The following is a 57,506-nucleotide window of genomic DNA, read 5'->3' on the forward strand; positions in this document are numbered from 1 at the left end:
ACTCGCTGAAGTTCAAGGACAGCCGCAAGTACCCCGATCGTCTGAAGGAAGCGATGGACGAAACCGGCGAAACCGACGCGATGGTCGTGATGGGCGGCGCGATCCACACGCTGCCCGTCGTCGCGGCCTGTTTCGAGTTCTCGTTCATGGGCGGCTCGATGGGTTCGGTCGTCGGCGAGCGCTTCGCGCGCGGTGCGCAGAACGCGCTGGAGCAGCACGTGCCGTTCATCTGCTTCACGGCGTCGGGCGGCGCACGGATGCAGGAAAGCCTGCTGTCGCTGATGCAGATGGCCAAGACCACTGCGATGCTGACGAAGCTGGCCGAAGCCAAGCTGCCGTTCATCTCGGTGCTGACCGACCCGACGATGGGCGGCGTGTCGGCGAGCTTCGCGTTCCTCGGCGACGTCGTGATCGCGGAGCCGAAGGCGCTGATCGGCTTCGCCGGCCCGCGCGTGATCGAGCAGACGGTTCGCGAGAAGCTGCCCGAAGGCTTCCAGCGCGCCGAATTCCTGCTGAAGACGGGCGCGATCGACATGATCGTCGACCGTCGCAAGATGCGCGACGAGATCGCGCAGTTGCTCGCGCTGCTGCAGCGACAGCCGGCCGACGCGCTGGCCTGACCGGCGCAAGGTTGTGACTCTGCGCGTCGCCTGGCTTCAACGTCAGGCGGCGCGCTTCGTTTTTTGGCGTAGTGGCGGTACCGATCCAGATTTGATCCGATGAGCACTTTTCCCACTCTCGATGCGTGGCTTTCGCATCTCGAACGCGCGCACCCGGTCGGCATCGACATGGGCCTCACCCGCATCGGGCAGGTCAAGGCGGCGCTGCAGCTCGAATTCGCGTGCCCGGTGATCACCGTTGGCGGCACGAACGGCAAGGGTTCGACCTGCGCGTTCCTCGAGACGATCCTCGTGCGCGCGGGCTACAAGGTCGGCTGCCATACGTCGCCGCACCTGCTCGAATTCAACGAGCGCGCGCGCGTGAACGGGCAGAACGTGACCGACGACGAGCTGCTGCCGCATTTCGAAGCCGTCGAAGCCGCGCGCACGTCGCTGGCCGAGCCGGTCTCGCTCACGTATTTCGAGTTCACGACGCTCGCGATCCTGCATCTGTTCGCCTCGCGCGGGCTGGACGCGGTGATCCTCGAAGTCGGCCTCGGCGGCCGGCTCGACGCGGTCAACATCATCGATACCGATTGCGCGATCGTCACGAGCATCGATATCGACCACACCGAATACCTCGGCGACACGCGCGAGAAGATCGCGTTCGAGAAGGCCGGGATCTTCCGCGCGGGCAAGCCGGCGATCTGCGGCGATCCGGCCGCGCCGCAGACGCTGATCGACCACGCCGAAGCGATCGGCGCCGATCTGTGGCTGGTCGGCCGCGATTTCCGCTACGAGGCGCAGGCGGGCGCCGAGCGCCAGCAATGGAGCTATCTTGGCCGCGAGAAGCGCTATCCGGCGCTCGCGTATCCGGCGCTGCGCGGCGCGAACCAGCTGATCAATGCGTCGGCCGCGCTCGCCGCGCTCGAGGCGCTGCGCCCGGTGCTGCCGGTGTCCGCGCAGGACATCCGGCTCGGGCTGGCCAACGTCGAGCTGCCGGGGCGCTTCCAGGTGCTGCCCGGCAAGCCGGCGATCGTGCTCGACGTCGCGCACAATCCGCATGCGTCGGCCGTGCTCGAGCAGAACCTCGGCAACATGGGCTTCTTCCCGTACACGTACGCTGTGTTCGGCGCGATGCACGACAAGGACATCGACGGCGTGCTGCAGCACCTGAAGGGCGAGATCGACCACTGGTGCGTGACCGACCTGCCGCTGCCGCGCGCGGCCTCCGCGGAGCAGCTCGAAGCCGCGCTGCGCAAGGCCGGCGTGGAGGAGGGGCCCGATTCGAGCGTGACGCGTTACGCGTCGCCCGCGGAAGCGTTTCGCGATGCACTAAAAAGAGCATCCGAGAATGATAGAATCGTGGTTTTCGGCAGTTTCCATACGGTTGCCGGCGTGCTGGCCTACCGTAAATCGCAGCAACACTGACTGACGGGCAGTTTCGGACTCAGCCATTCATGGGAATTTTCTCGTTCGGCAAGAAAGACGACGACGCGCCCCCGCGGCGCGGCGGTCGCACCGGGGCCTCCCGGAACGTGCGCACGGAGCGCACTGAACGCGTCGAGCGCCGCTCGCGCCGCACCGAGCGTCCGGAATCGGATGCACTGCTCCTCGATCCGACCCTTCCAGAAAAGCAACGCGCGCGCCGTCGCCTCGTCGGCGCGATCGCGCTCGTCGTGGCCGCGGTGATCGTGCTGCCGATGGTGCTCGATTCGCACCCGAAGCCGGTCACGGACGACATCGCGATCGACATCCCGAATCGCCCCGCGCACCAGGCGGTCGCGCCGCGCGACGACGATGTGTCCGACGTGCAGGCGGGTGTCGCGCACGACGAACCGCCGGCCTCCGACACGGCCGTTGCGGCTGCACCGGCGCCCGCGCCTAAGGATGCCGCCAAGCCGGCCGCGAAACCCGATACGACCACCACGGCGAGCGTGACGCCGCCGAAGCCCGCGCCGAAGCCGGCTGCGCCCGCCGCGAAACCGGCCGCGCCGAAGCCTGCGCCCGCCGCCGTCGCGAACGACGGCGCCGCGAGCCCGGACAGCAGCGACGCATCGTCGCCGGCATCGCCGGCCGGTGCGCGCTTCGCGGTGCAGCTCGGCTCGTTCAAGGACGACGCGACGGCCCGTTCGTGGGCGACCAAGTTGAAATCGGCGGGCGTGCCCGCATATGTCGAGCATCGCAAGCAGGCAGACGGCAGCACGGCTACACTGTTGCGGGCCGGCCCGTTCGCGGATCGTTCGGCGGCTTCCGCCGCGATCGCGAAGGTGCGCGAAGCCGGTCTGACGCAGTAATGCCACGATGCTGACGGCTTTCGACTACGCTGTATTGGCGGTGATCGTGTTGTCGGCGCTGCGCGGCGCGTGGCGCGGCTTCGTGTCCGAGATTTTCGGGCTGATCGGCTGGATCGCGGCGATCGTGATCGCGGGCCGCTACGTCGGGCTGGTCGTACCGTACATCCCGGCGAACTGGCCGGGCGGCGCGCTGACGCAGTGGGTGATCGCCTTCGCGTTGCTCGTGATCGGCGTCGTGCTGGTCGCCGGCGTGGCGAACGCGCTGCTGTCGCGGATCGCGCAGGCGAGTGGCCTGGGCGGCGTCGACCGCTCGCTGGGCATGATGTTCGGGCTCGTCCGCGGCTGCGTGCTGGTGGTGCTGCTGGTCGCGGCGGCCGGGCTGACCGAACTGCCCAAACAGGATTTCTGGCGCAATGCGCTCTTGCGTCCTTTTGCCGAACAGGGTGTGCACGAGCTGAAGCAGCTCCTGCCCGACGGCATGGCCCAGTACGTACGCGTGTGACGACGCGGCCGGGCAGGACGGAACCGATTTTGTCATTCTGAAGGACATGCCATGTGCGGCATCGTAGGCGTTATCTCCCAATCCCCGGTCAATCAGCTGATCTATGACAGCCTGCTGCTGCTGCAGCATCGCGGTCAGGACGCGGCGGGCATAGCGACGGCGGACGGCAGCAATTTCCACATGTACAAGGCGAACGGCATGGTGCGCGACGTGTTTCGCACGCGCAACATGCGCAGCCTGCCCGGCACCTACGGCATCGGCCAGGTGCGCTACCCGACGGCCGGCTCGGCGTCGAGCGAGGCCGAGGCACAGCCGTTCTACGTGAACGCGCCGTTCGGGATCATCCTCGCGCACAACGGTAACCTGACGAACTGGCAGCAACTGAAGGACGAGATGTTCCGGATCGACCGCCGGCACATCAACACCAATTCCGACAGCGAAGTGCTGCTCAACGTGTTCGCGCACGAGCTGCAACTGTCGACCACGGGCCTCGAGCTCGATCCTGCGTCGGTGTTCAAGGCGGTCTCGGGTGTGCATCGCCGCCTGCAGGGTTCGTACGCGATCGTGTCGCTGATCGCCGGCTACGGCCTGCTCGCGTTCCGCGATCCGTTCGGCATCCGGCCGCTGTGCATCGGCAAGCTCGAGACCGAGCACGGCACCGAGTGGATGGTCGCGTCGGAGTCGGTGGCGGTCGAAGGCATCGGGTTCGAATTCGTGCGCGACCTGGAGCCGGGCGAAGCGATCTTCATCGACAAGGCCGGCAACTTCCACAGCCAGCAGTGCGCGGAGAACCCGACGCTGAATCCGTGCATGTTCGAATACGTGTATCTGGCCCGTCCGGATTCGTGCCTCGACGGCGTGCCGGTCTATAACGTGCGCCTGCGCATGGGCGACTATCTCGCCGAGAAGATCAAGCGCGAACTGCCGAACGTGCCGATCGACGTCGTGATGCCGATTCCCGATTCGTCGCGCCCGGCGGCGATGCAGGTCGCCGCGAAGCTCGGCGTCGAGTATCGCGAAGGCTTCTTCAAGAACCGCTACGTCGGCCGGACCTTCATCATGCCGGGGCAGGCCGTGCGCAAGAAGTCGGTGCGCCAGAAGCTCAATGCGATGAGCATCGAGTTCAAGGACAAGCACGTGCTGATCGTCGACGATTCGATCGTGCGCGGTACGACCTCGCACGAAATCGTGCAGATGGCGCGCGATGCGGGCGCGAAGTCGGTGATCTTCGCGTCGGCGGCGCCGCCCGTGAAATTCCCCAACGTGTACGGCATCGACATGCCGACGCGTGGGGAGCTCGTCGCGCACGGCCGCACCGACGAAGAAGTCGCGAAGATCATCGGCGCCGATCACCTGATCTACCAGGACGTCGACGATCTGCGTCGCGCGGTGCGCGACATCAACCCGAAGCTCGAGCATTTCGAGGCGTCGTGTTTCGACGGCAACTACATCACCGGCGCCGTGACGCCCGAGTACCTCGATGCAATCGAGCGTGCGCGTCTCGCACCGGCGTCGCAGGCCGATCGCGACACGGCCGGCGATACCGAGCGTTCGCAGATGAACCTGCAACTGTCGGTCGAGTAACGCCGGCGCACGCTTTTATCGAGGCGTGATAGGATGTGGCCTTGCGTCGATTTGATATCAGCTTGCGGACGCGGGGCAACTTCCCAAAACAGCTAAAGCGAAGGCCGGCGGCAGCCGGCCCGAGTCGATCGCTGTCGTACCGCACCGAAGCCCGCTGATGCCGACGCATAGCGGGCTTTTTGTTTTTTGGCCTCGGTTTTGACCGGGTCCGCGCCTCATGAACGACCGTCGGCGCGGCCCTCGAATACGGAAAACGGAACATGGACGACTCCCTCAACTTTGATACGCTTGCCGTGCGCGCGGGCACGCTGCGCAGCGACTTCAACGAGCATTCGGAAGCGCTGTTCCTCACGTCGAGCTTCTGCTTCTCGAGCGCGGCCGACGCGGCCGAGCGCTTCGCGAATTCGGAGGACTATTTCACCTATTCGCGCTTCACGAATCCGACCGTCACCATGTTCCAGGAGCGTCTCGCGGCGCTCGAGGGCGGCGAGGCGTGCATCGCGACGGCGTCGGGCATGGCCGCGATCATGTCGGTCGTGATGTCCGCGCTGCAGGCGGGCGACCACCTCGTCAGCTCGCGCAGCCTGTTCGGCTCGACGCTCGGGATGTTCTCGCAGATCTTCAGCAAGTTCGGGATCACGACGACCTTCGTCGACCCGACCGACCTGCACGCGTGGCAGGAAGCGGTGCGGCCGGAAACGAAGATGTTCTTCCTCGAGACGCCGTCGAACCCGCTGACCGAACTCGCCGACATCGAGGCGATCGGCAAGATCGCGAAGGCGGCGAATGCGCTGTTCGTCGTCGACAACTGTTTCTGCAGCCCGGTGCTGCAGCAGCCGCTGAAGCTCGGCGCGGACGTCGTGATGCACTCGGCGACGAAATTCCTCGACGGGCAGGGCCGCGTACTCGGCGGCGCGCTGGTCGGCTCGAAGGAATTCATCATGGGCAAGGTGTTCCCGTTCGTGCGCAGCGCGGGTCCGACGCTGTCGGCGTTCAATGCGTGGGTGCTGCTGAAGGGGATGGAGACGCTGTCGCTGCGCGTCGAGAAGCAGTCGGCGAACGCGCTGGAGATCGCGCGCTGGCTCGACTCGCATCCGGCGGTGGCGCGCGTGTTTTATCCGGGGCTCGAATCGCATCCGCAGCATGAACTCGCGAAGCGTCAGCAAAAGGCGGGCGGTGCGATCGTGTCGTTCGAGCTGAAGGGCGACACGCCCGAGCAGCAGCGCGCGAACGCGTGGCGCGTGATCGACGGCACGAAGCTGGTGTCGATCACCGGCAACCTCGGCGACACGCGTACGACGATCACGCATCCGGCGACCACGACGCACGGCCGCATTACGCCGGAAGCGCGCGCGGCGGCGGGGATCACCGAAGGGCTGATTCGCCTGGCGGTCGGGCTCGAGCATGCGGGCGACGTTCGCAACGATCTGGCGCGTGGTCTGGACGGCTGACCGACGCGGCCGGTTTTCGGACCGGCATCAATGAAACGGGCCGCTCGAGAGAGCGGCCCGTTGTCGTTTCGGCGCATGCCGTCGCGCGCGTGTTGTGCCGACGTTCAGCCGGCGGCGTGCCCGGACGGTGCGGCTCGCATCGCGTCCACCATCCAGCGCAGCGTTTCGTCGAGCGGCGTGACCGGCAGTTCGCCCACCGCGCGCCGCAGCTTGTCGCGCGACCCGCTCAGGCTTTTCACTTCGTTGTGCCGCACGAAGCGCGGATCGATCGTCACGTCGATCACGTAGCCGGCGATCCGCGACAGCATCGCCAGCACTTCCTTTAGCGAATACGCGCGCTCCGAGCAGACGTTGAATGTCTCGCCGGCCGGCGCGGCTTCGATGAGCTTCAGATAGGCGGCCGTCACGTCGCGTACGTCGGAGAAATCGCGGCTCACGTCGAGGTTGCCGAGGGAGATCCGCGGCGCGTTGCTCGCATAGTGCGCGACGAGCTTCGGCAGCAAATAGGCATCGCTCTGGCCGACACCGGTGTAGTTGAACGGTCGCGCGATCACGATCGGCAGCCGGTCGGCCCAGAGCTTCGCCGCATATTCCATCGCGAGCTTGCTGACCGCGTAGTCGTTCGCCGGGGCAGGCGCGACGGTTTCGTCGAGCACGCCGGCCGTCGAATTGCCGTAGATGTTCGCGCTGCTTGCCAGCAGCACCGCCGACGGACGGCGGTCGAGGCCGGCGAGCGCCGCCAGCAGGTTGCGTGTGCCGACGATGTTGACCGCGTAGGTTTGCGACGGCTCGTCCTGCGCGACGTGCGCGCGTGCGGCGAGATGCACGACCGCGTCGGGTCGCGCATCGGCCGCGGCCGCGCGCATGGCCTCCGCGTCGAGCAGGTCGACGGGCAGCAGGGTGCAGTGAGCGAACGCCGGATCGGCGGGGCGGGGCGTGCCGGGCGCGACCGTGCCCCAGACGTCATAGCCGGCCGCCTGCAGCCGCTCGGCCATGTAGCGACCGGTGAAGCCCGTCAGGCCCGTGACGAATGCACGGCGCGACGGACCTCCGGTTTCAGAACGTGTCATGGTGTTGGTTCCGCGTCAAATCCGCTTCGACCATCATCTGGCAAAGTTGTTCGAGCGTCGTCTTCGGTGCCCAGCCCAGTTTGCTTTTCGCCTTGTCCGCGCAGCCGATCAGCAGGTCCACTTCGGCCGGGCGGTAGAACTTCGGGTTCACTTCGACGAGCACGTTGCCCGTCGCCGCGTCGAGGCCGCGCTCCTGCTCGCCCTTGCCGGTCCATTCGATCTGGTAGCCGGCCGCGGCGAACGCCATCCGCACGAAGTCGCGCACGGTTTCGGTGCGGTTGGTGGCCAGCACGTAGGTGTCGGGTTCGTCGGCCTGCAGCATGCGCCACATGCCTTCGACGTATTCGAGCGCGAAGCCCCAGTCGCGCTTCGCGTCGAGATTGCCCAGTTCCAGCTTGGTCGCCTTGCCCAGCTTGATCTTCGCGATCGTGTCGGTGATCTTGCGCGTGACGAATTCGCGGCCGCGCAGCGGCGATTCGTGATTGAACAGGATTCCGCTGCTGCCGAACAGGCCATACGATTCGCGATAGTTCACGGTCATCCAGTGCGCGTACAGCTTCGCGACGCCGTACGGGCTGCGCGGATAGAACGCGGTGGTTTCCGTTTGCGGAATGGCCTGCACCTTGCCGAACATCTCGGACGTCGACGCCTGGTAGAAGCGCGTCTTCGGGCTCACGACGCGAATCGCCTCGAGCAGGTTCAGCGGACCGATGCCGGTCACTTCGGCGGTCGTCGCCGGCTGGTCGAACGACACGCCGACGAAGCTTTGCGCGGCCAGGTTGTACAGCTCGTCCGGCTGCGTGCGTTCGAGCAGGCGCAGGCTCGAACCTGCATCGGTGAGATCGTGTTCGACGAGCGTCAGGTTCGGGTGCGTGTCGACGCCCAGCTCGGCGATGCGCCAGAAATTGACCGAGCTGGTGCGGCGGTAGGTGCCGGTGACCTCGTAGCCTTTGTCGAGCAGCAGTTTGGTCAGGTACGCACCGTCTTGCCCCGAAATTCCGGTGATGATGGCCTTTTTACGAGTTTGGCTCATGGCGTTGTCCTGGTAGAAACGTTGGATGATGAAATTCAGGCGGTCGTGCCGGCCGCGGCCGGCACCGCGCGGCGCGCCGGCCCGCGCGTCAGGCGCCGTTCGAAGCCGTACCAGCTCAGGGTCGCGTACGCGAGCGTGATCGCCAGCGCGAGCGCGGCCGTGACGAAGCGGTTCAGGTGCAGCGGCCACAGCGCGTACAGCACGCTCAGGTGGATCAGGTATACGGTGTAGCTGACGGTGCCGACGTAGACGAGCATCGGGTTCGTCAGCACGCGCTGCACGAGACCGCGGCCGCGCAGCGCGATCACGACGATCGACGTGCACAGCAGCAGCGAGATGCTGTAGAGCGCGGCGTTCGACAGCGGCGTGTTCGCGGCGCGAAAGCGCGGGAACGACAGGTGCAGCCAGCCGAGGATCGCGAGCGACACGAGCGCGCCGACGATCGCGAGCGGATAGAACGGCTCCAGCGCGCGCCGGTCGCGGCGCAGCACGATCGCGAGCAACGCGCCGGCCGCGAGCAGGTCCATCCGGAACGGCGTCAGATAGTAGATCGGCCAGAACGAATCGAACCACGGTGTCGCGATCGCGCGCAGCACCGGCGCCGCGACGATCAGCGCGGCGGCGACCCACAGCAGCGCGCGTTCCGAACACCACAGCACGACGAACGGCCAGAAGATGTAGAACTGCTCTTCCACCGCGAGCGACCACAGCACGTTCAGGCTGTCGTGGCCGATGCTGCCGAGCGACAGCCCGATATTGGTCGAGAAGAACGCGAACCACGGCCAGTGCGGCAGCCAGCTCGTGCCGAACAGCAGCGTCGACACCACCAGCAGCAGCACGTACGGCAGCAGGATGCGCCGTACGCGGCGCGCGTAGAAGTGGCTGAAGTACGACTGCCCGCGCGCCTTGCGATCGAGCAGGATGCCGGTGATCAGCAGGCCGCTCAACACGAAGAACAGATCGACGCCCATCCACAGCGGCGCCTTCAGTGCGTGCTGCAGGAATACAGCGCCCACCGCGATCGCGCGCAGCCCGTCGAGCTGCACGATGCGGCCGTGTTGCGGCGCGGCGAGGTCGGCGGGGCGCGACAGGGCCGTCATCGCGCGGCTCCTTCACGACCCGCATCCGATGCGTGTACGTATTGCATGCCTTTAAATGAAATATGGAATCGAAATCGATTCTAGGGAAAAGAAATCGGTAAAAAAACGCGCGTCATTAAGCCGACGACAAATATGCAAATGCCGATTATTACGATCGCGAGATGAAAGGTTGGCGCCCGGGCGGGCGCGACAGACGGGGCGGAGCGGAATTTTCTACGTGGTGGCGCGGGAAGGGCGGTCGTTATTGCCGTTTTCGGCGGTCATTTACGTGCTGTTCCGGTTCGATATTTCAGGCGGAAACATCCCCAAATATTTCCAAATTTCTTGTGATTATTTTTGCTTGTAACCTGCATCGCGACGTTTGAAACCCATTTAGCGACAGCGCGCGGCCGCGGGCGATCCGTGGCCGCGCCGGTCGCTGTTGCATCGAGTCTGGAGAAGCGCATTGCGACGTCTGATTCTGGTTGGCATGACGGTGTGCGCGGCGCTGCTGACGAGCGCCGCGCCGGCCGAAACGGTGTTGCCCGCGACGACCTCGTGGATCGGCAACACGTTCGGCTATGGCGATGGCACATGGACGCAGATCGACATCCGCGCGATCGCGGTGACGCCCGAGGGCAAGGTGTATACGAATGCGCCGTGGGACGAGAGCGGCGCCGAGGCGAGCGTCTACCAGGACGGGAAGATGCTCGGCTTCGCCGGCGGCACGCACGGCTGGGGCAATCTCGGCGGCAGCGCGATCGCCGTGAACGGCAAGTACGCGTATGTCGCGATCGGCGTCGGCAACGAGCGCGGCCACCTGCAGTCGCCCGGCATCTGGCCGGACAAGGGCAAGCAATGGTTCGGCATCTCGCGGCGCACGATCGGCGACATGAAGCAGCCCGCGCCGTTTCGCGCGGCGCCGCAGGTCGCGCCGGGCGGGCGCGCCGATACCGGCCGCGCGCGGATGGCCGCGAGCTTCATGATGATGAACGAGGTGCCGGCGCCCGCGCGCTCGGAAGTGGGTGAGGCGAAAGCGGAAGTGGGTGGCCTCGCGGCCGACGACAAGACGCTGTTCGCGACCAATCCGTCGCGCGACGTGGTGGATGTGTACGACGCGGAGACGATGCAGCAGAAGGGCACGTGGAGCGCGCACGAGCCGGGCCGCATCGCACTCGCCGGCGACGGCACGCTGTGGCTGCTGACCGATACGCTCACCGGCCCCGCGCATCTCGTGCACGTGCGAGCCGACGGCCGCAAGCTCGACGACGCGCCGGCGCTGCCGGAAGGCACCGACGCGGTGGACGTGGCGGTCGACGCGAAAGGGCGCGTGCTCGTCGCCGACAACGGGCCGCGCCAGCAGATCCTGATCTTCTCGAAAGGCGGCAACGGCTATGCGCCGTCGGGCACGCTCGGCGAACGCGGCGGCATCTTCGCGGGCCCGGTGCCGGGCCGGCCGGGGCCGCAGCGTTTCAACGGGCTGACCGGCGTCGGCGTCGACCGCGCGGGCAATATCTACGTATCGATGAACGGGATCGGGCCGCGCCACGACACGATCGGCGCCGGGCTCGGCGCGGTGCTGGAGAGCTACACGCCGGACGGCAAGCTGCGCTGGCAGGTGCAGGGGCTGCTGTTCGTCGACGGCGCGTGGCTCGACCCCGCGCGGCCGAACAGCGTGTACACGGGCAACAAGCGCTTCGAACTCGACCTGTCGAAGCCGCCGGGCCAGGACTGGAAATACGTCGGTTTTCTGTCGAACCGCTTCAAGTATCCGGACGACCCCGTGTTCCACACGGACCAGTATCCGGGCATGCCGATCGCGCGACGCGTCGACGGCCGCACGTTCCTGTACCTGACCGACATGTACGCCGATCACCTGAAGATCTACCGCTTCGACGCGAAGCGTGACGGCGAGGTCGCGATTCCGTCGGGCCTGATCGCTGGCCGTGCGCGGCCGGTCGACAAGGTGCCGAACAAGCCGCCGGGCGGCGACTGGCTGTGGCGCGACGCGAACGGCAACGGCCGGATCGATGCCGACGAGTCCGAGATCAACACAACGGGCAAGGCGAAGGCGGGCGGCTGGGGCTGGTGGGTCGACACGAAGGGCGACATCTGGCGCACGAGCGACGTGCGCGGCATCCACCGCTTCCAGTACGGCGGCGTCGACAAGGCCGGCAACCCGATCTATTCGTACGACAAGGTCACGACCTACCCGATGCCGCAGCCGTTCACGCAGCTGCGCCGCGCGATCTACGAGCCGCAGACCGACACGCTGTACGTGACCGGCTACACGGCCGATGCGCCGCCGCAGCCGGGCATCAACAAGGAAGTGGGGCGCGTGCTGATCCGCTTCGACAAGTGGTCGACGGGCTCGCCGGTCGCGCGCTACCAGGTGACGCTGCCGTGGAAGCTCGATGCGAAGCCGATCTTCGACCTGATCGGGATCACGGTCGAGGGCCGCTACATCTTCACGGTGGAGCCGGTCGGCAAGATCCACGTGTACGACAAGGAAACCGGCAAGGAAGTCGGCGTGATGAGCCCGGGCGCCGAGGTCGGCAAGGCGTCGGGCTGGGTCGACGTGCCGTTCGGCATCAGCGCGTTCCGGCGCGAGAACGGCGAGTACCTGGTGTTCGTCGAGGAAGACGCGCGCGGCAAGGTGCTCATGTACCGCTGGAAACCGTGACGGGCGGCGCGCCGTCGTCGGCGTCAACGTCACACAAGGCTAAAGCATGGACAAAGGCATACTCAAGAACGTTTCGATCAACTTCATCGGGCTGATCCTGCCGACCTTCGTGTCGCTGGTGACCGTGCCCGCGTATATCCACGCGCTCGGCGTCGAACGCTACGGCGTCGTGAGCCTCGTGTGGACGCTGATCGGCTATTTCGGGATCCTCGATCTCGGGATGAGCATGGCCGCGCAGAACCACATCTCGAAGGCGCTCGCGAGCGGCAACGCCGACGAAAGCGCACGCGTGTTCTGGAGCGCGTTCTGGCTGAATCTCGGTACCGGCATCGCGGGCGGGCTGCTGATCTATTTCGGCGCGTTCGTCTACACCGCGTATTTCACCAAGGTGTCGGCCGCGATGCAGCACGAGGTGTATCTCGCGCTGCCGTGGCTCGCGCTCGCGATTCCGCTCGCGAACGTGTCGTGGGTGTTCGCCGGCGCGATCAACGGCGCCGAACGGTTCGGCGTGTTCAACACGAACCAGACGATCGGCACGTTCCTGTTCCAGCTGCTGCCGCTCGCCGCCGCGTGGTGGATCGCGCCGAACCTGCAGACGGTGCTCGCCGCGGCCGTCGTCGCGCGGCTGATCGCGGCGGTGATGCTCGGGCAGGCCAGCATCAAGGTGCTCGGCATCCGCCGCATCGATCCGCCGCAGTGGGGCACCGCGAAAGGGCTGTTCAATTTCGGCGGCTGGATGCTGATCGCGAGCACGACCAGCATGATCGCCGACACGCTCGACCGTGTGATGCTCGGCGCCGGCATGGGCGCGAAATTCGTCACCTACTACACGGTGCCGCAGAACCTCGTCACGCGCCTGAACATGCTGCCGAACGCGCTGGTGCGCACGCTGTTCCCGCGGCTGTCGGCGGTCGGCCGCGATCATGCGGATACGCTCGCGCGCCAGTCGCTCGAATTCCTGAACGGCGTGTTCACGCCGGTCGGCATCGTCGCGATCTTCGCGCTCGCGCCGTTCCTCACGCTGTGGGTCGGTGCCGACCTCGCCGCGCATTCGGCGCCGGTCGGCCGCGTGCTGGTGATCAGCGTGTGGCTCGTCGGCCAGGCGAGCGTCACGCGCATCCTGATCCAGTCGCAGGTCAACCCGGCCCGCGCGGCCTTCGCCGGGCTCGTCGAGATGCCGTTCTTCGTCGGCGGCCTGTGGTTCGGCATTCATCACTTCGGGCTGATCGGCGCGGCGGTGGTCGTCGCGGCGCGCGCGCTCGTCGACTACGGCGTGCTGCTGTACCTGTCGGCGATCCGGATGCGCGCGATCGTGCTCGACATGCTCGCGCACCTCGCCTTCCTGCTCGCGAGCCTGTTTCTGGCCCAAGCCTGGTCGGGGCTCGGCGAGTCGATCGGCATGTGCGCGGTCGTGCTGGTGCTGAACGTCGCGTGGTCGCTCACGATGACGCCGGGATTGCGCGCACTCGTGCGCGACCTGTTTGTCCGTCTCAATGCGAGGAAAACCGTATGAATCGCGATCTGGCGGAACACGCCGTCCTGAATCTCGCCACGGCCGATGCCGCCGTGGCCCACCCGGGCGACGCCGCGCTGCACCGCGCGGTGCCGGCCGAGCGCGCGGGCGCGCGGCAGCCGGCGCGTGCGTTGCGCGTGGCGATCGTCCACGACTGGCTCGTCACCTATGCGGGCGCCGAGCGCGTGCTCGAACAGATCGTCGCGTGCTTTCCCGACGCGGACCTGTTCAGCCTCGTCGATTTCCTCGACGATCGCGCGTTCGTGCGCGGCAAGCCGGTCACGACGTCGTTCATCCAGAAGCTGCCGTTCGCCCGCACCAAGTACCGCAGCTATCTGCCGCTGATGCCGCTCGCGATCGAGCAGCTCGACGTGTCCGAGTACGACCTCGTGATCTCGAGCAGCCACGCGGTCGCGAAGGGCGTGCTGACCGGGCCGGACCAGGTGCACATCAGCTACGTGCATTCGCCGATCCGCTATGCGTGGGACCTGCAGCACCAGTATCTGGAACAGTCGAACCTCACGCACGGGCCGAAATCGCTGCTCGCGCGGATGATCCTGCACTACATCCGCAACTGGGACACGCGCACCGCGAACGCGGTGGACGGCTTCGTCGCGAATTCCGCGTTCATCGCGCGGCGCATCAAGAAGGTCTATCACCGCGACGCGGCGGTGATCTTTCCGCCGGTCGACGTCGATGCGTTCTCGCTGAACGCGGTGAAAGAGGATTTCTACCTGACCGCGTCGCGGATGGTGCCGTACAAGAAGATCGACCTGATCGTCGAGGCGTTTTCGCGCACGCCCGAGCGCAAGCTCGTCGTGATCGGCGACGGCCCCGAGATGCAGAAGATCCGCGCGAAGGCCGGCCCGAACGTCGAGATCATGGGCTACCAGCCGTTCGCGGTGCTGCACGATCGGATGCGGCGCGCGAAGGCGTTCGTGTTCGCGGCCGAGGAGGATTTCGGGATCTCGGTCGTCGAGGCGCAGGCGTGCGGCACGCCGGTCATCGCGTACGGCAAGGGCGGTGCGCTCGAAACCGTGCTCGACCCGCAATCGAACCTGAACCCGACCGGCCTCTTCTTCGACGAGCAGACGCCGCACGCGATCGTCGCGGCCGTCGACGATTTCGAGCGTGCGCCGCAGCGCTTCACCCCTGACGCGTGCCGCGCGAACGCGGAACGCTTTTCCGCCGACACGTTCCGGCGGCGCTTTCTCGACTACGTCGAGCAGGCGCTGCCCGGTTCGACCGCGCAGCGCGGCACGGCCGCCCCGCTGCCGGCCGCGCGCGGCCCGGCGACGCTCGTGCTCGACCAGAGCGGCGTGCTCGGCGGCGCCGAGCTGTCGCTGCTCGAGATCATGAAACACATGCGCGCGAACGCCGACGTGCTGCTGTTCGCCGACGGTCCGTTCCGCGCGGCGCTCGACGAGATCGGCGCGCGCGTCGACGTGGTCGAGCAGGGTGCGCTCGCCGGCGTGCGCAAGCAGGGCGGCGTGTCGTTCGGCGCGGTGAAGCAGCTCGTGCGGCTGGTGCGCGACGTCGCCCGGCGCGCGCGCCGCGCCGAGGTGATCTACGCGAACACCCAACGCGCGATGGTGGTCGCCGCGCTTGCCGGGCGGCTCGCGCGCAAGCCGGTGGTCTGGCACCTGCGCGACATCGTCAGCACCGACCATTTCGGCGGCAAGCAGTTGAAGGCGATCAAGTATTGCGCGCGGCTCGGCGTCACGCGCGTGATCGCGAACTCCGACGCTTCCGCGCAGGCGTTCCGCGCGCTGACGGGCTTCACGCCGCAGCACGTCGACGTCGTGTTCAACGGCATTTCGGCCGAACCGTTCGACGCGCTGGAAGGCGTGAGCCAGGCCGCGCTGCGCGCGCGCCTCGGGCTGCCCGCGGACGCCTGGCTGGTCGGCTCGTTCAGCCGTCTCGCACGCTGGAAGGGGCAGCATGTGCTGCTGGAGGCCGCCGCGCGGCACCCGGACATGCACGTGGTGCTGGTCGGCGCGCCGCTGTTCGGCGAGGACGACTATGCGGCGCAACTGCACGAATTCGTCGCGCAGCACGGGATGGACGAACGCGTGCATTTCCTCGGGTTCCAGCGCGACGTGGCCGCGTGCATGACGGCGGTCGACGTCGTCGCGCACACGTCGATCACGCCGGAGCCGTTCGGGCGCGTGATCGTCGAGGGGATGCTCGCGCGCCGGCCGGTCGTCGCGGCGCGGGCGGGCGGCGTCGTCGAGATCATCGAGGACGGCGACAACGGGCTCCTTTGCGAGCCGGGCAACGCGGCCGCGCTGGCCGATGCGCTGGCGACGCTCAAGCGTGACCGCGCGCTGCGCGAGCGGCTCGTCGCGAGCGGGCGTGCGACCGCGGTGCGCCGGTTCGGGACCGAAACCTACGTGGAGCGGGTCGAGAAGATCCTCGCGGATACGGCGAAAGCCGCCAAGGCCGCGAACGCGAAGAAGTAGCAGCCGGCGCGAGCCGGCGGCAAACGAGCCCCCATGCGGCGTTGCGCTGCGCGGGGGCTTTGTTTTTCGGCGGGCGAGGTGTCTGGGGGTGGCGGACGGGCGGGCATGCACGCCGAATCCGCATGGGGCGCGAGCGTGGCCAGATCGTTATCTGAAACGGGATCGGGCCGTCGGCGACGTGAAGCGGGCAGGCGACACCGTTGCAGTCGTGCCGCGGCAACCCCGCAGAGACGGCTTACGCGGGGCGTAGCGCGGTCGGAGAGCGGCAGGCTGCCCGTCCTTGTCGAACCGGCCCGCTACCGCGTGCCGGCCGTGAAAAAGCCCCCGCGCAGCGAGACGCCGCGCGAGGGCTTCGAGACCGGACGGGCCGGCCGGCGTGTGTCAGACGGCCTGTTCCGGCGTTGACGCGACGACACGGGCGGCGCGGTTCGGCTTGAAGCTGGCCGACCACATCATCGCCGGTCGTTCGAACATCCGGTAGAACAGGTACGCGACCGGAATCGCGACGGCCATGAACGCGAACGACGGCCAGATCGACAGCTGCAGTTCGGAGTGGAACAGCACCGAGCCGAGGCAGACGAACAGCGGCAGGTGGATCAGGTACAGCGAGTAGCTGAAGTCGCCGAACCAGCTCAGCACGCGCAGCGGCGGTGTCGGGCGCGGCGGGCGGGCGAGCGCGCGGTACAGGAAGCACGCGAAGCCCGCCGACCACAGCTGGAATGCGCCGTACTGGCCGACATGGAACGCGCCGCAGCCGGCGGCCAGCAGCACGGCGGCCGCGACGTACCACGCGCGCGACGGCACGACGGCCGTGCCGCGTGACTGCTGCGCGCGCACGTCGGCGATCCATGCGCCGATCGTCCAGGACAGCCAGTACGACGTGAAGAATTGCAGGTCGTGCCGTTCGAGCAGCCACGCCGACGCGACGTTGACGAGCGCGACCGCGGCCACGACGGCCGGCATGCCGATGCGCCGGCGCAGTGCGAACAGCAGCGGGTAGACCACGTAGAACTGCACTTCGAGCGACAGCGTCCACAGCGCGCCGTTCGACCCGTACGTGTAGCCGTCGACGCCCTGCAGCGAGAACAAGTTCACGAGGAACGCGACCAGGCCGACGTCGCGGATCTTGTGGCTGACGGGCTCGATCTGCAGGCTGACCGCGTCGAGCGCGAGCGTGAACAGCAGTGCGGCCAGCAGCACCGGGTAGATGCGCGCGAAGCGGCGCACCCAGAAGTTCGGCGCGTCGAGCCGGTAAGCGGGGTTGGCCGCGAGCTTGAGCGCCGCGTTGCGGTGGATGCAGTAGCCGCTGATCACGAAGAAGATCGGGACGCCGGCGGAGCCCCACGCGAACGGGAAGGTCAGGTAGCCGGCGATCACGCCCGGGCTGAGTGCATGACCGTAAGCATGATGGAAGCTCTGCATGCCGACCCAGACGACCTGGCGGCAGTGGAAATAGGCGACGAGCAGCGCCGCGAAGCCGCGCATCGCGTCGATCACGTGTTCCTTGTGATCGGCGACGGGCGGCGCGGCCAGAGACGATCCGCTGAAAGCTTGCATGCGATTCGATTCCTTGCGACGGATGGACGGGAAGTTTCATCCAATCGTAATGCGCAAGAATTCGGTCAATGAATAAAAAAATCTCGCCCGGAAATATTGGTATTCCACATCATGGATTTATCCCGGCCCGAAAGCGGTTCGTCGAGGGGCGCGAATTATTTGCCGATTTTTTTATGATAGTTTGAAAGCTCCAGTTGATTGATGCAAGGAGCGGCAAGATGGACATGCATTGGATCGCGAGCGCAGCAGTACTGCTGGTCATGGCCGTTCTGTCGGCGTACCGCGAGGCGCTGAAGAACGAACCGATCCGCCCGGGCCTCGAGCGGGGCGGCGTGCCCTATATCGAGGAATTCGAATCGTAAGAATTTGTATCTGGAAAATCGGTAATTTGTTTCTGCTTCGGCAATCGGTTCGGCAATATCGACCGGATTGAAACGATTATATTTTTTCCGGAATAATTGGGCAATCAGTTCATATCGAAAATGAGCGGAGCGGAATTGGCAGTACCGTCGATTCTCGATATGCCGTTCGGAACACAATCGCGCCGGGTCGCGGGTCGACGCGGCGCAGTCAACGCTATCAGGATGCGAACATGTTGAAAGTCACCAAGGCCGTGTTCCCCGTTGCCGGTCTCGGCACGCGGTTCCTCCCGGCAACGAAGGCGAGCCCGAAGGAAATGTTGCCCGTCGTCGACAAGCCGCTGATCCAGTACGCGGTCGAGGAAGCGATCAACGCCGGTATCACCGAGATGATCTTCGTCACCGGGCGCAGCAAGCGCGCGATCGAGGATCATTTCGACAAGTCGTACGAGATCGAGGCCGAGCTCGAGGCGCGCGGCAAGGAAAAGCTGCTCGAGCTCGTGCGCGGCATCAAGCCGAGCCACGTCAACTGCTTCTACGTGCGCCAGCCGGAAGCGCTCGGCCTCGGCCACGCGGTGCTGTGCGCGGAGAAGCTCGTGCACGGCGAGCCGTTCGCGGTGATCCTCGCCGACGACCTGCTGCATGGCGAACAGCCGGTGCTCAAGCAGCTCGTCGACGTGTTCGACCACTATCACAGCTCGGTGATCGGGGTCGAGACGATCCCGCGCGAGGACAGCCGCTCGTACGGCGTCGTCGAAGGCCGGGAGTGGGAAGAGGACATCATCAAGCTGTCGGGCATCATCGAGAAGCCGGCGCCGGAGGATGCGCCGTCGAATCTCGGCGTGGTCGGCCGCTACGTGTTCATGCCGACGATCTTCGATCACCTGCGCAAGCTCAAGCCGGGCGCGGGCGGCGAACTGCAGCTCACGGATGCCGTCCAGTCGCTGCTCGCGAACGAACAGGTGCTCGCGTATCGCTACTACGGCACGCGTTTCGACTGCGGCAGCAAGCTCGGCTATCTGAAGGCCACCGTCGAGCTCGCGCTCCAGCATCCGGAAGTGAGCCGCGAATTCGAGGCGTATCTGCGTACCTGCTTGCCCGCGCTGGCTGCCGTCGCTTAAAGCGGCCGCGCGCTCCGTCGTTTCAGGTGGTGGTTGTTCCGTTGGCCCCGGCCGCTCGCGCGCCGGGGCTTTTTTGTTTTTGCGGGCGCCCGAGCAGGGCGCGCGACGTCTCGGTGTCGTGCCGCGAACGTGCGGCAGGCGGTGTCCCGCGATGCGTGACGCGTACCGATGAGGCCCCGCGTCGCGCGTGAAACCGGTGCCGAAGCATGCGCCGCGTGACCGGATCGGTGGAGGGGTTGCGCGACATGCGCGACACGCGCGTGGGTGTCGCGCGGCGACGCGGCGTCGGCTGCCATGCAGCCGACCGTCGGGTGTCACCGGTATCGAAGCGTTCCCGTTCGGCTTGCGCCGTACGCCGCTTCCGCGTGCCGCTCAGCGCGGCGACGCGCTCGGCTGCGTGGCGAAGTGCCGGGCCAGCAGCGCGGCGATCGGCTTCTTGAAGTCGAGCAGCCGCTTTTCGAGATAACGCCAGGACAGGTGCGCGAGCAGCACGGCGAGCGCGAATTGCAGCATTTCCGGCAGCGCGTCGCGGACGATCTCCGGCATCGGCACGTGCGCGAAGGATGCGGGCAGTGCGCCGAAGCGCGCCGGAATTAGGTTGTGGAACAGGTAGAAGCCGTAGCTGATCGTGCCGAGATAGGCGAGCGGCGCCCAGTCGAGCAGCGCGACGACGGGATGCTCGGGCGCGCTGACGATCCACAGCATCAGCGCGGCGAGCGACGCCGACAGGCCGAGATCCGCGAGCCCCGCGACCGCATCGGGTAGCGCCGTGAACGCCGGCAGCACGAGGAAGAACACGACGCCTGCCGCGCCGAGCCAGCCGGGCGGCACGCGGCGCGCGGCCGTCGCGCCGCGATCGGCAAGCGCCATCGCGCCGACGCCGCCGAGCGCGATCAGCGCGAAATTCCACGGGGAAAACGCGTAGATCAGCACCGGCGACGCGTCCGACAGGTAGAGCGCGAGATGCGCGATCGCGCACAGCACGACGGCCGCGACGCCGAGCGCGACGTGTCGCGCGGCGGGCACCGTGAGCAGCGCGAGCGGTGCGATCAGATAGAACTGCTGTTCAACGGCGAGGCTCCAGAAGTGCGACGTGGAGCCGGGCCAGCCGTCCTTGACGACGCCGATCCAGTAATTCGACAGGAACGCCGCGTGCCATGCGAGCCCGAGATTGACGCCGCGCTGGTAGAACAGCGCGTGTGCGATCGCGAGCGCGGCGAGCAGCAGGTAATACACGGGAAAGATCCGCAGCGCGCGCTTCGCGAGGAACAGCGCGAGTGCGTGACGGCGCGTCATGGTGCCGCGCTCGACCGCCTGACGGTTGCGATGCAACTCGCCGACGATCAGGAATCCGCTGATGAGGAAAAACGTCCACACGCCGAGCTTGCCGACGTCGACGGCAAGGACATGGCCCTTGTGGGACAGGAAAACGAGGATGACGGCGAGGGCTCGCAGGCCGTCGAGTCCTTTGACGTATCTGACTTCGCGCATGGAGGCATCCGGGCATTGAGCGTGCCCAGTATAGGTGCGCAAATATCGAACGTAATTCGCGTTCGGGTTCGTTTGAGCCCATACGTGAAGGTGTTTTTTTCATGCTCAAGCGTCGATGAAGTCGGTCGCGCGCAACAAAACCTGCGGGAAACCCCGCGAAAACGCATAAAAGTACTGCACGAAGCGTCAAGGCGCTTGTAGAATCCGGCGTTGAAGCGCGCGCGTTGCACGCTTCGTGTATCCAACGACCACACCTGGTAGGAGAAACATGGCGACTTCCGCAAAAAAGGTGGCCAAGAAGGCTGCCGCACCGGCGACCAAGAAAGTGGCTGCCAAAAAGGCTGCGCCCGCGAAGAAAGTAGTGGCCAAGAAGGCTGTCGCGAAGGCAGCACCGGCTGCTCCGACGCCGCTGAAGGACAAGTTCACGAAGGCATCGCTCGCAACGCACATCGCTGAGCGCGCAGCTGTCGAAGTGAAGGCGGTCAAGGCAGTGCTCGTCGCACTCGAGAACGTCGTGCTGGGCTCGGTTCACAAGAAGGGCGCAGGCGAGTTCACGCTGCCGGGTCTGCTGAAGATCACGGCGCAAGTCGTGCCGGCGAAGAAGAAGCGCTTCGGCAAGGATCCGTTCACGGGCGAAGAGCGTTGGTTCCCGGCGAAGCCGGCCAGCGTGCGCGTGAAGGCACGTGCGCTGAAGAAGCTGAAGGACGCGGCGGCGTAATGCCGCGCAACGACTGCCGAATGCATGTCGGCAGCCGTTGCGATGTCCCGAGATCCCCGTACGCGAAAGCGTGCGGGGATTTTTATTGCGTCGCGCAAAGCGCGCGGGGGCGAACAGTCGGCATGGCGATCACAGGTTGTCCGACGCATGACGCGCGGCGGATCGTATGTCGTGCATCTGCGTTCCGATCGCCGAGCGGCGAGCTTCGTTCGCGCAACGCGTGCCGGTATCGATGCGGCAGGGCGAAACGCTCGGCATCCTCGGCGAGCATCCTCGGCGAATCGGGATCGGGGAAGTCCACGCTCGCAGTGGCGCTGCCCGGGTGTCGTTTCTTCGCGTTCCGTTGGGCGCGTCTCGCCAGGTTTGCCGTCGCGACCGACTTCATTCCGAATGAGATCTCCGCATAGCTCGCCGCCGCACGCGTCGCGATCGAACGGCATCTCGGCGCGACGCCGCGAGTGATCCACCTGTTCGGATCGGCGCTCGACGGCGGCCTGAAACCGCGCAGCGACATCGTTGTGGGTGACGGCGCGGTGCGCCCGGACGAAGCGGTGCGGCGCGCGCTGATGTCGGACCTGCTCGGTGTGTCGGCGCCGCTCGGTTGCAGTGGCGACATGCGTGCGCTGGAGGTCACCGTCATCGCGCACGGCGATGTGGTGCGGTGGTGTCATCCCGCGCGACGCGAGTTGCAGTTCGGCGAGTGGCGGCGCGGCGATCGGGAGGCCGGCATCGTCGAGCCGCCGCTGGTCGATCACGATCTGGCTATCCTGTTGACGAAGGCGCGCCAGCAAGTATTGTGCTGATCGGTTCGCCCGCTGACGTGCTGTTCGAGCTGGTGCCCGCACGCAACTTCGTCGCCGCGCTGCTCGCGACCGTCGCGCAGTGGGACGCCGAACCGGACTGGCGCGGCGACGAGTGCAACATCGTGCTCGTGCTCGCACACGTCCGGTACAGCGTCGCGACCGGCAGGATCGCACCGAAGGACGTCGCCGCAACGTGGATGCTGGCGCGCTTGCCGGACGCGCACCGGCCGGTCGTAGCGGCCGCGCGTGCTGCCTGTCTCGATGGCGAAGCGGGCGCGGCGATCGCTTCGGGCGAGCCGCTGGCCGAATTCATCGGCTACGCGCGGCGCAGGATCGAGCCGATGCTATCGGCGTGGCAGCAGCGGCCGACGAAGCACGTTAACGGCTTACGGCCCGCCTGCCACGGATAGCGAACGCGTTTGAGCCGGATGCATGCAGGCGATCCGGCGCGGCATCACGCATGTGCAGCCGGACGCCTGTCGTCAGCCCGCGGTGCCCGCAAAGGCGGCCTTCAGCGCGGCGTCGTCGAACTTGGTCATCTGCATCATCGCGGCGGCCACGCGGCCCGCCTTGACCGCGTCGCGGTCGGCCATCATCGGAATGAGCGCCTCCGGCACGATCTGCCATGACACGCCATAACGATCCCGCAGCCAGCCGCAGCCGTCGGCCGTGCCGCCGTTGTCGAGCAGGGCGCTCCAGTAGCGGTCGAGTTCCGCCTGGTCCGCGCAACTGACGAGCAGCGAGATCGCGTGGTTGAACGCTTCCGTGCGCGGATGACTCATCGCCAGGAACGGCTGCCCGAACAGCTCGAATTCGACCATCCGCGTGCTGTCGGTGCCGGGCACCGCCGTGACGCGCACGATGCGCGAATCCGGAAAGATGCCGGCATAGAAGGCTGCTGCTTCCTCGGCTTCCGTCGAATACCAGAGAAAAGGCGTGATCTTCTGAATCGTCATGACGAGTCTCCTGTCTGTATGGGTCCGGGGCAAACCATGTGCCGCCATCGATACGACGGACGACGCCTGTCGAAATCGACACACGGTGCGAACAAATCCCGCCTCGGTTGAGCCGGCTGTGCCGGCTGTGCGGATGGTAGTCGTCCTGCCGGGAAACGGCGACCTCTCCGGGCATCGGAAACGGTGTCGCGGGCACCTTGCAGCCGCCAGGCGCCGCTGCGGGCCCGCCCACCCATGTCGGAGTGTCGGCTCGGGCGCGGCGGCCCTGCAGGCGATGCCGGCCGCCACCGGGCGCGGACGAAAAAAAGCCAGCCGCGGCCGAAACCGGGGCTGGCTTTCCAGGTCGGCGGCAAGGCGTCGGAGACGCCATGCACGCCGGATACTTCGTTTTTAGAACTTGTGACGCAGGCCGAGTGCGACGATTTCCTGCGAGCTCTTGCCGGCGATGCCGTACGAGCCGACCGACGCTTGCGCATCGGTACCGTCGGCGTTCTTGCCGCTTGCGTGCTGGTACGCGCCAACCAGGTAGATGTCCGTACGCTTCGACAGCGAGTAGTCCGCGCCGAGCGAAACCTGGTGGTACTTGGCGTCCGTCTGGCCGCTACCCTTCGTGTAGATGTAGCCGACGCCCAGCAGCAGCGGTGCCGATGCCTGGTACGTGACGAATGCGCGGCCCGTGTTGTACTTCTGGTTCGTGCCGAAGCCCGAGTTCGCATCCGCCTTGTACTGCGCGTTGCTGTAGCCGAGGCCGAACGTCACCGGGCCGAATGCGTACTGGCCAGCGACTTGCGCGATACCGATCGACGATGCCGACGTGTACGCGTTGTTGATGAAGTTACCCGAACCGTCGAAGATCGCGTCCGACGTGCCGGCCCAGCCGGTGCGCACGCCAGCGGCGCTCAGCGGAGCCGAGTTGTTCGCGTGGAAGTAACCTGCAGCCAGGCCGACCGGGCCGTTGTTGTAGGCTGCAGCTGCGGCCCACGTCTGACCCTTGCCGGTCGAGCCGGCGACGCCGCCGAGTGCGTACATCGCTTCGACTTGCAGGCCTGCCCAGACCGGCGACGTGTACTTGATCGCGTTGCTGACGCGCAGGCTGTTGTCGTTGTTGTCGACGTCACCCGGCGTGGCGAACACGCTGCCGAAGTAGTTGTCAGCCGTGACTGCCTGGACCAGGTCGACCAGCGGGTCGTACTGGCGACCCAGCGTCAGCGTACCGTACTGGTCGCTTTGCAGACCGACGAAGGCTTGACGACCGAACATGCGGCCACCCTGGCCCAGTGCGCCCGATGCCGAGTTGAAGCCGTTTTCCAACTGGAAGATCGCCTTCAGGCCGCCACCGAGGTCTTCCGAACCCTTCAGGCCGAAGCGGCTGCCTTGCAGGTTGCCGCTACCCATCGACCACGAATTGTTACCTTGACCATCGTTACCGTGAACATAGGTGATCGACGTGTCGATCACGCCGTACAGCGTGACGCTCGACTGAGCTTGAGCAGCACCGGCCGCGCCCAGCAGGGCGAGCGAGAGGGTCGAGAGAGCAAGTTTCTTCATCGTTGAGTTTCTCCACGCAAGTGATTCATCGTTATTTGTTGCGGATTGGAGAATAGCTCAGTGCCATACACGCAAGAAAGCTTAAAAAATAAAGTGTCTCGAAAAGGTAACAGCAGGAAAAAGTCTATATATATCAAGCACATCAGAGACTGTTCCTGTTTATGAAATAGTTGACAATTGCTGCGCTGCGATTGTTTCAATAGTTGATGTGCATGGCAGCACAACCCCTGTTTTGGCCCATTGCGGCAAGGAAAAGAGGGTGTGCAAACGTTTGCGGTTGCAGGTGTGCGCGCGCCGACGTGTAAAGAAAGTGTCGACGCCGCCTGAGTGCGCGGCGGACACCGGGGTTGCAAGGAAGCGGGAGGGTGTGCCTGGGCGCGCGAGATCGATGCACGGCCTGTTTCAGGGGCGGCGCAATCAGTCGTCGCGCGGACGATCGTCGGCTTGACCGGGTCGAGCGGCTTGAGCGGGCGCGGCCGACGCCGCATGCTCGGCCGGCCGATGCGCGTTGCCGCGGGCCGCCGCGAACTCCGCGCCGAGCAGCAGCACGATCGCGGAGAAGTACAGCCACATCAGCAGGACCGCGAACGATCCGGCCGCGCCGAACGCACTCGCGGTGCCCGCATGCGCGAGATACAGCGCGAACAGCTTCTTGCCGCCGGAGAACAGGATCGCGGACACGATGCCGCCGATCGCGGCGTCGCGCCACGCGACGCGCGCATCGGGCAGGAATTTCATCAACGACGCGAATGCGGCCGCGAGCACCGCGATGCCGACGAAGAACTGCACGAGGTTCGTGACGACCACGTATGGCGAATCGCCCAGCAGCCAGGTGCCGATGAAGGTGATCGCGGTGTCGAGCACGAGCGACACGATCAGCAGGAATGCCACGCCCAGCACGAGCCCGAACGAAATCAGCCGTACCCGCACCAGCCCGAGCATGCTCGACCAGCGGCTTTCGGTGGCCGGCCAGATCACGCTGAGCGCCGCGCTGAGCGACGCGAACGTGGCCGACGCGCCGATCGCGAGCGCGGCGAACGAGATCAGCGTGGCGAGGCCGCCGCGCTCGCCGGCGCGGTGCGCGTTCTGCACGATCGTCTGGATGCTGGCCGCCGCGTCGTCGCCGATCAACTGGTGCGCCTGTTCGAACACCTGGCCGCGCGCGGCGTCGTCGCCGTAGAACCAGCCGGCCACCGCGATCACCATCACGAGGGTCGGCGCGAGCGAGAACGCGGAGAAAAACGCGATGCCCGCGGCCATCGCGGAGCAGCGGTCGGACGAGAAGCGCTTGAACGCGGTGAGGGCCCAGTTGGCCTGCTGCTGGGCGAGACGGGTGGCTTCGGAAGTGATCTGTCGTTTCATGACGGTTCGGTTGCGCGCGGAACGCGGATCATCTCAGTTAATCGGACAAATCGGTATTGATCCGAGGATTCGATCAGAGTTGCCTGAACTGTCTATAATTCCTTTCAGTCGTACCCCACCCCACAATAACGCCGAGACCGCCATGCTACAAATGTCCCGGCGCCAGTTCCTGAAGGTGACGGCCACGTCGCTTGCCGGATCGAGTCTTGCCCTGATGGGCTTTTCTCCATCCGAAGCGCTGGCCGAAGTCCGACAGTACAAACTGGCGCGCACCGTCGAAACGCGCAACACCTGTCCTTACTGTTCAGTGGGTTGCGGCATCCTGATGTACAGCCTCGGAGACGGCGCGAAGAATGCGCAGCCGAGCATCATCCATATCGAAGGCGATCCCGACCACCCGGTCAATCGCGGCACGCTGTGCCCGAAGGGCGCGAGCCTGATCGATTTCATCCACAGCCCGAACCGCCTGACGCACCCCGAGTATCGTGCGCCCGGCTCGGACAAGTGGGAACCCATCTCGTGGAACGACGCGCTCGACCGCATCGCGAAGCTGATGAAGGCCGACCGCGACGCGAACTTCGTCGAGACGGCCGAAGACGGCGCGAAGGTCAACCGCTGGCTCACGACCGGCATGCTGGCCGCGTCGGCGGGCAGTAACGAGGTCGGCTACCTGACGCACAAGACCATCCGCAGTCTCGGGATGCTCGCATTCGACAATCAGGCGCGTGTCTGACATGGCCCGACGGTGGCAGGTCTTGCCCCGACGTTTGGCCGTGGAGCGATGACGAACCATTGGGTCGACATCAAGAACGCGGACGTGATTCTCGTGATGGGCGGCAATGCAGCCGAGGCCCATCCGTGCGGTTTCAAGTGGGTAACGGAGGCGAAGGCGCACCGCAAGGCGCGGCTGATCGTCGTCGACCCGCGCTTCACGCGTACGGCCTCGGTGGCCGATTACTACGCGCCGATCCGCACCGGCACCGACATCGTCTTCCTGGGCGGCGTCATCAACTATCTGCTGACGAACGACAAGATCCAGCATGAGTACGTGAAGAACTACACGGACTTCTCGTTCATCGTGCGCGAGGATTTCGCGTTCAACGACGGCATCTATTCCGGCTACGACGCGGAGAAGCACGCGTACCCGGACAAATCGAGCTGGGACTACGAGCGCGGCGACGACGGCTTCGCGAAGGTCGATCCGACGCTGCAGCATCCGCGTTGTGTATACAACCTGCTGAAGCAGCACTACGCGCGCTATACGGCCGACATGGTCCAGCAGGTCTGCGGCACGCCGAAGGAGAAATTCCTGAAGGTGTGCGAGATGCTCGCGACCACGGCCGTGCCCGGCCGCGCCGGCACGGTGCTGTACGCGCTCGGCTGGACGCACCACTCGATCGGCGCGCAGATCATCCGCACCGGCGCGATGGTGCAGCTGCTGCTCGGCAACATCGGCATCGCCGGCGGCGGGATGAACGCGCTGCGCGGCCACTCGAACATCCAGGGGCTGACCGACCTCGGGCTGATGTCGAACCTGCTGCCGGGCTACATGACGCTGCCGATGCAGGCCGAGCAGGATTTCGACGCGTACATCAAGAAGCGCGCGCAGCAGCCGCTGCGGCCGAACCAGCTCAGTTACTGGAAGAACTACAAGGCGTTCCACGTCAGCTTCATGAAGTCGTGGTGGGGCGACGCGGCCACCGCCGAGAACAACTGGGCGTACGACTACCTGCCGAAGCTGGACAAGCAGTACGACCTGCTGCAGGCGATCGAGCTGATGAATGCCGGCAAGATGAACGGCTACATCTGCCAGGGCTTCAACCCGCTCGCGGCGGCGCCGTCGAAGGTGAAGACGGCGGCGGGCCTCGCGAAACTGAAATGGCTCGTGATCATGGATCCGCTCGCGACCGAGACGTCCGAGTTCTGGAAGCACCACGGCGACTACAACGACGTCGATGCGTCGAAGATCCAGACCGAGGTGTTCCGTCTGCCGACCACCTGCTTCGCGGAGGAAAACGGCTCGCTCGTGAGTTCGAGCCGCGTGCTGCAGTGGCACTGGAAGGGCGCGGAGCCGCCGGGCGAAGCGAAGAGCGACCTCGAGATCATGTCGGGGCTGTTCCTGCGCATGCGCAAGCTGTACCAGAAGGACGGCGGCAAGTATCCGGACCCGATCGTGAACCTGACCTGGCCGTACGCGAACCCGGAGAGCCCGACGCCCGAGGAACTGGCGATGGAGTTCAACGGGAAAGCGCTCGCCGATCTGCCCGATCCGAAGGACCCGGCGAAGACGCTCGTGAAGAAGGGCGAGCAGCTCGCCGCGTTCGCGCAACTGAAGGACGACGGCACGACCGCGAGCGGCTGCTGGATCTTCTGCGGCGCGTGGACCCAGGCCGGCAACCAGATGGGGCGGCGCGACAACTCCGACCCGACCGGCATCGGCCAGACGCTGAACTGGGCGTGGGCGTGGCCGGCGAACCGACGCATCCTGTACAACCGCGCGTCGTGCGACGTCGCCGGCAAGCCGTTCGACCCGACCCGCAAGCTGATCGGCTGGAACGGCAGCGCGTGGAAGGGCGCCGACGTGCCGGACTTCAAGGCGGACGAACCGCCCGAAAACGGGATGGGGCCGTTCATCATGAATCCGGAAGGCGTCGCGCGCTTCTTCGCCCGCGCGGGGATGAACGAAGGTCCGTTCCCCGAGCACTACGAGCCGTTCGAGACGCCGCTCGGCGCGAACCCGCTGCATCCGAACAACCCGCTGGCGCTGAACAACCCGGCCGCCCGCGTGTTTCCGGACGACCGTGCGTCGTTCGGCAAGGTGGCGGACTTCCCGCACGTGGCGACCACGTACCGGCTGACCGAGCATTTCCACTACTGGACCAAGCATGCGCGGCTGAACGCGATCATCCAGCCCGAGCAATTCGTCGAGATCGGCGAAGACCTCGCGAAGGAAGTCGGCGTCGCGCATGGCGAGCGCGTGAAGGTGTCGTCCAAGCGCGGCTACATCATCGCGGTCGCCCTCGTCACGAAGCGGATCAAGCCGCTGACGGTCGACGGCAAGAAGGTCCAGACGGTCGGCGTCCCGTTGCACTGGGGCTTCAAGGGTCTGACGAAGCCCGGCTATCTCGCCAATACCCTGACTCCGTCCGTGGGTGACGGCAACTCCTATACACCGGAATTCAAGTCGTTCCTGGTGAAGGTCGAAAAGGCGTAAGGGGGAAGAGATGGCATTGCAATCGCTGGATATCAAGCGGGTCTCGGCCACCACGACGCCACCGCCCACGGTGCGCGAACCGGTGACCGGGAGCGTCGCGAAGCTGATCGACGTATCGAAGTGCATCGGCTGCAAGGCGTGCCAGACGGCATGCATGGAGTGGAACGACCTGCGCGACGAAGTCGGCACCAACGTCGGCGTGTACGACAACCCGGCCGACCTGACCGAGCATTCGTGGACGGTCATGCGGTTCTCCGAATACGAGAACCCGGCGGGCGACCTCGAGTGGCTGATCCGCAAGGACGGCTGCATGCACTGCGAGGATCCGGGCTGCCTGAAGGCGTGCCCGTCGCCGGGCGCGATCGTGCAGTACAACAACGGGATCGTCGACTTCCACGAGGAGAACTGCATCGGTTGCGGCTACTGCGTGACCGGTTGCCCGTTCAACGTGCCGCGGATCTCGAAGAAGGATCATCGCGCGTACAAGTGCACGCTCTGTTCCGACCGCGTCGCGGTCGGCCAGGAACCGGCCTGCGTGAAGACCTGCCCGACGGGCGCGATCGTGTTCGGCACCAAGGAGGACATGAAGCAGCACGCGGCCGAGCGGATCGAGGACCTGAAGGAGCGCGGCTTCGAGCACGCGGGGTTGTACGACCCGCAGGGCGTCGGCGGCACGCACGTGATGTACGTGCTGCACCACGCGGACAAACCGTCGCTGTACCACGGGCTGCCCGACAACCCGTCGATCAGCCCGATGGTGAAGCTGTGGAAGGGTATCGCGAAACCGCTCGCGGTCGCGGGCCTCGCGCTGACCGCGCTGGCCGGCTTCTTCCACTACGTCCGCGTCGGTCCGAACGAGGTCACCGACGAAGAGGAATCGGCCGCCCGCGACGAGGCACGACGCATCAAGGAGGACGCGAAATGAACCACGACGACCCCAACCTGATCGTCCGCTACACGCCGAACGAGCGCACGAACCACTGGATCACCGCGATCACGTTCGTGCTGCTCGCGTTGTCCGGGCTCGCGCTGTTCCATCCGTCGATGTTCTGGCTGACCGCGCTGTTCGGCGGCGGCCAGTGGACGCGGATCCTGCATCCGTTCGTCGGCCTCGTGATGTTCGTGTCGTTCGCGATTCTCGTGGTGCGCTTCTGGCACCACAATGCGCTCGATGCGGATGATCGCCAATGGCTGAAGCAGATCGGCGACGTGCTGACCAACCAGGAAGACAAGCTGCCGCCGGTCGGGCGCTATAACGCCGGACAGAAGCTGCTATTCTTCACGCTGGTGGCGTGCCTGCTGCTGCTCCTGCTGTCGGGAATCGTGATCTGGCGGCGCTACTTCTCGTTCTACTTCCCGATCGGGGTGATCCGCGCGGCCGCTGTCGTGCATGCCGTGGCGGCCTTCGTGCTGATCGCGAGCATCATCGTGCACATTTACGCGGCGTTGTGGGTGAAGGGTTCGATCGGTGCGATGGTGCGCGGCACCGTCACGCTGGGCTGGGCCCGCAAGCATCACCCGAAGTGGTTCCGTGAAAGCGTGAAATAACGCAGCGGAGGAGCGGGGCGGTACGCCGATTGCGGCGTGCTGCTCCGCCGACCGCAGGAATCGCCCGAGGCGCCGATTCGTCGGCGCTTGTTTTTTTGGAAGATATTTTCGTGACACAACGCATTCTGGAGCCGACCGAGATCTCGGCGCTCGATCATTCGGCCATTCCGCGCTTTCGCCTGCCGGAGCGCGCGACCGCGTTCGCGGCGCGGGCCGCGCGGCTGCGCAAGCTGGCCGACCTGAACCCGATCAGCGGCTACCTGCGGCTGATGGCCACCGTCGCCGACGCGCAGCACGCGACGCTGCAGGCGCTGGAGCTGCCGCTGCCGTCGAAGGAAGCGATCGCACGCGCGCAGGAGCATTCGATGCCGCTCGTGCCGGCGCTCGACGGCGAACGCGATTCGCGCTGGCGCGCCGTGCTGTATGAACTGCTCGACCGTGTCGAAAGCGCCGGGCTCGTCAATCCGCAGTTGGCGAAGCTGCTCGACCGGTTGCGCCTGATGGCGCCCGCCGAGCTCGACGCGCAAGCCGACGCGATCCTCGCGCTGCGCTTCGCCGAAGTCGATCCGGCCACCGCGCCGTTCCTGATGGCCGCGCTGCAGGTCGTATGGACGGAGCTCGCGAGCCGCGTGACGCCCACCGATGTCCCGTATCTCGATCAGCCGGGGCTGTGCCCGGTGTGCGGCACGCATCCGGTCGCGAGTGTCGTGCGGGTCGGCGGTCAGTACCAGGGCTACCGTTTCCTGCAGTGCGGGCTGTGCACGACCGAATGGCACATGGTGCGCACCAAGTGTTCGCACTGCGACTCCACGAAGGGCATCGCGTATCACGGGATCGAAGGCGGCAGCGAAGCCGTCAAGGCCGAATCGTGCGACGAGTGCAAGACCTATCGCAAGATCGGCTATCAGGAGAAGGACTACGAGTTCGAGCCGCTGGCGGACGATCTCGCGAGCCTCACGCTCGACCTGCTGATGAACGAGGCCGGCTACCAGCGCAGTTCGCCGAACCCGCTGCTGTGGCCCGACGTGTCGCGGGAAGCGGACTGACGGCACGGGGCCGGGGCGGTGCGCGAGCGCCGTCCCGGTCGACTGCGACGCATGAGACTGGAGCCACAACGACGTGACCGAACCGGGTGTGAATGAACTGAATGCCGTGCTGGCGCGGGTGCCGTCGGTCGAGCGCGTGCTGTCGTCGGCGCCGCTGCAGCCGCTCGTCGCCGACTATGGCCGCACGCGCGTGCTGAACGCCGTACGCGCCGAACTGGACCGCTGGCGCATGGCCGCGCAGCGCGATCCCGCGGCGGCCGAGCCGCTCGACGAGCCGCGCATTGCCGCCGCCGTCGCGCGTATCCTGGCCGTGCAGAGTGCGGGCGCCGTGCGCACCGTGTTCAACCTGACCGGCACCGTGCTGCACACGAACCTCGGGCGCGCGCTGCTGCCCGACGACGCGGTGCGCGCGGTGGTCGACGTGCTCACGCGGCCCGTCAACCTCGAGTTCGATCTCGCTACCGGCCGCCGCGGCGATCGCGATGACCTGATCGACGCTCTGCTGTGCGAACTGACGGGCGCGGAAGCCGCGACCGTCGTCAACAACAATGCGGCGGCCGTGCTGCTGACGCTGTCGGCGCTCGCGACGAAGCGGGAAGTCGTCGTGTCGCGCGGTGAGCTGGTCGAGATCGGCGGGGCATTCCGCATTCCCGACATCATGAGCCGCGCCGGCGCGAAGCTGCGCGAGGTCGGCACGACCAACCGCACGCATCTGCGCGACTACGCTGACGCGATCGGCCCGCGCACGGCGCTGCTGATGAAGGTGCACTGCAGCAACTACGCGATCAGCGGCTTCACGAAGGAGGCGACGCTCGCCGAACTCGCGCCGCTCGCGCGCGAGCGCGGCGTACCGGTGGCCGTCGATCTCGGCAGCGGCACGCTGGCCGATCTCACGCAATGGGGCTTGCCGCACGAGACGACCGTGCAGGAAACCGTCGCCGCCGGCGCAAACGTTGTCACGTTCAGCGGCGACAAACTGCTCGGCGGCCCGCAGGCCGGCTTGATCGTCGGCGATCGCGCGCTCATCGCGAAGATCAAGAAGCATCCGCTCAAGCGCGCGCTGCGCGTCGGCAAGCTGACGCTCGCGGCGCTCGAACCGGTGCTGCGCCTGTACCAGTCACCCGAATTCCTGCGCGAGCGCCTCACGACGCTGCGCCTGCTGACGCGCCCGCAGCGCGAGATCGCCGAAGCGGCCGAACGCGTGCGTCCGGCGCTGCAGGCCGCGCTCGGCGGCGGTTTCGACGTGACGGTCGAACCGATGTTCAGCCAGATCGGCAGCGGCGCGCTGCCGGTCGATCAGTTGGCGAGCGCGGGGCTCGTGGTGCGCTCGGCGGACGGCAAGCGCAGCGGCCGAGTGCTTGCGCAGCTCGAGAAACGGCTGCGCGAATGGCCGCGCCCGGTGATCGGCCGCGTGGCCGACAACGCGCTGCGGCTGGACCTGCGCTGCCTCGAAGCGGCCGACGAAGCGGCGTTCGTCGCGCAATGCGTGCCGCTCGCGGGGCCCGCTGCATGATCGTCGGGACCGCGGGGCACATCGACCACGGCAAGACCACGCTCGTGCGCGCGCTGACGGGCGTCGACACCGATCGCCTGAAGGAAGAGAAGGCGCGCGGCATTTCGATCGAACTCGGCTATGCCTATACGCCGCTCGGCAACGGCGACGTGCTCGGCCTGATTGACGTGCCGGGCCACGAGAAGCTGATTCATACGATGGCCGCCGGCGCGTGCGGCATCGACTTCGCACTGCTCGTGATCGCCGCCGACGACGGCGTGATGCCGCAGACGCGCGAGCATCTCGCGATCCTGCAACTGCTCGGCGTCACGCATGGCGCCGTCGCGCTGACGAAATGCGATCGCGTCGATGCCGCACGCGTTGCCGAGGTGCGCGACGAGATCGCCGTCTGGCTGCACGACTCGACGCTGGCTGGCGTGCCGATCTTCGAAACACGTGCAACGGTGGCCGACGATTCCGGCGTCGCCGCGTTGAAGCAGCACCTGGCCGACGCGGCGATCGCGTGGCGCGCGCGTCGCGACGACGGGTTGTTCCGGCTCGCGGTCGATCGCGTGTTTACGCTCGCCGGGCAGGGCACCGTCGTGACGGGTACCGCGTTCGCGGGCCGCGTCGCGACCGGCGACACGCTCGCGATCGTGCGCACGGGCGGCGCGGCCCGCGTGCGCAGCATCCACGCGCAGAACCGGCCGGTCGAGGCCGGCCGCGCGGGCGAACGTTGCGCGCTGAACCTGGCCGGTGTCGACAAGGCCGACGTCGAGCGAGGCGACACCGTCGCCGATGCGCGGCTCGTCGCGACATCGCCGCGCCTGGACGTCGAGCTGACGTTGCTCGCGGACGCCGGGCTGACGCTGACGCACTGGGCGCCGCTGCACGTGCATCTCGGCACGCTGCATCGCGTGGCCCACGTCGCGTTGCTGGACGGCGACACGCTCGCCGCCGGCCAGCGGATGCGCGTGCAACTGGTATTCGACGAGCCGGTGTTCGCGCTGCCGGGCGACCGCTTCATCGTCCGCAATCCGCAGGCGACGCGCACCGTCGGCGGCGGCCGCGTGCTTGATCCGTTCGGGCCGGCCCGCAAGCGCCGTACGCCTGCGCGCCGCGCGTGGCTCGACGCGCTCGCGGCGTGGCTCGACGAAGGGCGCCTCGATGCGCTGCTCGCGCAGGCGCCGCTCGGCATGGCGCGCGCGACGCTCACGCATCTGACGGGATTCGCACCCGATGCGCTGGCGTTGCCGGACGATGCGCTGGCGATCGGGCAACGCGATGCCGCGGCGAACGAAGGCGCGGTGATTTCGCATGCGCACTGGCGGGCATTGCAGACGCGGGCGGTCGACACGCTGCGCGCGTACCACGAACGCATGCCCGACGAGCAGGGGCTCGACGCCGCACGCCTGCGACGGATGGCTGCGCCGCTCGTCGGCGATACGCTGTGGCGCGCGCTCGTCGATGCGCTGGTGGCGAGCGGCGAAGTCGCGCGTAGCGGGCCGTGGCTGCATCTGCCGTCGCATTCGGTGAGCCTCGAGCCGCGCGAGGAAGCGCTGGCGCGGCAACTGCTGCCGCTGATCCACGCGGGGCGCTTCGATCCGCCGTGGGTGCGCGACCTGGCCCGCGATACGGGCGCAGCCGAGGATGCGGTGCGCACGCTGCTGCGCAAGCTGGCGCGGCGCGGCGACGTGCACCAGGTCGTGCGCGACCTGTTCTATCACGCGGACATCGCGCGCGAACTGGCGGAACTGGTCGCGCATCTCGCGCCGTCGCGCGGCGGCGGGCTCGATGCCGCGACGTTCCGCGACGCGACGGGGCTCGGTCGCAAGCGCGCGATCCAGATTCTCGAGTTCTTCGATCGGGTTGGGTATACTCGCTTCCACCGCGATCTTCACTACCTGCGGCCTGACAGCGGTTGGGCGGGTATTCAGGCGTAGGCGCTCGTTGTTCTTCGGTTTCTTTTCCCGCGGAAGGCATTCGTATCCGGTGGTACGGCCGGGCTTCAAACCCGGTTGGGGGTGTCAGACACTCCCGGGTCAGTTCGACTCTGGCTGCCTTCCGCCACACAAAGGTTCCCGGGCATTCCGGCGGCGTTCGCGCGACGTTCACCGTCGCGCAGTGCCGGCCGTTCGTTACGGCCCCCGTATCAGGTCGCGATGCGCGGACTCGCGGAATTCGCCGGGCGTCATCCCTGTCTGCTTGCGGAAGTAGCGGCTGAAGTACGCGCTGTCGGCGAAGCCTGTCTCGTGCGCGATCTGCTTGACGCTCAGGTTCGAATAGACGAGGTCGCGTTGCGCCTCGCGAATTACGTGTTCGTTGATGACGGCCATGGTCGAGATGCCGAGTTCTTCACGGCACACGCGCGCAAGCTTCGCGGCAGTCACGCCGAGCCGTTCGGCGTAGAACGCCACCGGCTGGTGTTCGCGAAAATGCGCGGCGATGAGTTCGCGGTAGCGCCGCAGCAGCGTGCCGCGGCGATCGGTGCCCGTATGCGACGGGGCCGCCGCGAGATCGCTCAAACGCGCGATATGAACGAGCAACGCAACGAGCAGCGCCATTCCCGCCGCGCCGCGGCCACGCGACGTGCCGCGAAACTCCTGTTCGAGCAATGCGAACAGCGGCATCAGCATCGACACGCTCGCGTCCGGCCCCTTGACCGGAATCACCGCGGCGCGTTGCAGCACTGGTAGTACGTTGGGCGCGACCGCCTTCAGCAACGCATCAGGCGCCCGTTGCGCGACGGTGATCACGAGGCCGTCGATCTGCGGCGAGAACTCGAACGCATGCACGGTTTGCGCGGGGAGCAGCACGAGGCAGGGCGGCACGAACGGCAGCTTGTCGCTCTCGATCACGACGTGTCCGCTTCCGCCGCGAATGTACAAAATCTGCAAGAGCGCATCGTGGCGATGCGCAGCGATATGCCAGTCGTTGGGCCGGCTGCGCTCGTGTATCCATTCGAAGTTGAATGCGTCATACCAAGGCGGGCGAGCCGATTCGCCGTACAGGTCGTAGTTAGGGATTCTCCTCATGCCGACTGGCCTCCTGTGTACAAATTGTCCTGCTGCTCGCGGTGTTTGTCCAGTTTTCGCCGGCGCGGCACTTCTATACTTTTCCCAACGGCGCGACGTGCGCATTACGCACCGCGGCCGGGATCGAACGGTCGGTTCGGCATTCATGGAAACAGGGCGCGACTATATATCAAGGATAACTAACATGATCTCCGAAGCAAACGAACACCAACCGGACTGGTTGCGGCTCAACGGCAAGACATGTGTCGTGACGGGGGCGGCGGGCGGCATTGGCGCGTCGATTGCGCAGACGTTCGTCGCGGCTGGTGCACGCGTCGCGCTGCTCGACCGCGATGCGGACAAGACGATCGCGCTGGCGGAGCAGTTGCGTGCCTGCGGCGCGGATGTCGTCGCGGTTGCATGCGACATCGGCGATCCGACCAGCGTCGCCCAGGCGGCCGAACGCGTGCAGCGCGATCTCGGCACCGCGGACGTGTTGGTCAACAACGCCGGCTTGCTGCGCGCCGGCGGCATCGAGACCATCGATCTCGATGCGTGGAACGCGATGCTGCGCGTCAATCTGACGGGTTACATGCTGTGCTCGCAAGCATTCGGGCGCGCGATGCTCGCGCGCGGCTCGGGCTCGCTGGTGCATGTCGCGTCCATCGCGGCGCGTCATCCGCAGACGCACAGCGGCGCCTACAGCGCCAGCAAGGCGGGCGTCGCGATGCTGGCGCGGCAACTGGCGGCCGAGTGGGGGCCGCGCGGCGTGCGCAGCAATACCGTGTGTCCGGGCATGATCCGCACGCCGTTGTCCGAGTCGTTCTACGCGAACGGCGACATCGAAGCGCGCCGCAGCGCGATGACGGCCAGCCGACGCATCGGCCGTCCCGACGACATCGCGAACGTCGTCGCGTTTCTGGCGAGCCCGCGCGCGGCGTACGTGAACGGTGCGGAGCTCGTCGTCGACGGCGGCCTCGACGCGATGCTGATGGATCTGGTCCCGCGCCCGGGCTATGAAGCCGGCGCCGCCCCGAAATAATTCAACGACCCGGCTTGCGCCGCACGAACCGTCGCCGCTCGAGCGACGCCGCGGCGCAGCCCTATCACTGGAGGAGAACGCGATGAGCGACCAGCGGCGTTCGAAGGATGTCACGTGCGACCTGCTCGTGATCGGAGCGGGAGCGGGCGGCCTGTCCACCGCGATCACCGCACGCAAGGCCGGACTCGACGTGATCGTCGTCGAGAAGGAGAGCTGCTTTGGCGGCACGACGGCTTTTTCCGGCGGCGTACTGTGGATTCCCGGCAACCCTCATGCAGCGGCGAACGGCGTGCACGACGCGCGGGAAGCCGCGCGCACCTATCTGCGCGGCGAAACCGGTGCGTTCTACGACGACGAGGCGATCGAGGCATTTCTCGAGCACGGTCCGCGGATGCTCGAATTCTTCGAGCGGGAAACGGAAGTGAAATTCGTGCCGACGCTCTATCCCGACTATCATCCGGATCGGCCGGGCGGTGTCGACATCGGCCGCTCGGTGGTGGCCGCGCCTTACGACGCGCGCGGGCTCGGCCGCGATCTCGAACGCTTGCGTCCGCCGCTGAAGACCATCACGTTCATCGGGATGATGTTCAATTCGTCGAACGCGGATCTCAAGCATTTCTTCAATGCGACGCGGTCGCTGACATCGGCGTGGTACGTGACGAAGCGGCTCGCTTCGCACCTGAAGGATCTCGCGCTGTATCGGCGCGGCGTGCAGATCACGAGCGGCAACGCACTCGCGGCGCGGCTCGCGAAGTCCGCCCTGGATCTTGGCGTTCCGATTTTCACCGACACGGCGGCGCGTGAGCTCGTCGTGAACGACGGGCGCGTCGTCGGTGCAACGGTCGAAGGCGATGGCGCCAGGTATCGCATCACTGCGCGGCGTGCGGTGGTGCTGGCAAGCGGCGGCTTCTCGCACGATGTCGCGCGCATTGCGCGTGCGTATCCGCATGTCGCGCGTGGCGGCGAGCATGTGTCGCCGGTGCCTGCCGGCAACACCGGCGATGGCGCGAAGCTCGCCGAGCACGTCGGCGGCCGGGTCGAGATCCGCTATCCGCAGCCGGCCGCGTGGATGCCGGTATCGCGCGTGCCGCTCGGCGACGGCCGGTTTGGCGTGTTTCCGCATCTGCTCGATCGCTACAAGCCGGGCGTCATCGGCGTCACCCGCCACGGCAAGCGGTTTACCAACGAATCGAATTCGTACCACGACGTCGGCGCGGCGATGGTCGACGCATGCAGCGGCGACACCGAAACGGCGATGTGGCTGGTCTGCGATCACGCGACGATCCGCAAGTACGGGCTGGGCTTCGCGAAGCCCGCGCCGGTGCCGCTCGGGCCGCTGCTGCGCAACGGCTATCTCGTCAAGGGCTCCACGCTCGCGGAACTCGCACGGCAGGCGGGCATCGACGCCGCGAACCTGGAAGCAACGGTGCGGCGCTACAACGAAGGCGCCGTGCACGGCGAGGATCCCGAGTTCGGTCGCGGCACCACGTCGTTCAACCGCTATCTCGGCGATCCGGCCCATCTCCCGAACCCGTGCGTGGCGCCGCTCGGGGCGGGCCCGTACTACGCGCTGAAAGTCCTGATGGGCGATCTCGGTACCTTCGACGGCATTCGCACGAACGTGCACGGCCAGGTGCTCGCCACCGACGACCGGCCGGTGGCCGGCTTGTACGCGGTCGGCAACGACCGGGCCAGCATCATGGGCGGGAACTACCCGGGCGCCGGCATCACGCTCGGGCCGATCATGACGTTCGGCTACCTGAGCGCGCGCCACATCGCGGGGCTCGCCGATCCGGCGCCTGCCGCTGCCGCAACGCGCCGCGCAGCCGCGCGCGCGATCGCCTGAATCCGGAGCACGGCATGAATCCGTCCAAAGCCTTCATCGACCACCGCATCTATACGATCCGTCCGCGCGGCATGGCCGAATTCCTCGACATCTTCGACCGCTACGCAATGCCGATCCAGGTGAAGTACCTCGGCCCGCCCGTCGGGTTCTATACGAGCGACATCGGGGCGCTGAACCAGGTCGTGCACTTGTGGGGCTACGACAGCATTGCCGACTACGACACGCGGCGCACCGCGCGGGATGCCGACCCGGAATGGCCGGCCTATTTGCAGGCGTCCGGCCATCTGATCATCGCGCAGGAAAGCCGCATCGTCCGTCGCGTCGATTTTCCGAGCCTCGCGTATCTGGTGCGCTGAGCACACGATGAAGCCGGAAGATCATGGGGTCGCTATACAAGTGGCAATCGTGACGGGCAGTTGAATCGGGCGGCGCTCGGGCGCCTCGCCGATCCGGACGAGATCGCGCGCGAGCGCATTCCTGGCCTCGGACGCGGGGAGCTGCATCACCGGTACGGTGCTGGCCGTCGATGGTGGCTGGCTGGCCTACGGCGCAGCGGATTCGCCGTCCGCCCGAGCGGGACACCGACAATCAAGCAATGGAGACAGCCGTGCGCCGGACGCGCAAGCGCCGCGACGCGCACGGCATACAGGAGACACATGATGACAACCCCGACCCGGACGCTCGACGTGCAGTCGTTCATCGATGCAGAGCGCTTTTCTCCCAGCCAGTGGCTGATTCTGGTCCTGTGCTTTCTGGTCGTGGCCGCCGATGGCTACGACACCGCCGCGATCGGCTTCATCGCACCCGCGCTGATTCACGACTGGGGCATCGCGCGCAGCGCGCTCGGCCCGGTGATGAGCGCGGCGCTGGCCGGCCTCGGCATCGGTGCGCTCGCCGCCGGCCCGTGTGCCGACCGGCTCGGCCGCAAGACGGTGCTCGTGTTGTCGGTGGCGTGCTTCGGCGGATGGAGCATCGTGTCGGCGCACGCACAATCGGTCGGCGAGTTGACGGCGTTCCGCTTCCTGACCGGCCTGGGGCTCGGCGCGGCGATGCCCAATGCCGTGACGCTGATGTCCGAATACGCGCCCGCACGGATTCGCAGCCTGGTGGTCAATGCGATGTTTTGCGGCTTCTCGGGCGGGCTTGCCGTGGGCGGCATCGCGTCGGCGTGGCTGATTCCGCACTTCGGCTGGCAAAGCGTGCTGACGGCGGGCGGGGTGGTGCCGATCGTGCTGGCTGCGGCACTCGTCGCATGGCTGCCCGAGTCCGCGCAGTATCTCGCCGCGCGAGCGGGCAAGCACGACCGGATCGCGCGGATTCTCGCCCGGATCGCACCGCGCGAGCGTTTCGACGACTGCATGTTCGTGGCTGCCGAAGCCCGCAAGGAAACCGGAGGCGGTGTGCCGGCGCTCGCGCTGGTGCTGTCGGGCCGGTTCCGTTCGCGCACGCTGATGCTGTGGGCTGCGTATTTCATGGGTCTCCTGATCTACTACCTGCTGACCAACTGGATGCCGACGCTGTTTCGCGACGCAGGGTTCGGCGCGGAGGGTGGTGCGCTGATGACGTCGCTGTTCCCGCTCGGCGGTGTGCTGGGCAATCTCTGCGCGGGCTGGCTGATGGATCGCTTCAATGCGAACCGGACGATCGTCTGCACCTATGTCGTGGCGGCCGCGCTGGTGCTCGTGGTGGGCCGCACGCTCGGACATGCCGCGTGGCTCGGCACGCTGACGCTCCTGTGCGGCACCGTCGTGACGGGCGCGGTGACGTCGATGTCGGCCTACGCCGCGAGCCTGTATCCGACCCGTTGCCGCGCCACCGGCGTTGCCTGGATGCTTGGCATCGGACGGGTCGGCGGTGTGGCCGGCGCGTTCCTCGGCGCGCTGCTGATGGGCTGGGGATGGCATTTCGGCGACGTCTTCAGCCTGCTCGCGGTGCCGTCGCTCGTGGCGGCCGGTGCGGTGTATCTGATCGGCAGTCGCCACGCGGATTCGGCCGAGCCGGAGGGCGCCGCGGGGCCGGCGGTCCAGCAGCACTGACGGCGCCGCGATCGGGCCGGGCGTATGCGATGCCCGGCCCGGTTGTTCATTCGGCCGCGTGCTTGCGGCGCTTTCGGGGCGCAGAGCCCCATATCGTCAGGCCCGACCAGAATGGCAGCGGCGGAAAGGCCGGCGGCGCGGGTGCTATCGCCGGCCGGCATCGCGCAGCAGCCCGAGGCGCACGAGGCTTTCGGCCGTGGCGACAATGGCGTCCTCGCGCGGGCGGGGCGACCAGCCGAGCAAGCTGATGGCCTTGTGGCTGGTGGCGTTCAGATTGCGGCCGAGCAACGGCAGCGATCCGCGCAGCGCGGGATCCCTGAGCGCGCCGATGCGTACCAGCCAGTCGGGCAGCACCCGGGTGGACACGTGGCGCGCGGCGTCCCCCATGCGCGCCTTGAGCACTTGCGCGACTTCGGCGAGCCACATGCTTTCGCCTGCAATGGCAATGAAGCGCTCGCCGTTCGCGGCTTCGTGGGTCATGGCTCGCACATGCAGGTCGGCGACATCGCGCACGTCGACGAAGCCGGAATTGATTCGCGGATTGCCGGGCTGGCCGTCCAGCATGCCCCTGATCAGGCGGATGGAGTGCGAATAGTCGTCGCCGAGCACGGGGCCGACAACCGTCACCGGATTGATCGCGGACAGTTGCATGCCGCGTCCTTCCCGCGCGACGAAATCCCAGGCCGCGCGCTCCGACAAGGTCTTCGACTTCTGATAAGGCCAGACATCGGCGGCCGTCAGGTTGCTCCAGTCGGTTTCGTCGAAGGGGCGGCTCATTGGCCCGTGTCCGGCGCAGATCGCACCGAAAGCGGAAGTCAGCACGACGCGCTTGACACCGGCGTCCCGCGCGGCACGCAGCACGCGCAGCGTGCCTGCCACGGCGGGCTTGACCCAGTCGTCTTCACTCGTCTGCGTGCCGGTGGGCGTGGGCGACGCGCCATGCACGACGTAAGTGCAGCCGGCCGTTGCCTGTTGCCAGCCGTCGTCGGCGAGGAGATCCGCCTCGACGAATGACAGACGGCCTCCGGGTTCTGCACCGCCTCTTTCGAGCTGGGCACGCACTTGCGTCTCGCGTGCGAGCGAGCGAACGGTGGTTCGTACCTGGTAGCCTCGATTCAGCAGCGCCAGGATGCAGTGTTGTGCAATGAAGCCGGTGCCGCCTGTTACGAGAACCGATACGTCGTTGGTATTGCCGTTCATGTCGTTGATTGTCCGGGATGAAGAACCGGAAGGTTAAGACCCGGCCCGCGGCTTGTTAATGCTCCATAGTGCGATTTACTTGCGCGACAGTACGATGATGAGTGACGACCCCTTCTCCGACATCCTGAGACTCACGAACGCCGAATCGCTTTGGAAGCGGGGAAGTCGGATTACCGACGGCAAAACGGTCGTTCGTCCTCGCAAGCGATCCTTGCGTTCCGCTCGTTAACGCGATGGCGTTGCGCTCGGGCGCCGGAAAGTCGACGGTGAAACCGGGCGACGGCGACGACGAGAAAAACCGCCGCGCGCTACGAGCGGGTGCACTGGAAGCTTGCCGCTGCGTTTACATCGCCGCCGATATACTTTGGCCACAGTGGATAGCGGCACAACGGGCGCGTCCTCCCGAGCGTAGCTGCGTTAAGGTCGCTCATCGTCAGTGTTTCAGGCGCGTTGCCGCTTTCCACCCATTCATCGAGTGCGGATAGTGAATCGATGGCGGGATGAAACGGTCCGGTGCCATGGCCGACTCCCGGCATCAGATAAAACCGCACGAAGCCGTCGACCGTTCCTTGTCCGAAACGCTGCACCAGACCGGTGTAATAGTCGGTGCTCGAGTCGGTGCTCACGATTTCGTCGGCAAGGCCGTGCGTCATGATGAGCTTGCCGCCTTTCGCGACATAGGCGCTCAGGTCGGTGCTCGTTGCATCGGTGAGTGCCGATAGCGCCTGGACGCGCGACTGATACGCACCGGGATTGACCGGATCGAACGTCAACGAATCGAACGTGGGCACGCGCGTGACGAAGTACTTGACCCATTGATCGCCCGTCACCCACTGGTTCGCATCTTTCTTTCCCGCCGGATTGGCCGGTACTTTCGATTCGCCGAGATCACGCGTCGTGTAGGGCCCCGCGAACACCGAACCCGCGAGGATGTTGTAGCCAGCGTATCGCGTCACGCCGTTCGCAAGTGGATAAGGCAATTGCAACGGCGCAGCGATGGTCTGAACGGTCGCGATCTGCGCATCCGACAGACAGGTGTCGCCCGAATCCACGCCATTCGGACAGCGCACGGACGCCAGCACCGTCGCCGATTGCGCGTTGCACGCCGCCACGTTGGACACGATGCCGTCGGCGACGCCGTCGAGCGCATCGCACGCGTTCATGACGGCATGTTGCAGCAGCACCGTCTTGGCGACGTCGAGCCAGCCTGCGCCGTTGTTCAGGTAGAGTGCGCGGCCCAGCATGACGTTGCTCAAACGCAGCCCGGTATAGTTGAGCGCCGGGCGATTCACGACGATACCGTCATAGTCCGAGGGCCAGCGTTGCGCTTCGCTCAACCCGTCCCGACCACCTGTCGAACTGCCGAAGAAATAGGTTTTGCCGGGCGCGCTCGCGTAGCGTTTTCTGATGAGCACCATCGCGACGTCGTGCGTCTTCTTCAGGCTCAGGCCGCCGTAGTTCGCAAGCGATTCGTCATTCGCGGCGAACTTGCCGTCAGTGATGCTGGAGCTCTGATGCCCGGAATCGTCGCCGAACGTCGCGTAGCCGTTGGCAAGCGGCGTCGGCGTGCCCGTTGGCGCCATGTCGAGCGCGTCGACGCCGGTAATCAGCGTACCGTCGAAGCCGCCGCCGCCATAATGCAGCGCCTTGCGGTTCCAGTTGGTCGGCAGATTGACCTGAAACCTGATTGACGGCGCCGCGGGATCGACGGGAGCGATGGCGCCATTCACCTGGCAATATTCCCCGGCGGCTTCCGCCAGCGTCGCGCTCGTGACCGTCGCACCGCCGGTCGGCTCGGCTATCGAAGAGGCCGGAATCGCCAGGCCGTTCAACGCCGCGCATTGGGTTGCGGCCGAGGGCGGCGGCGAGCTTGCCGAGGCGCCGCCGCCCGATTCATTTCCGCCGCAAGCGCTGATGCAAAGGCTCAGGGCGATCGCCCACCACAACGGTCTGTTGTCCATCGTCGTCTCCAGATGAATTGATTGCTATTCGAGAGCACCGCCTTCCTGCTCGACGCGAGATTCGGCGAGCCGAACGGAGGGGCCAAACAACGCGCACACGCCGGCCTGCGATACGAACATCGCGTCGCCGCTGTGCCCCGCGCCTTGAACTTCATGCAGCTCATGCCGCAATTCAGGATGCCGGGCGCGCAGATAGGCGAAGTACGCGCGGCCGCGAGCGAGGCGGTGCGGGCCTTGCATCATCGCCTCGCATGAGCGGTCGAGAGCCGGGTGCTCCGGATCGTCGTCGTGCGTACCGAGCAGATAGGTGACGTCGTGATCGACGTAACGACGCTCGAGCGATTGCGCGTCGAGTCCGTCCGCATAGCGGGGAAGTCGTGACGTGCCGTATTTCCATTCATTGAATCCGGCACATGCGGTTTGATCGATGCCTTCGCCATGCGGACGCCAAGCGTCGAAGTACACATATGACGAAGGATTCGCAATGACGTACCGTACCGTCACACCGCGTGCGAGACAACATGCGGTCGCGTTGCTGAGTACCGCGTGCCGATGCGCGACCTGCGCCCCGCCGGAATGCCCTGCGATCACGATCTCGCGCAGCCTCGGATAGCGGCCGCTCTGCATGCCTCGAACGTAATGTTCGACGAGCGCATCGAGTACATCGAATGAGCTGAGCGGCGCTGGACCGATTGCGTCGAGTCCGCCCATCCACGAGGTCCATTCCCAATGCAGACAGTCGTCCGCCAACGGGTGATACTCGACGTCGGCCGTCGCGAGAAATTGCGGCACGGCGAGCATCACGTTTGCTGCATCGGCCGTCGACGCGTCGAGCGCGCGCTGCGTCGATCGAAGGTATGCGTCGGCGTCGCGCAATCTGCCGTGCAGCATGACGACGACCTGCGTCGCGGTGGCCGGCGCGACGCTGCCGCCCGTGAACAGCGGCACGCTGGCTTCGCCGCGTGACGTCGAGACGGTCAACCGCTCACTGGCGACGACTTTGACGGGTACTTCGTTACGTGGGCGCACTTCATGGTTCCGGGGAAGGCACATCGCGACGCTCACGCCGTGTCACCCGGCCACAGGTCCGGCTCGCGGCGCAAGCGTCGCCCGGATGCCGTGAACCCGACCAGCAGCAACGAGACGATGCCGGCGAACACCAGATACCACGCCGGCACGATGCGCGAGCCGGTGACGTCGATCAATGTCGAAACGGTGAGCGGCGCGAGCCCGCCAAACAGAGTGACGGCCACGTTGTACGACAGCGCCACGCCCGTCGAACGCATGGCCGTCGGAAACAACTGCGTCAGCATGCCGGGGTGCGCGCCCGACATGACGCTGAGCACGACCGTCGCGATGATCTGCGCGCTGAAAACGCGCTCGGGCGAGGGCGCCGCGAGCACCCATGCGAAAAGCGGATAGGCAGCGCATACCCAGACGATCGTCACCGGAAAGAACAGCCGATATGCGCCGAGGCGGTCGGCGAGCATCCCTGCCAACGGATAGCCGACGATGCCGATCAATCCGGAGATCGCCGTGCCGAACAGCGCATTCTTGAGCGGCAGATGCAACTGGTGTTCGACATAGAGCGGCATATAGGAATGCCACAGATAATTGGTTGCCGCTCCAACGATGATGACGCCCATCGCGCAGAGCGCCGCATCGCCACGCTCGCGAATGAATGTCCGCAGCGACTGGCGTGGCGCATGTCCAAGCCGTTCTCGCAACTGTACGAATTCCGGCGACTCGCCGACCTTGTGCCGGATGTAGAAGCCCACTGGCCCGACCAGCGCGCCGAGCAGAAACGGCACGCGCCAACCCCACGCCACGAGCGACTGGTGCGACAGATGCGTGGTGAGCAAGAACGCACATAGCGACGACAGTAGCAGCGCGACGGCCTGTGACGTCATCTGAAAACTGCCGAAGAACATCTTGCGTCCTGGCGGCGCGTATTCCGTCAGCATCGCGGCCGCTGTCGCGAATTCGCCGCCCACGGAGAGCCCTTGCAGAATACGTGCGAGGATCACGACGAGCGGCGCGGCCATGCCGATAGCCGCGTAGCTGGGTGTCAGGCCCATCATCAGCGTGCTGGCTGCCATCAGCAGAATCAGCAGCGACAACGTCTTGCGTCGCCCGTAGCGATCCGCGCATGCACCTATCACGATGCCACCCAGCGGCCTGACCACGAAGCCGACGGCAAACGTCGCCAGCGTCAGCGTGATGGACACGAATCCGTTGCCGACAGGAAAAAACACCTGCGCGATGATCTTCGCGAAGTAGCCGTAGATGAGAAAGTCGAACCATTCGAGGCCATTGCCGATGACCGATGCGAGCACCGCGCGGCGAGTTTGCGAACGGCTGAGCGTCGTGGCGGCCGACGCGGGCACGTCCGCTTGCAGGGTGGATTGCATGTGTCTCCTTTGATTCTCTTCCAGCTTCTGCAGCAAGCGTACGTGCCGGCGTCCTGAATGTAAAATACAGATGAGACACGGTTGCCATATCCAACGCATATACCAGACAAAACGATGGAACTCAGACAGCTGCGCTATTTCCTCGCCGTCGCCGAAGAAGGGCAGTTCACCCGGGCCGCCGCGCGACTGCATATCCAGCAGCCGCCGTTGTCGCAGCAGATTCAGGAACTCGAACAGGAACTGGGCTTCGCACTTTTCGTGCGCCAGCCGCGCGGCGTCGTGTTGACGGCGCCCGGCGAGATATTCGCCGCACGCGCACGTACGGTACTGCTCGAACTGAACAACGCCGTCGTCCATGCGCGCCGGGTGGCGCAAGGCCGGATCGGCACGGTGCGCGTCGCGCTCACGAGTTCGGCGGCGTTTCATCCGCTTACGCCTACCGCCATTCGGAATTTTCGGGACATGTACCCCGAGATTTCGATCGAGATGAGCGAGGTGAATGCGGCGGAGATCATCGAGATGATGTTGAACGGCCGCGCGGATGCAGCCATTCTCCGCAAACCGGTCGAAACGCCCGCTGACTTGCGCTTCGAACTGCTCGCCGAGGAACGCATGGTGCTGGTGCTGCCGGTGGGGCACCGGCTGATCGGCGGTCGTTCCGTGTCGCTCAAACAGCTGGCGAACGAGTCGTTCATCTTCGTGCGTCGGCCCGGCGCGCCCGGCATGTACGCGGACTTCATCCGGGCGTGTCAGGCCAAGGGCTTCGAGCCGCACGTCGTGGAAGAGGTGCCGCGCATGGTGACGGCAATCAATCTCGTGGCGGCGGGCGGCGGCGTATCACTCGTGCCCGCGTCGATGCAACGTTATCATCAGGAAAGCGTTCGCTACTGCCGTGTGGCCGGCGATCATGCGTTTCGAGCACCGTTGCATCTCGTCACCCGGCATGATTTGCAAAACCCTGCCGCGTCGCACTTCCGTGAAGCATTGTTGATGTTCGTCCAGCGTCATCCACATCGCGAATAGGCCGGAGAAGGGCAAGCACCTGACGGATTGCTCACCGGAAGATCAAGGCCCGGCCCGCGGCTTGTGATTGCTCTATAGTGCGATTTACTTGCGCGACAGTACGATGATGAGTGACGACCCCTTCTCCGACATCCTGAGACTCACGAACGCCGAATCGCTGGCGACGGGAGGCTTTTCCGCCGGCGGCGCCTGGGCCGTGCGATTTCCGGCACCCGACAAGATCAAGTTCTTTGCGGTGGTGAAGGGCACGTGCTGGGTCTCCATCGATGGAGAAGAAACGCCTGTCCGCTTTGGAAGCGGTGACGTCGGATTGTTGACGGCGAAACGCTCCTTCGTCCTCGCAAGTGATCCTTGCGTGCCACCCGTCGACGCGATGGCGTTGTTCTCGGGCGCCGGAAAGTCGGTGGTGAAACTGGGCGACGGCGATGACTTCGCGCAGATCGGCGGGCACGTATTGCTCGATCCGGTCACCGGCAGCTTGCTGTCGGATGTTCTTCCGCCATGGATTCACGTACCGGCCGCATCGCCGCAGGCAGTGAAGGTCCGCTGGCTTCTCGAGCAACTCGTGGAAGAGCGTGCGGCCGATCTGCCCGGCGCGCAACTCGTATCGGCCCAGCTTTCGCAGCTGCTCTTCATTCAGATATTGCGCGCCCATTTGAAAACGTCTGCGTCCTTGACAGGGTGGCTGCGCGCGTTCGGCAACCCGCGCATCGCACCCGCATTGCGGCTGATGCACGGCGATCCCGCGCGTTCATGGCATCTGGATGAGCTTGCCGCCGCGTGTGCGATGTCACGGACCACGTTCGCTTCTCACTTCAGGGCGAGCGCCGGTGTCGCGCCGCTGGCCTATCTGGGCGAGTGGCGAATGCGTCTTGCGGAGCGCCGTTTGCGCGACGAGAACATCCCGGTGGCCCTGCTTGCGCAGTCGCTCGGTTATTCGTCCGAAAGCGCATTCAGTCACGCGTTCAAGCGCATGTCCGGGCATTCACCGACCGCATATCGTCTTGTCGTACGGACTGCTGCTGAAGGCGGGGGCAGCGAGCGCGGCGGCGTTCGCGCGGCCGTGGAGGCTACCGGCGCGACTCCGCAGCCGTTTCCGTTGGAACCTCGGTGAAATGCTCGAGCGACTCGGCGTTCCCAGACAATACATTCGACACATATGAAAAAAGGCGCGAACGCGACGATCCGGGATGTGGCAAGGGCAGCCGAGGTGTCTGTCGCGACCGTATCGAAATATGTCAACGGGACCAAGCGCTTCTCGCCGGAAGTGGAGTTCCGCCTGAAGGAGACCATCGAGAAACTGGGCTACCAGACGAGCCCGCTTGCGCGCTCGATGATTACGGGGCGCACACGAACGATCGGCCTCGTCATTCTGGATATCAGCAATCCGCACTTCGCAAGCGTCGTGAAAGGGGCCAATCGAACGGCGCTTGCGCACGACTACACGCTGCTGCTCGTCGATACGGAAGAGGATGCGGCGCGTGAACTCCAGACGGTATTCCTGAATCCGGGGGCGTCGCAGACGGTGACCGTCAACATCGATCCGAAGGCGACCAACCATCCGTTGAGCACCTGGGACAAGGACGCGCAGCAGTGGTCGCCGGCAAGCGGTGCGACGACGGTCTATGTCGGCAATTCGTCGAGAAATGTCGTTTCAGCGGGAACGATAACTCAGTAGCACGAAGTCCGATCGTCATGGTGACCCGGCCGATTCGTCGAATGTCGTGGTGCGGCAGTGCATCGCCACGGCGGTTGTGTCGGTCCGGGCGCGACCGTAGGCGATCGATTTCCGGCGCATGGCCAGCGCCGAAGGACAGCGCCTTCCGGATCTGGCCGACACGCCTTGGAGCCGGATCGTGTTCACGAGAGTCGGCGGCGCGCGGCGGCAGGTGAACGTCGAAGCCGGCGGTAGCTTCACTGGAGCGCAATGATGACGGATCTGCGGGTCGATCTGGATGGCCGCCGTTCCGGGTCGACGAACGAAGCGTAATGCAGCGCATTGGCGGATGTCCGAGCCACGACGCCGCCACGCGCATCACGGGGATTCACCGGCTCGCGCGGGATCGTAGAACAGCGCAAAGAGTTCCGACTGCGACCCGACACCGAGCTTTGCGTAGATGTGCTTCTTGTGCGCGCGCACGGTTTCGAACGAGATCGACAGTTTCTCCCCGATCGCCCGCGTGGAGAAGCCGCTCAACGACAGCATCGCCACCTCGATTTCACGCGTCGTCAACGCGCCGCGCCCGTGCTTTCCTGTCAGCATGCCGAAGCGTGCATGCGGGTCGGGCGCTTCATGTTCCCTCGGGCGCGGCGTTTCGTTCACGACGAACGTCTCGAAGCGCAGGCGCTGCTGCATTAACGACAGCACCCACGGCGTGTAAAGCGTAAGCAATGCCATCTCGCGCTCGTCGTACTTGCTCGTCTTGCCGAGCGAGAAGCCCAGCGTGTGGTCGCGATCGATCACCACGTTGAAATGCACTTCGTCGCCGACGATGTTCTTCTTGAAGTACCGCTGGTAGTACTCGGTCATCCGGAAATTGTCCGGTGCGACGTCGGCGAGCGTGTAGAAGCCCGACGCCTGCGTTTCGAACGCGGCGAGATAGAACGGATCGAGCTGGTAGAGCGCGGCCAGGTAGTCCTGGAACATCAGGTCGATCTTGCCGTCCGGCATCGCCTGTTCGGCGAGCACGAGCGGCGCAGCATCGCGCGCGAAGCGCAGCGCGACCCAGTTGTCGAAATCGAGATGCCGCTCCAGCACGCGCGTGAGCCGCGCCCAGAAATGCGGGCCATCGAGGGCGTCGATGGCCGAGCCAATCTCCCGATGAAAAGCGAGATCTCGCCATTCGAGGTCCATCGTGTGCTCCGGTGAGGGTAACCCTGGCGGGGAATTTCAGGTCAAAAATAATAACCCGATAATCGGCCTCAATTCGACGGGGCGGGCTATGCACCGCTTCGCTCGACGCGCGTCGCATCCCACGTGCAACGCATACGACATGCCAGTGAAAGGCGATTGGAAGGAGAAGCTTCATGCAGGTAGCACTCGCGCAACTGTCGCTCGTCGACGGCGACGTCGCGCACAACACGCGCAAGGTGATCGACACGATCGAGCGCGTCGACGTGGCCGGCGGCACGAAACTGATCGTGTTCCCCGAAACGACGCTGTCGGGTTTCCCGACGCGGGAGAACGTCGCCGAGGTCGCCGAGACGCTCGACGGCCCCCGGTTGCAGGCGGTACGCGCCGCGGCACGTCGCAAGGGCGTCGCCGTCGCGGTGGGCCTCGCGGAGCGCGACGGAGAACGTTTCTACAACACCACGGTACTCGTCGACGAGCGGGGCGACATCGTCCTGCGCTATCGCAAGACCCATCTGTGGGCGTCGGATGTCGGCGTATTCACGCCAGGCGACCGCTTCGCGACCTGCGTCTGGAACGGCCTGACGGTAGGCCTGCTGATCTGCTACGACATCGAATTCCCCGAGACGGCGCGCGCGGTCGGCGCGCTCGACGCCGATCTGCTGATCGTCACCAACGGCAACATGGACCCGTTCGGGCCCGTGCATCGCCGCGCGATCGCCGCACGTGCGATGGAAAACCAGATGTTCGCGGTGATGGTGAATCGCTGCGGGCCTGGCGACGACGGCCTGACGTTCGCCGGCCTGTCCACGCTGGTCGATCCGTTCGGCGAGAGCACGATCGAACTCGGCCGGGACGAAGCCGTCGCGCAGGCGCGCCTCGATCTGACGCGCCTCGAAGCGAGTCGCGAGCATTACAGCTATCTGCACGACGCACGCGTCGCGCTCGGTCTGTCGCCTGTCGAACCGGCGGGCGGGAGTCGCGCGCTCACGATCGACACGGGCCGTCACCGCGCCGAGTAGCCCGCATCCACGGTCCATCCAATGCATGGAGCAGGGCGCGATGCCCCGCACATGCCGGGTCGTCCCATTGACGTGCCGGCCGCACGGCACACAGGCATTCGCATCGCCCCAGAAGGGCCCAGGAGATCACATGCAAGCGTCGTCATCCCATGAACCGGCACGCCTGAAGCGCACGCTCGGCCTGCCGTCCGTGCTGCTGTTCGGCCTCGCCTATATGGCACCGCTGATCGTCTACGGCACCTATGGCGTGCTCGCCAAGGCCAGCGACGATACGGCCGCGCTCGCCTATCTGCTCGCGCTGGTCGCCATCGCGTTCACCGCGCTCAGCTACGGCAAGCTCGCGCGGCTCTATCCCGCTGCGGGCTCGGCCTATACGTACACGCGCAGGACGTTCAACCCGCACCTGGGCTTCATGATCGGCTGGGCAACGCTGCTCGATTATTTCTTCCTGCCGATGGTGATCTGGCTGATTGGTGCGGCGTATCTGAACGCGGCATTTCCGCATGTGCCGACCTGGATCTGGATCGTGGCGTTCATCGTGCTGACGAGCGGGTTGAACATCGTCGGCATCGAACTGGCCGCGCGTTTCAACATCGTGCTGATGGTCGTGCAACTGGCGATCGTCGCGATGTTCGTCACGCTGTGCTGGCACTATGCGTCGGCGGCGGCGGGCCCGGGCGGTATTGCGATGGCGGAGCCGTTCTTCAAGCCGCACGTGCCGTTCGGCGCGACGATGGCCGGCGCCGCGATCGCCGCGTATTCGTATCTCGGCTTCGATGCCGTCTCGACGCTGACCGAGGAAACGATCGATCCGAAAAAGAACATGCCGCGCGCGATCCTGCTGATTGCGCTGATCGGCGGCGCGATCTTCGTGATCGCGGCGTATACGATGCAGCTCGCGCATCCCGGCGTCGACTTCAAGGATACGGATTCGGCCGCGTTCGAAGTGGCGAAGATGATCGGCGGCGACCTGTTCGTCACCGTGTTCCTCGCGGGCCTGATCCTCGCGCAGTTCGCATCGGGCATCTCGGCGCAGGCAAGCGTCGGGCGGCTGCTCTATGCGATGGGCCGCGATGAAATCCTGCCGAAGCGCATCTTCGGGTTCATTCATCCGCGCTTCAAGACGCCCGCGATCAACATCGCGCTGGCTGGCGTCGTCGGGTTGATCGCGCTGAAGCTGGATGTCGCCACGTCGACGTCGTTCATCAACTTCGGCGCGTTCCTTGCCTTTACCGCCGTCAATCTGTGTGTGATTCGCCTGTACCTTTCAGGCAATCACGGCGAACGCCGGATCGGCGTGTTCGGCGGACTCGTCTTTCCCGCGATTGGCGCAGTGTCCGATATCTGGCTGCTCGTGAGCCTCGAGAAGACGGCGCTCGTGCTCGGCGTCGTGTGGTTCGCGCTCGGGCTCGTGTATCTGTGCTGGATCACGCGGCTGTTTCGCCAGGCACCGCCCGAAGTGGCGATTTGAGCGGGGCGGGCAGCGTGCAGCGCATCAGCCGGCAGGCTCGGTCATTCTGCCGACTCGGGTGATGACGAGAAGCGCGCGCGTTGCTCGGCCCATTTCAGCATCGCGTCCAGTGCGGGACACAACGCCTGCCCCCAATCCGTGAGTCGGTATTCCACTTTCGGCGGCACTTGCGCATAAAGCTTGCGAGACACGATTCCGTCGGCTTCCAGCTGCCTCAGTTGCTGCGCCAGCATCTTCTGGGAAATGCCTGGAATCAATCGTTCGAAATCCGAATATCGCTGCACTTTTCCGTCGAAGAGATGGAACAGGATGATCAATTTCCAGCGCCCTTCAAGCAGCTGAATCACCTGTTCTACCCCAAGCGCAGCCGTTGCTGGCGTGTATTCCTTTCCCATGGCTCAGTCACTTACTTTTTAGTGCGTTCTTGTGGAATGGTTAGTCTATGACGAGAATGTCCGTCATCAAAGCCCATAGCGAGAACGCAGACATGACCCTGTTACTGCCAGACCCGATTCACGCCTATTTCGAATTCAGCAACGGCGCCGATAGGCGTCGGGCCGCGCACTGCTTCACGCCGGATGCGGTCGTCGTCGACGAGGGCCGGATGCACCGGGGGCACGACGCGATCGAGTCGTGGAAACGCGCGTCGCGCGAGCAATTCGAGTTTGCGGTCGAGCCTGTCGCCGTCTCCCGGGATGGCGATCGCGTGACGGTCAGAGCCAGGGTCGACGGCAACTTCCCGGGAAGCCCGGTGCAACTCGATCACGTGTTTGATCTGGCCGGCGACCAGATCCGGTCTCTGGAGATCCACTGATGGCCACGACGCTGGAATTGCAGGGCAAGCGCGTCCTGGTGACGGGCGGGACGATGGGTGTAGGAAAGGCCGTCGTCGGCTTGTTCCGCGAACTCGGCGCGAAGGTACTCACCACCGCGCGCACGCCACCGGCCGATACGCCCGCCGACATCTTCGTCGCGGCGGACCTGGCAACCGTCGAGGGCTGCGAAGCAGTGGCCGAGGCAGTGGTGACCAACTTTGGCGGCGTCGACGTGATCGTCCACGTCGTGGGCGGTTCGCGATCACCTGCCGGAGGTTTCGCTGCATTGAGCGAAGATGCTTGGCAGGACGAACTGAACCTGAATCTCCTGCCCGCGGTTCGACTGGACCGCGCATTGTTGCCGGGCATGCTGGCACAACGCGCAGGGGTCGTCATTCACGTCACGTCGATCCAGCGCGCGCTTCCGTTGCCGGAATCGACCACCGCCTATGCAGCAGCGAAAGCGGCGCTTTCCACCTATAGCAAGAGCCTGTCGAAGGAAGTCTCGCCCAAGGGCATTCGCGTGATCCGTGTTGCGCCCGGGTGGATCGAAACCGAAGCGGCCGTCGCTTTCGCGGAACGGCTCGCCGCACAGGCGGGAACCGACTATGAAGGCGGCAAGCAGATCATCATGGATTCGCTCGGCGGCATTCCGTTGGGACGGCCGTCGACGCCCGGCGAAGTGGCGAATCTGATCGCCTTCCTGGCGTCTCCGCGTGCCGCGTCGATCACCGGTGCCGAGTATGTGATCGATGGCGGCACGATTCCGACCGCGTGAGCATGCGAGTGGCCATCGCCAACGCTGGATGCAGCGCACGATCGACAAGCGACCCGTCACGCGATGCGAGTGGCTGACGGCGGCCCGCCGATGCAGGCGTATCACGACCACGAATGGGGCGTCCCGGCACGCGACGAATTGGGCCTGGTGGTCGGCAATCGCGTCATGGCCGACGATTCGCCTCACGTGTCCGGCGCAGAAACGGTGGTGCGGCACGTTACGACTCCGATCGCCGGAACTTGATCGGGAAAAGCACCAGAAGCTTGCGGATTTTGTTCCGGTTATAGTGGAATGACTGAAGGTAGACGCGGCGCTTTTTGCCGATACCGTTCAGGTCATGACTGTAGACGGGTGCTGTATGAAAAACAAAATCGACAAGACCGCCGGACCGATCTGGGGCGTGGCAGCAGGATTGCTTCTTGCTGGGGCAGGATTGAGTCTGGGTATTTTCCCCGCGGCGTTGCGCAGCGCGGGCAGCGCAAACGACTTCATGGCGTCGGGCGTCGCGATGCTGGGCATCTTCCTCGTCGTCTATTCGACGCACGAACTGCGAAGAAAACGCTCGCACTGAGCGTTCGCGCGCCACTGATTCACGACGATCGACGCGAGCCGACAGACAGCCCGGGCGTGCGCTACGTCTTGCGGATTTCGTGGTCGTAGACGAGTTCGACGATTCGCTTCGTCGGAATACTCGCGCGCAGACGGTCGACACCGTCGATCGGAAACCACTTGCATTTCGCGATCTCGTTGTTCGCTTGCGGGGTCTGGTCCGGCCCGACTTCCGCGAAGAACACGTGGTGGATCTTCGCGAGCCCGGTGAACTGCATCGAGTACACCAGATCCTGGCCGGTCATGCCCGTTTCTTCGCACAATTCGCGATGCGCGGCTTCGAGCGGGGTTTCCCCACGCTTGATCGTGCCGCCTGGAAGGGCCCAGCGCGACGCCGCACGCGTGACGAGCAACACGCGCTCATCGCGATAGCAGACGACGGTCGCGCGTTCCTTGATCGGGGCGGCACTCGTTTCGGGGGCGTGGTCGGGCGTGAGGATCAGGGGCATGCCGTGATTCTAACCAGCCCAAATCGATCGGCCAAGGCGGCCTGACCGGGTTTGACGATCAGGGCCCGGCCGGAGCGCTCCCGCGATGGCGAGGGCCATGCCGCGCCGGCACCCGGAGGCCGGTGCCGGCCGGCGCGACGCACGGTGCGGCCCATCCCGCGCACCGCGCCGTCGCACGGTTCCTTCGATTACTTCTTTTCCGGCAGGAACCAGTTCATCACGAGCGCACAGATGCCGCCCGTCGCCACGCCCGATTCCAGCACGTTCTTCAGTGCATGCGGCAGACTGTTCAGGATGTCCGGCACCTGCGACACGCCGAGGCCGAGCGCCAGCGACACCGCGATGATCAGCAGCGCGCGACGGTCGAGATGGACGCCCGCGAGAATGTTGATGCCCGACGCGGCCACCGCACCGAACATCACCATCGCCGCACCGCCGAGCACGGGCTCCGGCACGGCCTGCAGCACGCCGGCGACGACCGGGAACAGGCCGAGCACCACCAGCATGCCCGCGATCCAGATACCGACGTGACGGCTCGCGACGCCGGTAATCTGGATCACGCCGTTGTTCTGCGCGAATACCGAGCTCGGGAACGTGTTGAACACGCCGGCCAGCAACGAGTTCGCCCCGTTGACGAGCACACCGCCCTTGATGCGCTGCATCCATACCGGCCCTTCGACCGGCTCGTTCGAGATCTTGCTCGTGGCGGTCACGTCGCCGATCGCTTCGAGCGATGTGACGAGGTAGATGATCAGCATCGGCACGAACAGCGCCCACGAGAAGCCGATGCCGAAGTGCAGCGGCGTCGGCACCTGGAACAGCGCGGCCTGGTGCATGCCCGTGAAATCGAGGCGGCCGAGGAACGCGGCCGCGAGGTAGCCGATCGCGAGCGCGATGACGAGCGCGGTGCTGCGCACCCAGACGACCGGCACGCGGTTCAGCAGGATGATCGTGCCGAGCACGAGGCCCGACAGTGTCAGGTTCTCCGCGCTCGCGAACGTGCCCTTGGCCATCGCGCCGTAGCCGCCACCCATGCTGATGAGGCCGACCTTGATCAGCGTGAGGCCGATCAGCAGCACGACGATGCCGGTGACGAGCGGGGTGATCAGGCGCTTCACGAACGGCAGGATGCGCGACACGCCCATCTCCACGAACGACCCGGCGATCACGACGCCGAAGATCGCGGCCATCACGGTCTCGACCGGCGTGCCTTGCTTGACCATCAGGCTGCCGCCGGCGATCAGCGGCCCGACGAAGTTGAAGCTGGTGCCCTGGACGATCAGCAGGCCGGCGCCCAGCGGGCCGAAGCGCTTGCACTGCACGAAGGTGGCGATGCCGGAAATCACCAGCGACATCGACACGATCAGGGTCGTATCGCGGCTGGACACGCCGAGCGCCTGGCAGATCAACAGGCCGGGCGTGACGATCGGCACGATGATCGCCAGCAGGTGCTGGAGGGCGGCGACGAACGCGACCATCGGCGCCGGCCG

Annotated in this window: 47 protein-coding genes, 1 tRNA gene and 2 pseudogenes (2 of these 50 running past the window's edge); 32 read left to right on the forward strand and 18 right to left on the reverse strand. The window is 65.9% G+C overall.

All coding sequences use genetic code 11. The features are described 5' to 3' along the window. From accD to HWX07_RS29315, 6 genes are all read left to right on the forward strand, one after another. A protein-coding gene (accD, locus tag HWX07_RS29290) for an acetyl-CoA carboxylase, carboxyltransferase subunit beta (protein ID WP_009691548.1) crosses the window boundary here: on the forward strand, positions 1–620 show its 3' portion. Its footprint begins 253 nt before the window's first position; the window shows 620 of its 873 coding nt (coding positions 254–873); the start codon falls outside the window, past its left edge; its stop codon occupies positions 618–620. Between the two features lie 99 nt (positions 621–719). Beyond that, positions 720–2,030, forward strand: a complete 1,311-nt coding sequence (folC, locus tag HWX07_RS29295) for a bifunctional tetrahydrofolate synthase/dihydrofolate synthase (protein WP_006479330.1) — start codon at positions 720–722, stop codon at positions 2,028–2,030. Between the two features lie 29 nt (positions 2,031–2,059). Beyond that, the gene (locus HWX07_RS29300; RefSeq protein WP_124467596.1) at positions 2,060–2,896 is read left to right on the forward strand and encodes an SPOR domain-containing protein; all 837 of its coding nucleotides are present in this window, start codon (positions 2,060–2,062) and stop codon (positions 2,894–2,896) included. Positions 2,897–2,903: 7 nt separating this feature from the next. Then, complete coding sequence (locus HWX07_RS29305; protein WP_027782633.1) at positions 2,904–3,398, forward strand: CvpA family protein; 495 nt, start codon at positions 2,904–2,906, stop codon at positions 3,396–3,398. Positions 3,399–3,449: 51 nt separating this feature from the next. After that, positions 3,450–4,982: an amidophosphoribosyltransferase gene (gene purF, locus HWX07_RS29310; protein ID WP_006479327.1), complete on the forward strand. Its 1,533-nt coding sequence runs from the start codon at positions 3,450–3,452 to the stop codon at positions 4,980–4,982. A gap of 260 nt (positions 4,983–5,242) precedes the next feature. Beyond that, entirely contained in the window at positions 5,243–6,433 is a 1,191-nt protein-coding gene (locus HWX07_RS29315) for an O-succinylhomoserine sulfhydrylase (RefSeq protein WP_124467594.1), read from the forward strand. Between the two features lie 104 nt (positions 6,434–6,537). On the opposite strand, the gene HWX07_RS29320 is transcribed toward HWX07_RS29315, so the two are convergent. Genes HWX07_RS29320 through HWX07_RS29330 form a run of 3 tightly spaced genes read right to left on the reverse strand, consistent with a single transcriptional unit; the run spans position 6,538 to position 9,636 of the window. After that, positions 6,538–7,503 carry an NAD-dependent epimerase/dehydratase family protein gene (locus tag HWX07_RS29320; protein WP_175878650.1) on the reverse strand — a complete coding sequence of 322 codons (966 nt, stop codon included), beginning with the start codon at positions 7,501–7,503 and terminating at the stop codon, positions 6,538–6,540. Then, a complete protein-coding gene (gene gmd, locus HWX07_RS29325) occupies positions 7,490–8,536 on the reverse strand; it encodes a GDP-mannose 4,6-dehydratase (RefSeq protein WP_011548084.1) in 1,047 nt (348 codons plus the stop codon). The genes HWX07_RS29320 and gmd overlap by 14 nt, the downstream gene beginning before the upstream one ends. Positions 8,537–8,571: 35 nt before the next feature. Continuing rightward, positions 8,572–9,636, reverse strand: coding sequence for an acyltransferase (locus tag HWX07_RS29330; RefSeq protein WP_175878651.1), 1,065 nt, complete (start codon positions 9,634–9,636; stop codon positions 8,572–8,574). Positions 9,637–10,105: 469 nt separating this feature from the next. Here HWX07_RS29330 and HWX07_RS29335 point away from each other — a divergent pair, with 469 nt between their 5' ends. From HWX07_RS29335 to HWX07_RS29345, 3 genes are read left to right on the forward strand one after another with little or no spacing between them, the layout of a single operon-like run. Next, positions 10,106–12,298 carry a hypothetical protein gene (locus HWX07_RS29335; RefSeq protein ID WP_175878796.1) on the forward strand — a complete coding sequence of 731 codons (2,193 nt, stop codon included), beginning with the start codon at positions 10,106–10,108 and terminating at the stop codon, positions 12,296–12,298. A gap of 46 nt (positions 12,299–12,344) precedes the next feature. Beyond that, positions 12,345–13,811 (forward strand): flippase, encoded by a 1,467-nt coding sequence (locus HWX07_RS29340; RefSeq protein ID WP_175768277.1) that lies wholly within the window; start codon positions 12,345–12,347, stop codon positions 13,809–13,811. Further along, positions 13,808–16,273, forward strand: coding sequence for a glycosyltransferase family 4 protein (locus HWX07_RS29345; protein WP_175878652.1), 2,466 nt, complete (start codon positions 13,808–13,810; stop codon positions 16,271–16,273). Before HWX07_RS29340 ends, HWX07_RS29345 begins: the two co-directional genes overlap by 4 nt. 381 nt (positions 16,274–16,654) lie before the next feature. Here HWX07_RS29345 and HWX07_RS29350 read toward each other — a convergent pair whose 3' ends face one another. Further along, positions 16,655–17,830: an acyltransferase gene (locus HWX07_RS29350; RefSeq protein WP_175878653.1), complete on the reverse strand. Its 1,176-nt coding sequence runs from the start codon at positions 17,828–17,830 to the stop codon at positions 16,655–16,657. Positions 17,831–18,048: 218 nt separating this feature from the next. Between HWX07_RS29350 and HWX07_RS29355 the strand changes: the two genes are divergently transcribed. After that, complete coding sequence (locus tag HWX07_RS29355; protein ID WP_006479318.1) at positions 18,049–18,192, forward strand: hypothetical protein; 144 nt, start codon at positions 18,049–18,051, stop codon at positions 18,190–18,192. A gap of 230 nt (positions 18,193–18,422) precedes the next feature. Beyond that, positions 18,423–19,310 carry a UTP--glucose-1-phosphate uridylyltransferase GalU gene (gene galU / locus HWX07_RS29360; protein ID WP_006482949.1) on the forward strand — a complete coding sequence of 296 codons (888 nt, stop codon included), beginning with the start codon at positions 18,423–18,425 and terminating at the stop codon, positions 19,308–19,310. Between the two features lie 372 nt (positions 19,311–19,682). Here galU and HWX07_RS29365 read toward each other — a convergent pair whose 3' ends face one another. Next, positions 19,683–20,801 carry an acyltransferase gene (locus HWX07_RS29365; RefSeq protein WP_011548078.1) on the reverse strand — a complete coding sequence of 373 codons (1,119 nt, stop codon included), beginning with the start codon at positions 20,799–20,801 and terminating at the stop codon, positions 19,683–19,685. 268 nt (positions 20,802–21,069) lie between these two features. On the opposite strand from HWX07_RS29365, the gene HWX07_RS29370 reads away from it, so the two are divergent. Continuing rightward, a complete protein-coding gene (locus tag HWX07_RS29370) occupies positions 21,070–21,519 on the forward strand; it encodes an HU family DNA-binding protein (RefSeq protein ID WP_011548077.1) in 450 nt (149 codons plus the stop codon). A gap of 82 nt (positions 21,520–21,601) precedes the next feature. On the opposite strand, the gene HWX07_RS37065 is transcribed toward HWX07_RS29370, so the two are convergent. Next, positions 21,602–21,904, reverse strand: coding sequence for a hypothetical protein (locus HWX07_RS37065; RefSeq protein WP_244130053.1), 303 nt, complete (start codon positions 21,902–21,904; stop codon positions 21,602–21,604). Positions 21,905–21,947: 43 nt separating this feature from the next. Between HWX07_RS37065 and HWX07_RS29375 the strand changes: the two are divergent. Further along, a pseudogene (locus HWX07_RS29375) lies at positions 21,948–22,732 on the forward strand (aminoglycoside adenylyltransferase family protein). Positions 22,733–22,804: 72 nt separating this feature from the next. Here the strand turns inward: HWX07_RS29375 and HWX07_RS29380 are convergent. From HWX07_RS29380 to HWX07_RS29390, 3 genes are all read right to left on the reverse strand, one after another. Continuing rightward, the gene (locus HWX07_RS29380; RefSeq protein ID WP_124461546.1) at positions 22,805–23,278 is read right to left on the reverse strand and encodes a VOC family protein; all 474 of its coding nucleotides are present in this window, start codon (positions 23,276–23,278) and stop codon (positions 22,805–22,807) included. Positions 23,279–23,668: 390 nt separating this feature from the next. After that, positions 23,669–24,826 (reverse strand): porin, encoded by a 1,158-nt coding sequence (locus tag HWX07_RS29385; RefSeq protein WP_069230901.1) that lies wholly within the window; start codon positions 24,824–24,826, stop codon positions 23,669–23,671. A gap of 417 nt (positions 24,827–25,243) precedes the next feature. Beyond that, positions 25,244–26,188: a YihY/virulence factor BrkB family protein gene (locus HWX07_RS29390; RefSeq protein WP_124461544.1), complete on the reverse strand. Its 945-nt coding sequence runs from the start codon at positions 26,186–26,188 to the stop codon at positions 25,244–25,246. A 142-nt stretch (positions 26,189–26,330) separates the two neighbouring features. Here HWX07_RS29390 and fdnG point away from each other — a divergent pair, with 142 nt between their 5' ends. The 7 genes from fdnG (at position 26,331) to HWX07_RS29425 (ending at position 35,558) form a co-directional block, all read left to right on the forward strand. Then, entirely contained in the window at positions 26,331–29,402 is a 3,072-nt protein-coding gene (fdnG, locus tag HWX07_RS29395) for a formate dehydrogenase-N subunit alpha (RefSeq protein WP_175878654.1), read from the forward strand. A gap of 10 nt (positions 29,403–29,412) precedes the next feature. Further along, positions 29,413–30,327, forward strand: coding sequence for a formate dehydrogenase subunit beta (gene fdxH / locus HWX07_RS29400; protein WP_124461540.1), 915 nt, complete (start codon positions 29,413–29,415; stop codon positions 30,325–30,327). Further along, positions 30,324–30,950, forward strand: a complete 627-nt coding sequence (locus HWX07_RS29405) for a formate dehydrogenase subunit gamma (protein ID WP_027805740.1) — start codon at positions 30,324–30,326, stop codon at positions 30,948–30,950. The genes fdxH and HWX07_RS29405 overlap by 4 nt, the downstream gene beginning before the upstream one ends. Positions 30,951–31,060: 110 nt before the next feature. Next, positions 31,061–31,996, forward strand: coding sequence for a formate dehydrogenase accessory protein FdhE (gene fdhE / locus HWX07_RS29410; protein WP_175878655.1), 936 nt, complete (start codon positions 31,061–31,063; stop codon positions 31,994–31,996). Positions 31,997–32,069: 73 nt separating this feature from the next. Continuing rightward, complete coding sequence (gene selA / locus HWX07_RS29415; protein WP_175878656.1) at positions 32,070–33,509, forward strand: L-seryl-tRNA(Sec) selenium transferase; 1,440 nt, start codon at positions 32,070–32,072, stop codon at positions 33,507–33,509. After that, positions 33,506–35,431 carry a selenocysteine-specific translation elongation factor gene (selB, locus tag HWX07_RS29420; RefSeq protein WP_175878657.1) on the forward strand — a complete coding sequence of 642 codons (1,926 nt, stop codon included), beginning with the start codon at positions 33,506–33,508 and terminating at the stop codon, positions 35,429–35,431. Before selA ends, selB begins: the two co-directional genes overlap by 4 nt. Positions 35,432–35,462: 31 nt before the next feature. Next, positions 35,463–35,558: transfer RNA gene (locus HWX07_RS29425), tRNA-Sec, on the forward strand. 68 nt (positions 35,559–35,626) lie between these two features. Here HWX07_RS29425 and HWX07_RS29430 read toward each other — a convergent pair. Next, positions 35,627–36,523 carry a helix-turn-helix domain-containing protein gene (locus HWX07_RS29430; protein WP_175878658.1) on the reverse strand — a complete coding sequence of 299 codons (897 nt, stop codon included), beginning with the start codon at positions 36,521–36,523 and terminating at the stop codon, positions 35,627–35,629. Positions 36,524–36,710: 187 nt separating this feature from the next. Here HWX07_RS29430 and HWX07_RS29435 point away from each other — a divergent pair, with 187 nt between their 5' ends. The 4 genes from HWX07_RS29435 to HWX07_RS29450 all read left to right on the forward strand — a co-directional run bounded on the left by HWX07_RS29435 (position 36,711) and on the right by HWX07_RS29450 (position 41,426). Beyond that, entirely contained in the window at positions 36,711–37,544 is an 834-nt protein-coding gene (locus HWX07_RS29435) for an SDR family oxidoreductase (protein WP_124461610.1), read from the forward strand. A gap of 82 nt (positions 37,545–37,626) precedes the next feature. Further along, positions 37,627–39,390, forward strand: coding sequence for an FAD-dependent oxidoreductase (locus HWX07_RS29440; RefSeq protein WP_175878660.1), 1,764 nt, complete (start codon positions 37,627–37,629; stop codon positions 39,388–39,390). A gap of 14 nt (positions 39,391–39,404) precedes the next feature. Further along, complete coding sequence (locus HWX07_RS29445; protein WP_175878661.1) at positions 39,405–39,746, forward strand: NIPSNAP family protein; 342 nt, start codon at positions 39,405–39,407, stop codon at positions 39,744–39,746. A gap of 303 nt (positions 39,747–40,049) precedes the next feature. Then, a complete protein-coding gene (locus HWX07_RS29450) occupies positions 40,050–41,426 on the forward strand; it encodes an MFS transporter (protein ID WP_175878662.1) in 1,377 nt (458 codons plus the stop codon). 144 nt (positions 41,427–41,570) lie between these two features. Here HWX07_RS29450 and HWX07_RS29455 read toward each other — a convergent pair whose 3' ends face one another. The 4 genes from HWX07_RS29455 to HWX07_RS29470 all read right to left on the reverse strand — a co-directional run bounded on the left by HWX07_RS29455 (position 41,571) and on the right by HWX07_RS29470 (position 46,998). Next, positions 41,571–42,626: an aldehyde reductase gene (locus HWX07_RS29455; RefSeq protein ID WP_175878663.1), complete on the reverse strand. Its 1,056-nt coding sequence runs from the start codon at positions 42,624–42,626 to the stop codon at positions 41,571–41,573. 308 nt (positions 42,627–42,934) lie between these two features. Further along, positions 42,935–44,587 carry a tannase/feruloyl esterase family alpha/beta hydrolase gene (locus HWX07_RS29460; protein WP_175878664.1) on the reverse strand — a complete coding sequence of 551 codons (1,653 nt, stop codon included), beginning with the start codon at positions 44,585–44,587 and terminating at the stop codon, positions 42,935–42,937. Between the two features lie 24 nt (positions 44,588–44,611). Next, positions 44,612–45,640, reverse strand: coding sequence for a hypothetical protein (locus tag HWX07_RS29465; protein ID WP_175878665.1), 1,029 nt, complete (start codon positions 45,638–45,640; stop codon positions 44,612–44,614). 8 nt (positions 45,641–45,648) lie between these two features. Continuing rightward, positions 45,649–46,998, reverse strand: coding sequence for an MFS transporter (locus tag HWX07_RS29470; protein WP_175878797.1), 1,350 nt, complete (start codon positions 46,996–46,998; stop codon positions 45,649–45,651). 114 nt (positions 46,999–47,112) lie between these two features. Here HWX07_RS29470 and HWX07_RS29475 point away from each other — a divergent pair, with 114 nt between their 5' ends. The 3 genes and pseudogenes from HWX07_RS29475 to HWX07_RS29485 form a co-directional block, all read left to right on the forward strand. Next, positions 47,113–48,021, forward strand: coding sequence for a LysR family transcriptional regulator (locus tag HWX07_RS29475; RefSeq protein ID WP_175878666.1), 909 nt, complete (start codon positions 47,113–47,115; stop codon positions 48,019–48,021). A 67-nt stretch (positions 48,022–48,088) separates the two neighbouring features. Further along, positions 48,089–49,135 (forward strand): AraC family transcriptional regulator, encoded by a 1,047-nt coding sequence (locus tag HWX07_RS29480; RefSeq protein ID WP_175878667.1) that lies wholly within the window; start codon positions 48,089–48,091, stop codon positions 49,133–49,135. 45 nt (positions 49,136–49,180) lie between these two features. Next, a pseudogene (locus tag HWX07_RS29485) lies at positions 49,181–49,687 on the forward strand (LacI family DNA-binding transcriptional regulator); the annotation flags it as partial. 369 nt (positions 49,688–50,056) lie between these two features. On the opposite strand, the gene HWX07_RS29490 reads toward HWX07_RS29485, so the two are convergent. After that, positions 50,057–50,875: a helix-turn-helix transcriptional regulator gene (locus tag HWX07_RS29490; RefSeq protein WP_124461512.1), complete on the reverse strand. Its 819-nt coding sequence runs from the start codon at positions 50,873–50,875 to the stop codon at positions 50,057–50,059. 173 nt (positions 50,876–51,048) lie between these two features. On the opposite strand from HWX07_RS29490, the gene HWX07_RS29495 reads away from it, so the two are divergent. After that, positions 51,049–51,894, forward strand: a complete 846-nt coding sequence (locus HWX07_RS29495; RefSeq protein ID WP_175878668.1) for a carbon-nitrogen hydrolase family protein — start codon at positions 51,049–51,051, stop codon at positions 51,892–51,894. Between the two features lie 130 nt (positions 51,895–52,024). Next, positions 52,025–53,365: an APC family permease gene (locus HWX07_RS29500; RefSeq protein WP_175878669.1), complete on the forward strand. Its 1,341-nt coding sequence runs from the start codon at positions 52,025–52,027 to the stop codon at positions 53,363–53,365. A 41-nt stretch (positions 53,366–53,406) separates the two neighbouring features. Here HWX07_RS29500 and HWX07_RS29505 read toward each other — a convergent pair whose 3' ends face one another. Beyond that, positions 53,407–53,760, reverse strand: coding sequence for a winged helix-turn-helix transcriptional regulator (locus tag HWX07_RS29505; protein WP_175878670.1), 354 nt, complete (start codon positions 53,758–53,760; stop codon positions 53,407–53,409). Between the two features lie 92 nt (positions 53,761–53,852). Between HWX07_RS29505 and HWX07_RS29510 the strand changes: the two genes are divergently transcribed. From HWX07_RS29510 to HWX07_RS29520, 3 genes are all read left to right on the forward strand, one after another. Then, the gene (locus HWX07_RS29510; RefSeq protein ID WP_175878671.1) at positions 53,853–54,179 is read left to right on the forward strand and encodes a nuclear transport factor 2 family protein; all 327 of its coding nucleotides are present in this window, start codon (positions 53,853–53,855) and stop codon (positions 54,177–54,179) included. After that, positions 54,179–54,958 (forward strand): SDR family oxidoreductase, encoded by a 780-nt coding sequence (locus tag HWX07_RS29515; RefSeq protein WP_175878672.1) that lies wholly within the window; start codon positions 54,179–54,181, stop codon positions 54,956–54,958. The genes HWX07_RS29510 and HWX07_RS29515 overlap by 1 nt, the downstream gene beginning before the upstream one ends. Before the next feature lie 358 nt (positions 54,959–55,316). Next, positions 55,317–55,529 carry a hypothetical protein gene (locus HWX07_RS29520; protein ID WP_012338455.1) on the forward strand — a complete coding sequence of 71 codons (213 nt, stop codon included), beginning with the start codon at positions 55,317–55,319 and terminating at the stop codon, positions 55,527–55,529. A gap of 61 nt (positions 55,530–55,590) precedes the next feature. Here the strand turns inward: HWX07_RS29520 and HWX07_RS29525 are convergent, their stop codons facing one another. Continuing rightward, a complete protein-coding gene (locus tag HWX07_RS29525; protein WP_175878673.1) occupies positions 55,591–56,016 on the reverse strand; it encodes an NUDIX hydrolase in 426 nt (141 codons plus the stop codon). Between the two features lie 188 nt (positions 56,017–56,204). Beyond that, on the reverse strand, positions 56,205–57,506 hold the 3' portion of the coding sequence (locus tag HWX07_RS29530; protein WP_074803804.1) for a nucleobase:cation symporter-2 family protein. 87 nt of this gene lie beyond the right edge of the window; 1,302 of the gene's 1,389 nt are visible here — the last part of the coding sequence; its start codon lies beyond the right edge, outside the window — the gene reads right to left on this strand; the stop codon is at positions 56,205–56,207.

The sequence above is a fragment of the Burkholderia sp. BCC0097 genome, assembly GCF_902832985.1.
Lineage (GTDB): Bacteria > Pseudomonadota > Gammaproteobacteria > Burkholderiales > Burkholderiaceae > Burkholderia > Burkholderia orbicola.

What these genes read in the sequence shown, in the direction of transcription:
- folC (WP_006479330.1), top strand. Translation starts at nt 720, where the DNA reads ATGAGCACTTTTCCCACTCTCGATGCGTGGCTTTCGCATCTCGAACGC.
- HWX07_RS29300 (WP_124467596.1), top strand. Translation starts at nt 2,060, where the DNA reads ATGGGAATTTTCTCGTTCGGCAAGAAAGACGACGACGCGCCCCCGCGG.
- HWX07_RS29305 (WP_027782633.1), top strand. Translation starts at nt 2,904, where the DNA reads ATGCTGACGGCTTTCGACTACGCTGTATTGGCGGTGATCGTGTTGTCG.
- purF (WP_006479327.1), top strand. Translation starts at nt 3,450, where the DNA reads ATGTGCGGCATCGTAGGCGTTATCTCCCAATCCCCGGTCAATCAGCTG.
- HWX07_RS29315 (WP_124467594.1), top strand. Translation starts at nt 5,243, where the DNA reads ATGGACGACTCCCTCAACTTTGATACGCTTGCCGTGCGCGCGGGCACG.
- HWX07_RS29320 (WP_175878650.1), bottom strand. Translation starts at nt 7,503, where the DNA reads ATGACACGTTCTGAAACCGGAGGTCCGTCGCGCCGTGCATTCGTCACG.
- gmd (WP_011548084.1), bottom strand. Translation starts at nt 8,536, where the DNA reads ATGAGCCAAACTCGTAAAAAGGCCATCATCACCGGAATTTCGGGGCAA.
- HWX07_RS29330 (WP_175878651.1), bottom strand. Translation starts at nt 9,636, where the DNA reads ATGACGGCCCTGTCGCGCCCCGCCGACCTCGCCGCGCCGCAACACGGC.
- HWX07_RS29335 (WP_175878796.1), top strand. Translation starts at nt 10,106, where the DNA reads ATGACGGTGTGCGCGGCGCTGCTGACGAGCGCCGCGCCGGCCGAAACG.
- HWX07_RS29340 (WP_175768277.1), top strand. Translation starts at nt 12,345, where the DNA reads ATGGACAAAGGCATACTCAAGAACGTTTCGATCAACTTCATCGGGCTG.
- HWX07_RS29345 (WP_175878652.1), top strand. Translation starts at nt 13,808, where the DNA reads ATGAATCGCGATCTGGCGGAACACGCCGTCCTGAATCTCGCCACGGCC.
- HWX07_RS29350 (WP_175878653.1), bottom strand. Translation starts at nt 17,830, where the DNA reads ATGCAAGCTTTCAGCGGATCGTCTCTGGCCGCGCCGCCCGTCGCCGAT.
- HWX07_RS29355 (WP_006479318.1), top strand. Translation starts at nt 18,049, where the DNA reads ATGGACATGCATTGGATCGCGAGCGCAGCAGTACTGCTGGTCATGGCC.
- galU (WP_006482949.1), top strand. Translation starts at nt 18,423, where the DNA reads ATGTTGAAAGTCACCAAGGCCGTGTTCCCCGTTGCCGGTCTCGGCACG.
- HWX07_RS29365 (WP_011548078.1), bottom strand. Translation starts at nt 20,801, where the DNA reads ATGCGCGAAGTCAGATACGTCAAAGGACTCGACGGCCTGCGAGCCCTC.
- HWX07_RS29370 (WP_011548077.1), top strand. Translation starts at nt 21,070, where the DNA reads ATGGCGACTTCCGCAAAAAAGGTGGCCAAGAAGGCTGCCGCACCGGCG.
- HWX07_RS37065 (WP_244130053.1), bottom strand. Translation starts at nt 21,904, where the DNA reads ATGAAGTCGGTCGCGACGGCAAACCTGGCGAGACGCGCCCAACGGAAC.
- HWX07_RS29380 (WP_124461546.1), bottom strand. Translation starts at nt 23,278, where the DNA reads ATGACGATTCAGAAGATCACGCCTTTTCTCTGGTATTCGACGGAAGCC.
- HWX07_RS29385 (WP_069230901.1), bottom strand. Translation starts at nt 24,826, where the DNA reads ATGAAGAAACTTGCTCTCTCGACCCTCTCGCTCGCCCTGCTGGGCGCG.
- HWX07_RS29390 (WP_124461544.1), bottom strand. Translation starts at nt 26,188, where the DNA reads ATGAAACGACAGATCACTTCCGAAGCCACCCGTCTCGCCCAGCAGCAG.
- fdxH (WP_124461540.1), top strand. Translation starts at nt 29,413, where the DNA reads ATGGCATTGCAATCGCTGGATATCAAGCGGGTCTCGGCCACCACGACG.
- HWX07_RS29405 (WP_027805740.1), top strand. Translation starts at nt 30,324, where the DNA reads ATGAACCACGACGACCCCAACCTGATCGTCCGCTACACGCCGAACGAG.
- selB (WP_175878657.1), top strand. Translation starts at nt 33,506, where the DNA reads ATGATCGTCGGGACCGCGGGGCACATCGACCACGGCAAGACCACGCTC.
- HWX07_RS29430 (WP_175878658.1), bottom strand. Translation starts at nt 36,523, where the DNA reads ATGAGGAGAATCCCTAACTACGACCTGTACGGCGAATCGGCTCGCCCG.
- HWX07_RS29440 (WP_175878660.1), top strand. Translation starts at nt 37,627, where the DNA reads ATGAGCGACCAGCGGCGTTCGAAGGATGTCACGTGCGACCTGCTCGTG.
- HWX07_RS29445 (WP_175878661.1), top strand. Translation starts at nt 39,405, where the DNA reads ATGAATCCGTCCAAAGCCTTCATCGACCACCGCATCTATACGATCCGT.
- HWX07_RS29450 (WP_175878662.1), top strand. Translation starts at nt 40,050, where the DNA reads ATGACAACCCCGACCCGGACGCTCGACGTGCAGTCGTTCATCGATGCA.
- HWX07_RS29455 (WP_175878663.1), bottom strand. Translation starts at nt 42,626, where the DNA reads ATGAACGGCAATACCAACGACGTATCGGTTCTCGTAACAGGCGGCACC.
- HWX07_RS29460 (WP_175878664.1), bottom strand. Translation starts at nt 44,587, where the DNA reads ATGGACAACAGACCGTTGTGGTGGGCGATCGCCCTGAGCCTTTGCATC.
- HWX07_RS29465 (WP_175878665.1), bottom strand. Translation starts at nt 45,640, where the DNA reads ATGTGCCTTCCCCGGAACCATGAAGTGCGCCCACGTAACGAAGTACCC.
- HWX07_RS29470 (WP_175878797.1), bottom strand. Translation starts at nt 46,998, where the DNA reads ATGCAATCCACCCTGCAAGCGGACGTGCCCGCGTCGGCCGCCACGACG.
- HWX07_RS29475 (WP_175878666.1), top strand. Translation starts at nt 47,113, where the DNA reads ATGGAACTCAGACAGCTGCGCTATTTCCTCGCCGTCGCCGAAGAAGGG.
- HWX07_RS29490 (WP_124461512.1), bottom strand. Translation starts at nt 50,875, where the DNA reads ATGGACCTCGAATGGCGAGATCTCGCTTTTCATCGGGAGATTGGCTCG.
- HWX07_RS29495 (WP_175878668.1), top strand. Translation starts at nt 51,049, where the DNA reads ATGCAGGTAGCACTCGCGCAACTGTCGCTCGTCGACGGCGACGTCGCG.
- HWX07_RS29500 (WP_175878669.1), top strand. Translation starts at nt 52,025, where the DNA reads ATGCAAGCGTCGTCATCCCATGAACCGGCACGCCTGAAGCGCACGCTC.
- HWX07_RS29505 (WP_175878670.1), bottom strand. Translation starts at nt 53,760, where the DNA reads ATGGGAAAGGAATACACGCCAGCAACGGCTGCGCTTGGGGTAGAACAG.
- HWX07_RS29510 (WP_175878671.1), top strand. Translation starts at nt 53,853, where the DNA reads ATGACCCTGTTACTGCCAGACCCGATTCACGCCTATTTCGAATTCAGC.
- HWX07_RS29515 (WP_175878672.1), top strand. Translation starts at nt 54,179, where the DNA reads ATGGCCACGACGCTGGAATTGCAGGGCAAGCGCGTCCTGGTGACGGGC.
- HWX07_RS29520 (WP_012338455.1), top strand. Translation starts at nt 55,317, where the DNA reads ATGAAAAACAAAATCGACAAGACCGCCGGACCGATCTGGGGCGTGGCA.
- HWX07_RS29525 (WP_175878673.1), bottom strand. Translation starts at nt 56,016, where the DNA reads ATGCCCCTGATCCTCACGCCCGACCACGCCCCCGAAACGAGTGCCGCC.